This is a genomic window from Brevibacillus sp. Leaf182, assembly GCF_001423865.2.
Lineage (GTDB): Bacteria > Bacillota > Bacilli > Brevibacillales > Brevibacillaceae > Brevibacillus > Brevibacillus brevis_C.
Genome location: NZ_LMPN02000027.1, coordinates 1 through 55,412, shown reverse-complemented (window position 1 = coordinate 55,412; position 55,412 = coordinate 1). Strand labels below are relative to the sequence as shown.

The following is a 55,412-nucleotide window of genomic DNA, read 5'->3' as shown; positions in this document are numbered from 1 at the left end:
GCTCCCTTTCCAGTCGCATGAATCCGTATAAGCTCATGTTTGGCGGAATCATGACGCTGGCTGTGTTTCTGCCACTTTTGGCGTGGGCGGACTCCCTCTGGCAGGCAATGCTCGCAATGGCCTTGGTTGGGGCTAGTATTGGTTTTACCTTATCGCCAACCTTGGGTACGTTGGGGGCCATCATTGACCAAGGAGGAAGCGGCGCATACGGCACGGCATACTCTCTCTTTAATATGTTTCACGGAATCGGAATGGTTGCAGGCCCGCTTGCAGGGGGAATTTTGACGGATTTACTGCCTGTGTCCTCTTCCCTCCTAATCGTGGCAGCGTCCATCCTTGGCTTCGGCATTTTACTTTTTGTCCAATTAAAAGCAAGCAAATCCGCCCGTCTTTACACGAATGAAAGCGAGATGAAATTGTGAGTTTGTCTATTCGTGAAATTACGAAAGAAAATTGGCGCCACATTGCCTGTTTGACTGTAACGGAAGGTCAACAGGCCTTCATCGAGAGCAACGCTTTTTCCATCGCCCAATAGGGTTTTGAACCGGAATGGATATCATGCGGTCTGTATGACAAGGACATCGCTGTCGGTTATGCCATGCACGGAATAGAAGTAGAGAATGGCCGAATTTGGCTGGATCGCTTTATGCTTGATGGTCACCATCAGGGTAAGGGTTACGCCAAAAAGTTTCTGCACATGCTCGTTGAAGAAATGTACAGACGCTACAGTTGTACGCGCATTTACTTGAGCATTCATCCCGAAAACGAGTTCGCTCGCAAGCTGTATGAGTCTTTCGGCTTTACCTCAAATGGCGAAATGGATGGACCGGAGGAAGTGATGGTCCTCGACCTGACAAATGAATAGAACAGGCACCTCCTAGTCGGTACTGACGAAGGGGGTGCCTCTTTTTGTCGCTATCGTTGACTTTTACGTGCTTCCATCAGTCGCTTGACCTTCTCTGTCGGAGTCCAGCATTGGAAGCGATAGTCCGGACGTGTCTCATAGGTTAGACGAGAACATCGATAGCTGACTCCTCCCGTACCTTTCTCCACGCGAAAATGAATACAGGTCGCACAGCAATGATAGGCATTCTCTGTCTCCACCGTTCTCCCCCCTTACTTCCCCAGCTTCCACGAAAACATCGAGAGCTGTTCGTATCTCTCCCCTTGCTGTTCGGCAAAATTCGAAAAGCCTACGCCCACCAATCGAACGCCCGCTGTATAGTCAAAGGCGTCGAGCAAATCGTCCAACAGCTCCTGCCAGTTGGCTCCAGTCACAGCCTTATGCTGCTTGGTCCGCTGGGTAAAGTCCGCGTACTTGATTTTGAGCGTTATCGTCTGGGGCTCGACTCCTTCTTCGCGGATGTCCTCTTCGACCTCACGCAAGAGGGAGGTCGCAATCGGAGCAATCGCATCCCTGTCAAACAAATCAAAGGGCAGTGTCGTTTCACGGCTCAATGATTTTGGCGCCCGATCCATCTCGATTTCGCGATTGTCTTCTCCTCTCGCCCGGTAATAGAGGGAACGACCGAACTTCCCAAATAATGTAGTGGCTTCATCGAGTGAAAGCCGCCAAAAATCCTCTACCGTCTCAATCCCCTTTTTTGCGAGCAACTCTTGCGACTTTTTGCCAACTCCATGCAAGGTGCCAATTGGCAACGACCGCAGCACATCCAAAGCTTGCTCAGGTCGGATGATTACAAAAGCATCCGGCTTTTTCAAATCACTGGCAATCTTAGCCAACGACATATTGTAGGAAAGTCCGATGCTGCAAGTAAGTCCGGTCTCCCGTTTGATTCGCCTCTTAATATCGCGGGCGATGGGTACCGCATTCTCATAATGAGACACGTCTAAATAAGCCTCGTCTAGACCCACTGTTTGATAACTCTCTGTATAAGAAGTAAATATCTGCCTGACCTCAGCAGATTTTTCGATATAACGGCTATAGCGTACAGGCAAATAAAAGCCTTGCGGACATTTTTTCCTCGCCATGGCGACAGGCATTGCGGAGCGAACACCATATTTTCGTGCCTCGTAGCTGCAGGTAGATACGACACCGCGATTGCCAGTTCCCCCAACAATGACCGGCTTCCCCCGCAATTCGGGGCGATCTAACTGCTCTACACTCGCAAAAAATGCGTCAATATCCAAGTGAAGAATTTTTTTCATAGGGATACCCACCAAACATACATTCTCATTTCTATTATCCCTGTTTTGTTCCATTGACGCAAGCGAGAACGTCCTAGACTTGGCTTTCCATGACCTGTAGCAGCTCTGATACTGGTGGATTCCCTTTTTTGGCGTAGATGATATTTCCATTTTTGCCTATCATGTACACGATGCGTTGCTGGAAAAACAGTCCAAGAACCTTGCCGACATCATATGCTTTTCGAATCGATTCGTCTTCATCCACGATTAATGGAAATTCATAACGGAACTTATCAGCAAACGAGCGCTTCTTGTCCATACCACCAGGATTGACGCCAAAAACGACTGTGTTTGCTTGTTCGATTTTGGTGTAGTGATCCTGAACCGCACATAACTGCTTCGTGCAAATCGGGGTATCATCTCCAGGATAGAAGATGAGGACGATATTTTCTTTGCCGATGTGATCCCTAAGATCAATGGTTCCTTTTGTGCTCTCCGCCGTAAAGACGGGAGCCGAGTCTCCGACCTTTAACATTTCTCTCACCTCTATGCTTAGTTTACTGGAGCTAGCGGAAATTTCATCTTCCCATCCCGATACGTTCTGAACGGATCGTCCTCCTCCCCCATAATCCATACCTTTTCGTTCCATACATGTACGGTTTCCGCATATTGAAATTTTTGTCCATCATGCTCAACTTCAAGCTGCATTTCAAGAAAGGCGGTATGCCCATCTTCGTATCTAATCTTTTTGATCTCATAATCGTTAAGTTTGTAATGATGAGCTTTTAAGAAAGCGATCTTTTTCATGTAAAATTCTTTCGCTTCCTGGTCACTTAATGTCGTGCCATCAGTTGGATGCTTACCCTCCGCAACATCATAAAGAAAAAGGGTGTGGAATGCTTTTTCATAGTCTTCATCGATAAACGCTTGATAATAGCTTGTGGTTACCATTTTCATTTCGCGTTCAGCAAAATACTCTGCGAAGAGGAACCTTGGAAAAACGAGTAGAAAAAGCACAATAACAACAATTATTTTCTTCAAAAACTCACCTCACGAAAATCCATTCTCTTACGTGAAGTTCGATTCTGCCTGTCATTTATCCTTGTTTCACCACGCTAACACTGAAAACCTCCTCGTATCCGCTGCGATACGCGAGGCTCTACCATCGCAGAGTCTTCCTGCATGCAAAAAACCGCTCCAGGCAATCCCAGAACGGTTTCTCACATTTCTATTCTAGTTAGTCGCTTGCAGCTTCAACTGCTTTATCCGGGCAACAAATGCCTCGGCAATCTTCAACATGTCGTCGTCGTGTGCCCACATCCGCTCTGGATGCCACTGTACGCCTACATGTAGCCCGTCGAGGCTTTCTATCGCCTCAATCACACCGTCAGCCGCGCATCCTGTGACTTTGAAGCCCGGTGCTATGTCTTTGACTGCTTGGTGGTGAGAAGTGTTCACAAGCACCTCTGTCTTTCCAAGAGCATCCGCTACAAAGCCAGGTTGCAGCGTAATCTTGTGTGCCCCGTATTGCCGTGAACCCTTCTGCGCATGCTGTAACGCTCCTGGTACTTGGCTCGGGATATCTTGAATGAGGGTGCCGCCACACGCCACATTCAAAATTTGCATCCCGCGGCAAATGCCCAGGATTGGCTTTTTCAGCTCCAGCGCAATCTTGATAATCTCAAGCTCCGTGATGTCTCTTTCGTAATTGATATCGCCCAGCCCTTGTAGCGGATCTTCGCCGTACAAATGCGGCGCAGGATCTTCACCGCCGGACAGTATCAAGCCGTCCAGCGATTCGATCATCTCACGAAACGGAGCATCCTGAATCGTCAGCAGTGGCAAGATCAGTGGAGTACCGCCACTGCGCGCAATTCCGTTCACATAGCCTGAACCTACATAGAAAAACTGGTCGAGATCGTTCTTCGGAAAATACATTTTCGTACATGCCACACCAATGATCGGACGCACGCCAGTCACTCCCTTATAGACTCATGATTACTTTTGATTGGAAGCGTACTTGAAGTCGATGAAGCCCAGTGCATCTACTACCACATCTTTTACGCTATCCTGCTTCACCCATGCGTAGGTGAAATAGTAGATTGGCAACGCAGGCATTTCATCCATGACGATTTGTTCAGCTTTCTTGAGGATTTCCTTGCGCTTCGCTACATCCCCTTCTTTGGCAGACTGTGCGAGCAAATCGAGGAACTCCTTGTTTTCCCATTTGGATGTATTCAGTCCCCCCTTGAAGACTTCCAGGAAGTTGATCGGATCGTTGAAATCGCCAATCCAGCTACCACGACCGATGGTGAAGTTTCCTTGCTTCATGTCCTCACGGTGAACCTTGTTCTCTTTGTTTACCAGTTTGACTTCGATGCCGAATGCTTTGCGCCATTGATCCTGAATGACTGTCGCAATTCGCGAATTGACCTCTGACGTATTGTATGCAATCGTGATCGGTGGCAACTCTTTGATCCCCGCTTCTTTCATGCCTTCTGCCAAGAGCTTCTTCGCGGTCTCTACATCGCCGTCTTTGATATAGCCCTCTGGTGTGAGTGCCATGGTTGGCGGGAGAATTCCCGTCGCTGGCGTGCTCTTGTATGGTACGACATTATCGGAGATTTCCTGACGATTGACTGCCGTAGCAAATGCCTGACGAATCTTTTTGTTGTCAAACGGCTTTTGCGTCGTATTGAAAATGTACCAGTACGTACCCGCTGTCGCTTGAGCTTGCATCTTTCCGGATTCCTTCAGCGCATCCAGCGCATCCAGTGGCAAATCGCCTAGTGGTGAGCCTGCCCAATCCAGATCACCTTTTTCAAACATCGATAGCTCCGTATTGGCATCCTCGATCATATTTAAGGTCAGCTTGGACAATTTGACAGCGTCCTTATCCCAGTAAGAATCGCTCTTTTCGAATTCGATCTTTGATTTGTGCTCCCAATTTTTCAAGCTAAATGGCCCGTTTGTAATGTACGTCTCTGGCTTCGAAGCCCATTCTTTGTTTCCCTCAACCGCTTTTTTATTGACCGGGAAATAGGTGACGGATGCAACCAATTCCGGGAAAAACGGTGCCGGGTTTTCCAGCGTAACAACCAGTGTCTTGTCGTCTGTTGCCTTCACGCCGACATCTTCGGCTTTTGCCTTGTTGGCGTTAAAGGCTTGCCCATTTTTCAAATAGTACATCTGGTACGCGTAACCGGAAGCGGTTTTCGGGTCGAGAACCCGTTTCCATGCATACTCGAAGTCATGAGCGGTAACCGGATCTCCATTGGTCCATTTGGACTCCCGCAGATGGAAGGTGTACGTGAGACCATCAGCGGAAACCTCGTACTTCTCTGCAACCGCCTCTTTCAGCTCGCCCTTTTCATTCAAGCGCAGGAGGCCATCAAATGCTGCACGGGCAACAGACATCGAAGGGATATCTTCTGCCAGTCCAGGGTCGATCGTGCTTGGCTCACCTGAATTCAGGTTGACCTGCATCGTTTGGGGGGCGCTACTCTGCTCCTGCTTTGCACCTGTCGTCTCCCCCGTGGTGCTTGCTTGCGGTGTTCCACAACCTGCGAATGCTAAACTGGTTAACAGAACAGCACAAAATGATAATTTCTTCCACTTATGCAACAGCAAAACCCCCATCTTAGGAATAATTCTTCTTGATTGTTAGGAGCATGACTAAATAATATTATCTTGAGAAAATTTTGTCTACATCGAAACAAAAGGAGATGGGTCTACATGTTATCCAGTCTTTTTGCCCAAATATCCAGCCTGATCAAGGACGCTGGAGGAGAATGGGGAATCTTTTTCGAAGATTTGCAAACCGGTGAAACATTATCCATCAACGAAAATCAACGCTTCTACGCAGCCAGTGTGATTAAAGTCCCAATCATGACAGCGGTTTTTGCAGAGGCGTACGCAGGTAAGTTTGCCTTAGAGGACAAGATCAGGCTGCGTACAGAGGATCTCGTTGGCGGTGCAGGTGTTCTTCAGCATATGACTCCCGGCACTGAATTTACGATTCGCGACCTGGTTACCCTTATGATCATCCAAAGTGACAATACGGCGACGAACATGATGATTGATCTCGTCGGAACAGAGAGCATTCGCAATGCGATGCAAAAAACAGAAATGACAAACAGTCACTTCTACAACAAGCTCATGGTCGTCCCAGCCGAATTGGAAGGTTACAATGAGGTGACGGCAAAAGACATGGGAAGCCACCTCCGATATTTGGCAACAGGAAAAGTGATCTCCTACGACAGTTGTTTGAAAATGGTCGACATCTTGAAGACTCAGCAGCACCGTGACCGCATCCCCTTCCTTTTGCCTGACCCAGACGGTGATGTGATCGGGATGATTCCGAAATGGGAATTCGCCAACAAGACTGGCTCTGTGACCAAAATCACGCATGATGTCGGCATCCTCTACATCGGTTCTCATGCTGTTACCTTGTCCATTTTAAACAAGGGACTCGAGCAAAAGGATGCTGCCGAGGTCATGGCGCAAATCGGCCATCTCGTTTATCACGTATATAGTCAGAAAGGGTAATCCATGTGGCCTGCCATCTCCATTGGCGGGCTTTTTTCTTTAAAACGTTGAATGAGAAAAAACAAGCAGGTATTCCTTTCTCCAAGGAACACCCGCTCGTCATCGACTTATTCTTTTTCCAAAATCAGCTTGGCAACGTTCATCGCGCTAGAGAAAGACAGCTCAGACAGTTGACCTTGGCCTTCACACCAGTCACCCGCGAAGAACAGGTTGCGGTAATCCGGCATGAAAATCGGCATTGGCTTCTGATTCATGGTCCACTTGATCTCCTGTACGACTGCACGAGCAGAAACGCGCGGCACAACCAGTTGCTCACGCCAGCCTGGGAAATGCTTGTCATACAGGTTTTCAATCTCTTGTTTGCGGATTTCTGCCGCTTCCTTGTTCCCTACTTCATCCTGACGCATGTAAGCAGTCGCCTGCAACAACTGCCCGCCTTCAGGTACACAAGTACGGTCATAATACGAAATATCGGTAATGAAAATATTGTTTGCTTTTTCGTAGATGTAGGAGAACGGTACATCAATTCGCTCTTTCAAGCCAATGTCATACACCATAACAACCGTTGGCTCGTATTCAGCATGCTGTGCAACCGCATGTTCCAGGCGCGTCTCCGCAAAGACCTTCGCCATCTCCTTCGGCGGAATACAGCAAATAAATTCATCCGCCGTAAATTCGCCCTCCGGTGTCACCACTCCAACCACACGATCATTCTCTACTTGGAACTTTTCTACTTTGGTTTTGATCAGAATCGTACCCTGGTTTGCTTCAATCACACGCACGAATTCATTGATCAATGCTTGCCAGCCGCCACCGATATATGCTACCGGTTTATTCGTTGTAAACAAACGGCTGTAGTAAGAAAAGAAAACGTCAGAAGGAATCTTTTCAGGCTCACGTGTGAAGAAGTTGGAAGAGGCAAGCGTCAACATCATTTCTCGCACTTCTTCGTTGACTTGCTTTTTCTCCATCCACTTTTGAATCGACATATGTGGATGGCCTTTCTCCATTTTTAGCATCGTTTTCAAAATCTCAAACGTGAACAATACTTTGTCCATACCTTTTAAGAGCTTCGTTTGGAAAAGTCCTTGTACATTCGCTGGAACTGCAGTCAGATCGCTACCAATATCGTACTTGGCTTTTGTCGGATTGAAATCCTGCCAATCGATGTTCAGACCCAATTCTTTTTCAAACGTTCTCAAAACGGAGCTGTCGCGAGCATAAATGGCGTGGGCACCGAAGTTGAAGTTAAATCCTTTGATCTTCAGTGTAACGGCACGTCCACCCAATTGACCGCGTTCCAAAACTGCAACTTTTTTGCCTTTCGACGACAGGTAGGCGGCACTGGAAAGACCAGCTAGTCCCCCACCTACAATAACAACGTCATAGTGATTGGTTGTCATACACAATCTCCCCTACGCACTAGCGATGTTGAATACATAAGCTAAACCCTATCCTAGTCTAAGGGATGGATAAGGTGGAAGTCAACTATTATTGAACTGTGTCTATTTTTATACTGACTTATACCAATATTTACCTAATGAACCAACTTGTTGACCGCTCTTCTTGAAGCAGTATGCCCCGCTATCCGCTGTATATCCAGCCAACGAAAACACGTCAAAAAAAGCCCTCTATCGCAGTAATCTGCTTGATAGAGGGCTCTTGCGCAACTGGAAGCAGTGAACTACTCGTTTCGGCGAGTCATTTGCTGCCAAACGGTACCACTAGCCGCCTCGCCGCTTTCAATGCGCTGCACGGCCATCTGAACCTGCAAGCTGACCTCAAACTCAGGATCGTTCTGTGCGGTACGCAAAGCGTCCAAGGCCGTTTCATCCCCCACCTCAAACAAGTAGCGAGCAGCACGCCAGCGTACCAGCTTGTTTTTATCCTTCAACGCTTCACACATCGGTAGAATCGCGCGCGTGTCCCCCAAGTCGGACAAGGTATCGCCTGCTGTGCGTCGTACAGAGACGGAATCATCGCGGAGCGCTTCAAACAGCAGCGGGAAGACATCATCGCCTCCAATCATGCCGAGATACACAACCGCCAGCCTGCGAATCGACGGTTTGCTATCACGAAGCGCTTTTTCCAAAACAGGCAAATCCTCTTCAGTAGGCTCCATTCGATCCAGCGCTTCATATCTTTTTTGCCAATCTGGATCATCGAGCATCTCCAGGGTAACGACTTTCTTTTCACGCACGACTGGCTCTGGGGTTTCCCCGGGACCAAGCGCCATGGCCTGTTCCACGATTTCTTCCACACGGCTCTCTGGATAGGAGGCATCGACTTCCAATGCGACCTCCTCGCCAATCTCGCGCAAATCGCCATAGCGCACGCCATGCTCGACCCATTTTCGTTCCATAATGAGATTGGGCGACGCAGAGCCTGCACGCACGGCTGCCTGTCCAAAACGCTCTGGCAGCGCTGCACGAATCTGCTCCGTTCCCATAGTCACCTTGACCTGCATCGGTACCCCGCGGAACATTTGAATGTACACTTGCGCCTCTCCGAATGCCCCCGCTTCCTCCGCAGACATGTCAGGAACAGCCGCTCCTGCACCTGCTTGCAAAACCTCACGCGCGACAGTCAAAATACGCTGCCAGTCTGCATTGGACTTTCGCTCCAGCGCGAGAAAATCTGCCGTATGAAAAATGGAGGTAACCCCATCGATCTCCAAAAGCTTGTTCATGAGTTCTGGTGCTTTACTCGCATCTTTCTTTGTATAGACATGTTGGACCCCATCCGGCAAACGCTCGTCTACATTCAGCTTCATGACGTTTGGACTCGGCGTCGGTTCGATGGACAACAGTTTCATAGTGAGTCACTCCTTTTTACAGCGCACTTGCTTTCTCTTCTATCGTAGCATGTATCCTGATATGTTTTCCAACCTGAGCGATGCTCAAAAGCAGTTTGCAACCTACAACGCCAGCTTGTAGTAATCATTGGCCGACTTTACAAAAAAGCCGCATGATTCATACAGCCCCAAAGCACTGCTGTTTTCACAGGCTACCTCCAGTGATACTTGCGGACATCCCTCTTCCACCAGCATCTCGATTGTTTGTGCCAAAGCCTGGCGTCCATATCCTTTCCCTTGGTGATCTGGGTGGACACAAAATCCATAAATAAACGCCTTGCTCTCATCCTTGTTCACGCTTATTTTGCCAATGGCCTTATCATCGACAATCATTAAATACGTGGTGGATTTGGGATCACCCGCCATGTTTTCGGCCATTTCCCTTGCACGTTCTTCCTCCATTTGAAAACCGTGGACGTTCAGCCAAATCAATGTTTCGTAGTCACTGGCGATCTCCGGTCGAAGCAGTACGTTTCCTGAAACCGTTGCTCTTTGTTTCTCCCCTAAATCCATCCAATATTCCGAGAATTGATACGCCCCGCCGATTCGCTCCATATATGACTTGCCGCTTTGCGAATCTCGCTGAATGATAAACAACTGCGACGGAATGCCTCTTCGGTTGCATGCATCTGCGGCTTGTGCTTGCAACGCTGTGAATATGCCTTTTCTTCTGTAGGCTGGATGGACCATACCGCTCACTTCTGCCTCACCGCCATGAAACACGTAGAGCCCTAGAAAGCCAACCAGCTTTCCATCCGCATAACATACAAAGTCTTCTTCATGCTCTCCCGAACGCTTTTCCAGCATACCCGGGTTTACTTTGAGATCAAGCCCATCCTGCTCATTGCAAATCGCAACCAATTCTTTAATCTGTGCCAGTTCTTCTGAGGTGAGTGTTTTTCTTGCCGTGATCGTATACGTCATCGCGTAAGCACCCCTTCTATGATTAGAAGTATCGTCGTTGCAATTCAGCCACCATATCTTCCAAATTATTGGCGACCTGCGGAATCGAATAGCCTACGTAAAGTGGCGAGGTAACAAACCTCGGAACTACTTTAGCGATCAGCTTTTCTCCCCAATGGTAAAAGAAAAAATTGTAGCTTTGGTTACGCGGATTGACATGAGTCAGTACCCAATGTGCTAAAATTTGTAAGTAGTCTGCCATTTTCGGCAATTGATCAAAGTCTGATAGAATGACATTGTATTCAAAAAAACCTGCACGCGGATGCGTAGAAAGATTGCATTCAATCCCCGCCTCCTGATCGATGGTTATGCCAATAAAATCACTGTCTTTTACCTGATCCAAATAGTTGTAGTCATGTAATCCGACGATCTGCATGTGTGGATGACGGATGCTCCCCCCGGAATACGGGCCGTGGTTTTTGAAAAACAGGACGGAACGATAAGAATTGCTTTGCTCCATTTCAAGCCACTTCTCTGTCCCGAATGCCAGCAATGCTCGTACATGCTCTTTGGAATAGACAGACCAATCCCCTTGACATTCATCCGTCTCAATCAAAACAGTCTGATGCGTATCCTCCAAGACGGGGAATTTGTTCTTGAGCCAAATCATGGAGCCCCGCTGCTCCAAAACGTCTGTAAGACTGTTTCGATCACAAAAAGGACAGGCCGTCTCTGTGTTGTTTACACTCACTGGCTTTTTCCTGCCTATTTGCATGTTAAAGTGCAAGTGTGTCTGCTTCATTCCCGTGTCCCTCCAGTTTGTGCTTACTTCCACTTTACACGCATTTTCTGGGAAAATCATGACGTTTTTTGCCTAGACGACACTTTAGAAACCTCAATTGGACTGCCTATTTTTCAATGACTGTGGCGTTTGTTTCTTTTTTTATCTCAAATGTTTTACATACAATGGTAAGCAGTGAAACCTGGAAAGGTGTTGGAATTTGATGGAAAAATCATTTTATTATCCTGTTAGCTGGAGCGAGGCCCAACATTACAAAACGTTGCTTGATCAAGAAGGAGTCCCTTATGAAATTCAATCCCCGCTCGATTTGCCTGTCCTGGAAGAAGGTAAGCTGGCCATCGTCTTTCCTTCCATTCCTTTACGGATGTACGTCTGGGTGCGAACCTTGTTCTATCGTGACGGCCTGCGCTATCCGGATACGTTTTCGTTAGATTTCAAGCTACATTAATCACGAGAGAAAAGGTACCGGTTCCGTTGGTTTTCATAAGATGGTAAGAGCGGCATTTCGTATCGTTTGTGCTGGGAGGTGAAGAAGCTGCCGTCCTACAACATCCGCATCTCGATTGCGAGGTTACGTCTCGATCTATTCGATGGGAACCAACTCATCCGCTCTTATCCTGTTGCCTTGGGCAAAATTGCCACATCGACACCACGAGGGGATTTTACCATCATCAACAAAGTCCCCTATCCGAACTCCTATCCAGGGGGTCCTTTAAGTGTATTCGGCACCATCTGGATGGGACTGAGCAAGCCACACTACGGCATTCACGGCACGAACAATCCTTCCTCTATCGGCAAGTATGTATCTCACGGCTGTATTCGCATGTACAATGAGGACGTGAATGCTCTGGCAAAAATCGTGCCCATCGGTACGCCTGTTCGAATCAGACAGCAATAAACATAAACATGAAAAGACCCGCCTCTTTTTTATCCAAGGCGGGTCTTCTTTACATAAGATGAGTCTTTTTCGTTCTATCTGCTTCCGTTTCATCCGATTCCAAGTATACAAGAAATCTTCTCGCTTGCTTGTACATGATCGATAACGTCATTTCCCTGATCTTGTTCATGATCACTTCTTTATCCTCTGGATGCATTTCGGAAGAGAGCTGATGTTCTTGCAGCTCTAGGTAAGACATAACCCATTCCGGGTCTAACTTATAGGCAGGCAACGACAGCGACTCCTCTACTCTAGTAATCTACTCTAGTCTACAGGTGGATGCGTCGCATTCCCAGCCCTCAATTACTGGCTACGTCACTAATTATTTCCCTTGCTCCAATTCCTCTACCAGTGCAGATAATTCCGCCCAGCGCTCAATGGTGGCTTCGAGCTCTGCCGCCACTTGCTGTTCTTCTGCATAGAGCTTTTCAATTTTGCCGTAATCGCTGCCAGACGCAGCAATCTCTTGCTTTAGCTGGACGCTGCGCTCTTCCAAAGCCGCGATCTTGCCTTCAATCGCATCCCATTCCTTCTGATCCTTGTAAGACAGCTTGCGTGTGCGGTTGTTGCCGCGATTAGCCCCGCTGTTGCTTTGCGTCTTTTCTGCCTGTTGATCCGCTTCTTGCACCTGTGTTGCTTTTTCCTGGCGTCTTTCTTCCAGGTACTCGGAGTAGTTGCCATAGTAATGACGGATGTTTCCTTGCCCCTCAAAAGCAAACAAATGGTCAACAGTACGATCAAGGAAATAGCGGTCATGCGATACCGTGATGACTGCGCCCGGGAACTGCTCGAGATAGTCTTCCAAAATACTGAGCGTTTGAATATCCAAGTCATTCGTAGGCTCATCTAAAAACAGCACATTCGGCTCTCCCATCAGCGTACGGAGCAGATAGAGACGACGACGTTCTCCCCCAGACAGGCGGGAAATCGGTGTCCATTGCATATGCGGCGAAAACAGGAACCGCTCCAGCATTTGTGAAGCCGTGATCGACTCGCCATTGCTTGTCTGAATGACCTCTGCTGCTTCCTTTACATATTCGATGACGCGCAGCTTTTCGTCCATCTCGACATTGTCCTGCGTGTAGTAGGCGATTTTAACAGTCGTCCCGATCTCCAATGAACCGCTATCCGGTTGAATTCTTCCTGCAAGCATGTTCAAGAGAGTCGTTTTCCCACTTCCGTTTGGCCCGATAATCCCCACACGATCACCCGGCAGGACAATATAGCTGAAATCGTTAATCAGTTTTCGCTCACCGTACGCCTTATGGATGTTCGTAAGCTCGATCACCTTTTTGCCGAGACGGCTGGCCCCGAGTGCCATTTCCATTTTGGCAGCAGGTCCATCTACTACTTTATCTCGCAACTCTTCAGCCCGTTGCACACGTGCCTTTTGTTTGGTTGTCCGTGCTTTTGCTCCACGACGAAGCCATGCCAGCTCACGACGAAGCAAATTTTGCCGTTTGCTCTCAACGGCCGCTTCGTTTTCTTCACGCTCCGCCTTTTTCTCCAGGAACATCGCATAGTTGCCTTCATAGCTGTACAGTTTGCCGCGATCCAGCTCAAACGTGCGGTTTGTCACGCGATCCAGGAAGTAACGATCATGGGTGACGAGCAGCAAAGCACCCTTGTAGCGGGACAAATACTCTTCCAGCCACTCTACTGTCTCATTGTCAATATGGTTCGTAGGCTCATCCAAAATGAGCAGGTCTGCTGGTTGGATCAAAGCACGCGCCATTGCTACCCGCTTTTTTTGTCCACCAGAGAGCTCTCCTACCTTTTGTGAGAAATTGTGCAGGCCCAGCTTGGTCAGAATCATTTTGGCTTGCGTATTGCTCTCCCACGCGTCAGCCGCATCCATCCTGTTTTGAACAGCAAACAATCGCGCCTGCTTTTTCTCATCGTCTGGCGTTTCCTGAACAGCCTCAAGCGCTGTTTCATAATCACGCAAAAGCTGAATGAGCGGAGAATCACCATAAAATACTTGTTCCAGTATCGTGGAGCTTTCGTCAAAATCGGGATTTTGCGGTAAATACTCCACATGGAAATGATTCGCGTGAACAATTTTCCCGCTATCGGCAGTATCCAAGCCCGCCACGATTTTCAAGAGCGAGGATTTTCCCGTACCATTGACACCGATCAGACCAATTCGCTCTTGCTCGGCAATATGAAAGGAAATGTTATCAAACAATACTTTTTCTCCATAACCTTTGGAGAGGTTTTCTACTGATAATATTTGCATGAACGTCACCTGTACTTTTCTATTTGCTTATCGAGAAGCCATATAAATCTTACACTCGATGGTATCATGTTTTTCGCGCAAGCTCTAGGGTGATTCAAATGGATCGAGCAAAATATTGGAATGACGTCTCATTAATGGTAAAATATTGAATATTAAGTAATAATGACACCTGTATAAAAATAAAATAGGAAGCGTCACCAACCATAAGACATGTCAACGAGTCCAAACAGAAGAAGCGTACTCTTTTCATCGAGCACGCCTGCTTTTATTCTCCTAAGGACTGTCCTACTCTTTGCAGCACGTCGCCGATCCGTTCATTTTGGATGACCTCATCTGCCCACGCATCCAATGGGGTTGGTTCCTGATTGACAATGACCAGTTTGGCTCCTCTTTCTTTTGCATGCTGCGGAAACCAATTGGCCGGACTCACGGTAAGCGAAGAGCCTAATACGATGAACAAATCGGCTTGTTCGGTCCACGAGATGGCCTGATCGACTTGCGATTGCGGCAAAGATTCGCCAAACAGGACAACACCCGGACGCAAAAATCCTCCGCATGCGCAAATCGTCCCTTGTTCCTGTAGATAGCGTGTATTGGCATACTCGGTCCCGCAGGCAAGACAGCGGATTTTCGCAAGGGAGCCATGGAGTTCGGCTACAGCCAAGCTTCCCGCCGCTTGATGAAAGCCGTCTACATTTTGTGTAATGATCCCATGAACCAATCCACGCCGCTCCCATTCAGCTAAGCATTCATGTCCGGCGTGTGGCTTGCATGACAGCAGTCCTTGAATGCGCATCTGATAAAATTCCACAAACGCTTCCCGATTCTCCATCATCGCGCGAGTACTCGCGAGTTGCATCGGATCTTTACCGCGCCAAAGCCCAGACTGTGAACGAAAATCAGGCAAGCCACTCTCTGTCGACATGCCTGCTCCGGTGAATACAACTGTATAGGAAGATGTCCGCAACCAGTGTGCCAGATGATCCATCATGGTCTCCCCTTCTTCTTTGAAATTGTTCTTCTCCTGATTGTAATAGAAGAATGCCGGAATTGGGAGACCTGCCCATCAGGACACCATCTGTCTTTCCATTCAGTAGGATGGATAAACGGGTTGTGACGGATATCCCGTCGGCTGTTGATAGACTGGGTGCTGTCCATACCCACCCTGCTGCACATAGTAGGCATCGTAATAACCGTAACTGTCTGGCAACTGACTCGAGTAGCCATAGGACGGGTACTGGCTTGAGGCTGCTCTAGCTGGCAACTGCCCCTGCTGCTGACATCCTACAGGCGGGCCAATCACGACTGTTTGGGTAAGAGGCGCAAATGTTTCTTTTACCTTTGCTTCGTCTAAACAATACGTATGTGCCCACACACTTGCTGGTGTCAACCGCAAAATATCGGAGCCAAAGATCACCTCAGGAACAGGCGCATCAAAAATAGCCAGTAGATGCGTATCGTCTGTCAAAGCCATTTCATAATGCCACCAGCCCTGCGGGATATTGGCAACTTGTCTCGGTTTAATATGGTAGTTGAGCAATTGATTGGTAAAAGGATTGATTAAGGACACAATGGCCTCACCAGCGATACAATACACCAGCTCCGCTGCATTTTGATGAATGTGTGGCTCGACTACATTTCCCGTTGTCAGGAAAATATCCAGCAGCGAATTGTTGCCCAATGTATTTAATTGTGCGATCCCCAGGGAATCGATAAAATTCCGATCGTCCTTTTTGAAAAACAGATTATTCCTCAGATCGTACGTGAACTGCGTATTAGGCGATGTATAGTCGCGATAGGAAGTAGCCATCTGTAGTTGATCCTCCCACTATATGGGTATTTGACTCATTATGCATCTCTATTCTCGTTCACAAAATATGTGCACCCATCTATTCCATCGAGAAAGGGACACACCTTTCACCCTCCCCTTTACACAAACATATCCTACTAAAAGGCATAACGGGTACTCGAGGAGGGTGATCTTGTTTGACTACTTATTTAGTCTCGGACATACATGGTCAGAATCAGGCTTTTCAAAAGGCGCTGCGGGACGTTTCCTTCTCGCCCCAAGCTGGTGATCGTCTGTACGTATTGGGGGACATGATCGATCGAGGACCTGAATCAAAGGAAGTATTGCTCGATCTACTCACTCTTCGGCAGGCGTATCCGAACCAAATCTATCTCATAAAAGGCAACCACGAGCAAATGTTGGAGGATTGGCTGTCTGGAAACGGCAATCCGGAGTTATACCTGCGCTACAATGGCGGCGATGCCACCATACGTTCTTTCTTAGGGAATCACCCTCTTCGGCGAGCTTTTCTCAACCGGACACCTTCTTTGCAGGAACAAGAAGAAGCGCGGCAATTCATCCTTTCTCGCTATCCAACAACCTTGCCAACCTTGTCGTCTCTTCCTTTGTATATAGAGCTGCCAGCCGATCCGCGAACAGGAGCACCAGCCGCACTTTTGGTACACGCAGGCATTCGACCCGGCATCCCCTTGCAGGATCAAAATCCGCAAGATTTACTATGGATTCGCGAGCCTTTTTTTCTTTATTATGATGGAGAACTCCCTGTCATCTTTGGCCATACCCCTGTTCCCGGATTGCCTGAATACACAGGCAGCGGTCCTTGGCGCAGAGACAACATCGTCGGTATTGATGGTGGCGCAGGATATTGGCGAGGTGTCATGCTCGTCGAATGGCCTTCTCTTCAAACCATGTTCGTACCGATTCGGGATAGGCAATCCTCTCCACAAGTACGGGTCTACTGATCGTGCTCGGGAAAACTGGGGGCTTTCGCACTGGTGCTCCTACCCGCTGCAAGCGCATCGGGTAGTGCATCCAGTATGATGCGGGAGACAAGCCCATTCGTTCAACAAATTATTACTTTTTATAATCTACTTTCGATTTGTAATATGTTAAGATATGGACGAGGTGTTTATATGAAACGTCAGCAAATCGTGGAACAAGCCATGTTTGCCGCTTGGGGAGTCTCCCTGATCGCAACAGGAGGCAGTTTGTTTTTTTCAGAGGTGTTAAAGTACATACCGTGTGACCTGTGCTGGTACCAGCGAATCTTGATGTACCCGCTCGTCATCTTACTCGGAGTGGCCACCGCGAAGAAAGATGACAAAATCGCGTCGTACGCCTTGATTCTCTCCATCATAGGAGGACTCACATCGCTGTATCATTACTCGATTCAAAAAATACCTGCCCTGCAAGATCTGGGTAGCGCTTGCGGCATTGTGCCATGCAACACGGACTATATTAACTGGCTAGGCTTTATCACGATTCCGTTCCTTGCTCTCATTGCCTTCACCTTGATCAGCATCCTGCTTGTCATCGTTATGAAAAATGCAAAGGAGAAATGATTCATGAAAAAAGTCATCTTTCTATCCATCCTTGTGGCTGCGATCCTGATCGGTGCGATCGTGTACTCTGACATTTCGAACCGTCAGCTTGCGGAAGGAAACCCTTATGGTAAAGCCAATTTGCACCCCGCTACTCTCGAACAATTGAGTGACCCGCTGTACGATAATCTCATTATGCCAAATGAGCTCAAAGGTAAGCTCGATAATCAGGAAGACGCGTTTGTTTACTTTTACAGCCCGGTTTGTGAGCATTGCAAAGCAACTACCCCCGTCCTTGTACCGATCGTGAAAAGCTTGGACATCGATATGAAAAAGCTCAATTTGCTAGAATTTAACGCCAGCTATGGTGAATACAACATCGAATTCACTCCGACCCTCGTTCATTACAAGGGCGGCAAGGAAGTAGCTCGACTCGTCGGTGGACGTGAAGCAAGCGAATGGAAAGCTTGGTTGGAAGAGCAGAAAAAATCATAACATTTGGTAGCCTCCCACAATTCTTTGCGGGAGGCTCTTTTCATATTGGACATACGTGACAAATATGTGAAGAATTCCGTTCTCTTGGAAGAAATAGCCCGAACGAGTCATTAGGCTTTTCCAGTTATTTGCCTATAATGAGTACTGGGGATAATCCTTGAAAACGGAGGTAATCGCATGACCCTCGCTTATTTCACTGAAACCTTTGGCTTTCGGGCGACATGGAATCCAGAGCTGATTCTTTTGACCTTCTTGATCGGTCTGGCTTATTTCTCGCTGACCGGACCATTACGCCAAACTTTTCAAGATTCCACACCTGTTACACGAAAGCAAAAGATTTTTTTCACTCTCGGCTTAATTGGTTTTTACTTTAGTATGGGGAGTCCTTTGAACGTGGCTGGGCATTTTTTGTTTAGCGCCCACATGCTGCAACAATCGTTACTCTATCTCGTAATGCCCTTGCTGCTCTTGGCAGGGACCCCGTCATGGTTGATCCGCGGCCTGTTCTATCGTCGGGGGCTCAAGCTGTTCATGCGCATAGCGAGTCACCCAATACCTGCTATTCTCATGTTCAATGCCCTGTTCTCGTTTTACCATATGCCAGTTATTTTAGACTTGGCAATGAACAACTTGGCCCTGCATAATTTGATTCATTTACTGTTGCTGGTGACTGCGATTTTGATGTGGATGCCCGTTGTCGCTCCGATACCGGAAATTCACCGTCTGTCCGAACTGCAAAAGCTTGCCTACATCTTTGCTAACGGTGTTTTGATTACGCCTGCATGCGCACTGATTATTTTTTCAGCAACACCGTTGTATACGACCTATGTAGACGGTCCTTCCATGCTCTGCGCTCCATTCTTTTCCACGCCGATCGACAAATCGATGTTCGCCGTTCCACTGCTCCCTCTGGAGGATCAACGACTGGGCGGAATAGTAATGAAGCTCATGCAGGAGCTAACGTATGGAGTCGTCCTGGCTTACATCTTCTCTACCTGGTATCGAAAAGAAAAGAATCAGGAAGAGGACGGCCTCATGACACCATAGCCAATAAGAATCAGAAAGGAGGCGCCACACACACGTGAATATCGCCCCTGCTACCGCTATCCGAATCCGACGTTTGCTCTTGTTGTTACCCGTCCTTGTCCTTGTTGCTCTTGTCGCTTCTTGGGTTTGGTTCGGGCCCAAAAACGCCCAGGCGAAATTACCTGATGTGACTCTGCAAACCATCGATGGACAATCCTATTCGCTAGCACCGCAAAAGAAAACGTTTCGCTTAGTGGAGCTGATTTATACCCGTTGCCCGGATATTTGTCCCACGACAACGGTAAAAATGGTTCAGTTGCAAAAGCGCTTGCTCGAAGCAAACTTGATGGGGCAAGACGTTGAGTTTTTGACCATCACGATTGATCCGCAAAACGACACCCCTGAGGTCATGCGCTACTATGCCAAGCAGTTGGGGATTCAAGAACAAGGCTGGACCCTGCTTCGGGGTGATGACGAAACGATCAAAACGGTTACAAATTCGCTTGGCTTTTTTGCCAATAAGATGGATGATGGATTTATCTCTCATACATCGAGTACATATCTCGTGGATGATAACAATGCCGTCATTCAAAAATTCGGCATGGGTGACGATTTCGATCCCGAACAAATTTATCAGGAACTGCTGAAATTGAAGAAGGAAGGGTAATCCAATATGAAACGTACGATGATTCTGCTCTTATCCATGCTTATGCTCCTTTTAGCCGCTTGTGGAAAAGAGAACGAGCAACAAGCTTTTCAACCCGGAGCTCCCGTTGAAGCTGCCTTTACATTGGAACCAAAGGAGCTTGTAGCGGGCGACACCGTTACCTTCTCCGTTAAAGTTACGCAAGATGGCCAACCCGTGGATGACGCCAAGGAAGTGAAGTTCGAATGGTGGAAAGATGGGCAAGAAAAGCATGAAACGATCCCGGCTTCGCTGAAAGGAGACGGTGTTTACACGGCCCAACAAATCATTAACGAGCCAGGCTCTTATTTTGTCTACTACCATGTAACAGCACGTGATTTCCACAATATGCAGAAGACACCTTTTACCGTAAACAGTAAGGCTGGTGAGACGCCTGGGACGACGCCATCCGCACCTCCAACTGACGCAGGTCAGTCACATGATCATGGGGCAGCAGGTCACGCGAATGGGGAAACCATTGATTATCATTTCTCTCCAGCCGACAATATTCAAGTAGCAACACCAACTGCTCTCACCGTTCATCTCATGAAAGAGAACAAAGCGTTGGACAAAGCGACAGTCAAGTTCGAGTTCTGGCGGGGAACTGACCAAAAGCACAGCTTCGTCGATGCAACGGAAACGGCGGCTGGTCAGTATGAAGGCAACGCACAGTTCCCTACTGCTGGGGATTATACAGTGAAGGTCCATGTAGAAAAGGGAGACATTCATGATCACAAAGATTTTTCACTTTCCATAAAATAAGAAACGCAAAATAAAGCGGCCATCCTCCCGAGGAATGGCCGTTTTGCTTGTAAATTCCGGTTAGCAGGTAAAATAGGCGATTCGATTCAAGTCTGTCCCGTAATACTCCCAACGATATCCAGTCCAGCGGTATCCAGTTACAGAGTGACGACTGACATAGACGGGGTAAAACCAGAAAGAGCGACCATTTTTCAGCCAAACGTACGTGTAACGATATAAACAGGGATAGAATCCGCCAGCATCAATCCGGCGTGTTCCCCCATATCCTCTTGCTCCCGGTGCACTTGGCGTCCTACTCGGTGGAGGACCTGGTGGCGGAGGGGGAAAACCTCCTGGTGAACCGGGGGAACCAGGGGAGCCTGGTGAGCCTGGAAAATCTGGAGAACCATCTCGGCCGCCAGGGGGAAATTGATATGACATGACGTGTCACCTCCTACTAGTCTCCCTATAGGAAATGCAGCAAACGCACAGATGGTATGTGCGTTTGCCCGCCGTCATTCACCTATTTTTTCCGCAATAGCCTGTATATAAATCCCTTGTCCGCCACCCCGCAGGCGTCCCCACTCTTTTATCCTTTCCCAGTGTTTCGATTACTTCGATGGGCTGTAACCCTGCACAAAAATTGAACGGTCTCTCCCATTTTCAACCGATTCGATCCTTTTACGAGAAAGGCTGTATTTGGCTGTAGTTGTTTTGCTAGACGCCGATGCAAGCCTGCCTTACTCAAGCAATGCCTCACCCGATTTGCCGGAAATCCGGAGCGAATCGCTGCTCTTGCAATATACCTAGCACTACTTCCCAGCGTATATAAATAGTCTACATTTTTTTGACTCAAATATTTCCCGACATCCTCATGACCTTTCACGTCGTATTTACCCATTTCCAGCATACTGGCGAGCACGGCGATCTTTGTGGTATGCCCAACCTGGCTTAACACATCAATCGCAGCCTTGGCCGCATCCGGATTCGAACTAAAGGTATCATCCAGCACCTGAATGTTATTCGCGAGTCGATAGCTAGTAAGACGTTTTCGCTGTCCGCGAAACTGACTTAACCCGCGACGAATGTCATCGACGGGAATCCCCATCGTATGTGCGACTGCAATAGCAGCCAATGCGTTGTATAAATTATGCTCGCCAGGAATAGGAACAAAAAATGACTCCTTTTCTCCACGCAAAGAACATTCGAATCGAAACCCATTGCCTTCTATTTTCGTTCGCCCCGCCCTATAGTCCGCCTCATGCTCCTTGCCAAATGTCACGATTTTTCCCGTGAACGAACCCAGGTAAGGCTGTTGAATAAACTCACGAGAATAGGGACAATCCCAATTCAGAAAAATGGTTCCCGTGGGTTTCATGTGACGAATTAACTCCGTTTTTGCTAACGCCAGCTTCCTAGCATCACCGCCAAAATTTCCAATATGAGCCGTGCCAATATTCGTAATGACTCCCATAGATGGCTGGATGATTTTGCAGTGCTGTCGCAAATGACCACTTCGATAAATTCCATACTCAAGCACTGCGGCCTTGTGCTCGTCCCGAATTCTTTTGGTATGCGCTCTTGTATTTCCCAGGAAGTTCTTGTTGTACATCGATTTATATGTGGGCATGCGTAGATTCAGGATGGTGTAGATCATTTCCTTTGTTGTGGTCTTCCCTGCGCTTCCCGTCACGGCGATAACCGGCTTGTCGAGAATCAGTGTCTTTACCGGTACATCAGCTCTTCTCTTCTTTTTCACGGGCATCACCCCTTTGCCTCGTTCTTCTCTCGATCAGCTTTCCTATTGTATGAACGACATAGACAGCCTGTATAGACCATTATCTATGAAAACGTTCCGCTACTATCCAAATCAGACGGACGACTTCTGGAATAGAGTAGCAAGGGAGGTGAAGCGAATGAAAAAGAAGGCCACCATCGCCGCTGTAGGCGACATCCTGATGTGGAAAGAGCAGGTGGCAACTGCCAGACTGCCTGGTACAGATCAATTCTCTTTTACGGATATGTTTCACCCCGTGACACCGATTCTTTCAGCGGCAGATCTCACGATTGGCAATTTAGAAACCACCTTTTCCGGGAAGGCCCAGCCCTATCAAATCGGTTCGGCACGAACCGGTTACCCTCGCTTCAACTGTCCGGATGAATTGGCTCGGGACTTGAAAGCATCTGGCTTTGACGTATTGACGACAGTGAATAACCACTGTCTGGATGGCGGAGTAACCGGACTATGCCGAACCCTTGATGTTTTGGATCGATACAAGCTTGCTCACACCGGAACCTATCGAAGCCTTGAGGAGGCAAATGCCTTCCTGATCAAGGAGGTAAATGGTATTCGCATCGCCATGCTTGCGTACACCTACGGGACAAACAAGCAGGTGATCCCCGCTCATACGCCATGGATGGTCCGACTTCTTCATCTTGACACGATATTATCCGACCTGAGAAAAGTCCGTCCTCTCGTCGATGTTGTGATCATCTCCCTTCACTTTGGGATTGAATTCCGCTATACACCGACGACTCGCCAGCGACATCTCGTACAAAGCCTGCTTGACAACGGAGCTGATGTCATCCTCGGGGCTCACCCTCATGTGCTGCAGCCTGTTGTCACCCCGAGTATCACGACTGCTCACGGAACAAAGAGACAAACACTAGTCGCGTATTCTTTGGGCAATTTCACATCAGAGAAAATGCTCTCGTTTGATCAATCTCAGTGCGGAGCAATCCTGCGATTTACTGTCGAGAAGGATGAGAGGAATCAGATTTCACTCGAGCAAATTTCGGTCATCCCGACGTTTTCGCAACGCTATATGAGTCAAGGGCGTATACGCTTTCGTGTCATCCCCATGCGTTCGTATCTAAAAAGCCCTGATCTGTATGTGCGACCCCTACAGAGAAAAAAGCTCCAGTTGCTGTGGAATCGCGCCATCCGCATCATAGGCAGGTCGCGGGGCGTATTGATTGAATAACACTGGAGCAAACGAGGGAGCGGTCAGTTTACTCCCTCCCCTTCCTCTTTACCTGCAAAGACCGCGATTGACGATTCACAGAACATTTTGGTAAAATCCTTTTGTAACTAACGAAATTAACTTAGATAGTTACAAAGGAGAGATGACTTGCATGATCACCGTTCGCCGTACCCACTCGGAGGATTTACCTGCATTTCTTGCCTTCCCGGACCACCCCGCATCCGTTCGGGATGATATAGCTGCTTACCTCGACAAAATGTTCGCACGAGGAGCCATGCGTCAGGACTGGTGCTTTATTCTGGAGGTACAAGGTGAGATCACTGGTCGTCTTGCCTTCTGGACATTGCCTGGCAGTAATCAAGCGACTGATTTGGTATTGTGGGAGCTTCCATGGAAAGAAACAGAATGCCCTTCGCTTGGAGCTCATTTCTTACGGGAAGTCTTTACACTCATGGCAGGAAATCTTTCGGAGAAAATTGGCTACGTCCTGGATTCACCTTCCTCCTCTCCCCAATGGCAAACGGATCACCAAGAGCGAAGAAATGTTCTGGAAGCACTCGGCTTCCGAATTAGCCGGGAAACAAACCGCTTTGAATGGCATGCTCCGATTGATGCAACTGCTATACCGTCAAACAAAGCGCATGATCTGATCGTCTACCGCAGTCTTCCTGAGGTTGGCGAGGCTGCATTTGTGGATGCCATCATGCGCGTCTCGCAATTCACCTATGATCAACAAATTACACAGGAGCGCATGGAAAAAGGCCCTCTAGCCCAAGCACAAGAAATGTTCCAGGATTTACAGCAAATGAAATACGAACCGGAATGGTGGCAGCTTGCCTATACAGAAAAAAATGAGCTCATTGGATTTTTGATGCCTACAGTCAGCCCTACCTTTGCTACGATTGGATACATAGGTGTTCTCCCCGAGCAAAGAGGACACGGCTACATTGATCGATTGTTGAAGCAAGCCACAGACGTTCTTGTCCTAGCAGGAGAAACATCCATTCGCGCAGATACCGATGTAAAAAACACGCCAATGGCCAAAGCCTTTTTACGCGCTGGATACCAGCACTTTGCCAGTCGCCAAGAATTCTCACTGGATCATGGCTTGCCGCTCTAACGGACATACAAAAAAGGGGGCGATTGCAGGAACAATCACTCCCCTTACTTCCCTTCTATGGACAATATTTATGGGACAATCTCAGACATTTCTTCTGGGCATACAGCTTGCTTTAGCATTTCTGTTGCCTGTTCCGTATCTACGTCTTTTACCAATTCAATCTCACTAATGAGGAGCTGCTGCGCATTATCCAGCATCACTTTGTCACTCGTTCCCAATACTTTTTCTTTACTCATACCAACCAAATCGCGAATGACCTCAGATTGCTCGTAAATATCGCCACTCTTCATTTTTTCTGTATGAAGCTTGTAGCGCTGCGCTGCATTCAAGGCGGTGTCGCGTTTCCCCTCTCGCATGGCGGCCAATACATTCTCCAGAATGTCGGATTCGACCACCTTTCGAATACCAAGAGCGGACATCTTTTCAACGGGGACCATGATGTTTAACTCTTTCAGCAGCATGTTGAGCACATAATAGAGGTGTTTTTCACCCAGAAATTCTTTCTCCTCCATCGCCTCGATTACGCCTGCTCCGTGCATCGGATAAAAAACCTTGTCTCCAACTTGAAACATACGTCCACCTCCTTCAAAGCAATCTATAACCATTATAGCACAAATATCGAATTTAAAATTTTTTATTTTATCATGACGTTTAAAATTAAGTCAATAAAAAATTTACATCTTACTCATGGAGCGTTTCTGTTGCCATTCGCCGCCTAGTTTAAACACGATCACACCCCCGACAATGACCAGAACTCCAAGCAATTGCGTGAAAGTAATCGGCACTTGAACCAGCCCTAACCAGCCAATTGAATCCGACCATAAAGCAAAGCCGAGCTGCGCAGTGAGAACGATGGAGATGGCATACGTTGGGCCAAGCAGTCTCATCCCTTGCACCAGACAAAAGACCACCCCGACACCGATCATGCCACTGAACCAGTACCACGGCTGCATAGCTGGAAGCGAAAACAACTGATTGCCTTCGAAAATGAGACCCATCGTCAAAGACGACAGAAATCCCATCCCAAGCACAAGTGTCGTCGTAGACCATGTTCCTGCCTGTTCACTTACTTTCCTGTTGAAAATATTTTGCAGGCTGACCAACAAGCCAGCCAGTAACGCGAAGAATAACCCGACTACCATGTTATTGACACTCCTGTCTCCTTATCGTTCGAGGTCTCGCTCGCCATTTTAGCTAAACCTTCCCTATCCTTGATCAGAAGGAATCCATTGGCACGTTCAATCAGTCCCTCCTTGCAGAATTGCTGGATGACCCGATTCAAATGTCTGTAGCTCGTCCCAATCATATTCGCTGCATCCAAGAGATTGCTCGTACTGATTTGTTCTTTGTTGGCAGAATTCCACTCTTCTATGGAAACGGACAACAAATAACGAGCGAAACGTACCTCAACAGGGTACAGAAGGTTGATGCTTAATGAGTTGGACTTCACACAAAATTTATGCGTAATGATTTGCAGTAAAAATTGCAGGAGTGGAGCGTAGTCTGTTCCGTATTTTTTCAACCAGCGATAATGAATCCCGATCATCTGAACAGACGAGGCCGCTTCCACCGAGTTCAGATAAGAAATTCCCCTTACATACTCAATATCTCCGATCACTTCAAGCGGCTTTTTAAAGGAAAGGATCAGGGTTTTTCCTTCGGGGGAAGTCGTAAAAATCTTTACTTTGCCCTCCACCAAAACATACAGATGACAGGCCGTTTCGCCCTGAGCACAAATGAGCTCCCCTTGATCAAATTGAAACAAGGACAAATGGGGCAGAAAAGGCTCATGAAAAACAGACGCTAACTGATGGTCACGGAGATATTGTTGCAAAAGCTCACGATTTTCGATTTCCTTCATTTCTTTTGTTTCACCCTCTCGACATCAGGCTCTCAGTATCAGTACCCCCAGAATCATCATCCCGATCCCAATAAAATGCGGCAGCCTCATCTTTTGTTTATCCACACCGAACCACCCATTACTGTCAATGAGAAAAGTCAGGCTTAGCTGCGCAATCAAGAGGGCGGAAATCGTCATGGTTACCCCGATATGGTGAATGGCCGTAACATTGCTAAAAATGATAAACGCGGCGAATGCCCCACCTGTCAAATATAACGGTTTCACTCGCCTGTATGCCTGCCATTTTCCATCTCGAAAAAACAACAGGAGTAAAAAAGCCGTGAGGAAACCGGTTAACTGCGTAAGTGTCGCGGTTTGCCAAGTACCAATATCTTGACTGATTCTTGAATTCGCTACACCTTGCAAGGTAATGAAAGCACCGCCCAAAATAGCAAAAATAATTCCTTTCATCCTCTCACCTCACACTGATCTGTTCCTAATTAAAAAGGATCGCAAGGTGGATAGGGAAGGACATATGTCCTCATGATTTTTGTTGCAAAAAACAAAGGAGAGAACCTTCCCGGTTGAAGGCCCTCTCGCTCATTCTTCTCATTGAATCTTTTTCTGTTTCACGATTCCTATTACAAGCAGAGTGATCATCCCAACGATCGTGATCGGCAAAAGCCATTTCCCAAAGCCGCCTCCCCATCCTAAAGCAATGGAAACCGACTCCAACAAGATTACGGAAAAAATAATTAAGCAGCTATTTTTTATTTGGTTTACGATTTTTCGACTGTGCAAATAAAACGACTCGGCATTCAATTCAGTGAAGCGTGCCGGATAATTATGCAGCTCTGGATGTTTTTCGAGTATCTGCATGAGGAAAATGATAAAGACACCAATCCCAGGTAAAAGAAGTAGTTCCCATTTTGAGCCCCAGCGATCTACTTCACCCAGAGCATTGTAATGGGCAGGCACCTCGTCAGGAAGCTTATTCCATGCAAAGACTAAAAAGAGTAGCGATCCCACGAAAAATAAACAACCAACTACATCCCATAACCATTCGCTGCCTGTCTTTGGGATATGTATGATTGGCCTCTTCATTTTCTCCCCCCTTACTGCTACTGCTCCTACAAGTATTTTACCATTTATGTTTATTTCCGAGTCAAGGTCAATCCGTTACACACTTCTGGGCGTTTTTACATATCTTGATGTGGAGTAAGGAGGGAACAACAGTGAACGACCCTTTGCGAGAAAGTATGTTTTTTGAACATCGTTTCTGGCTACAAATTCTGGGCGATCATGCCCGCTTTATTTTTCAATCACTCGCTCCGAATGAAGAGCAGGAGATTGAAAGAGCCGTATACTTTATCGTGTCATTCGATAACTTACTGGATAACGCCAGGCAAAACCTGTCTTCAGATGAACTTCTCACCCTCAACCAGCAAGCGAGTGCACTCACCCAACAACTCCGTGATTTTAAACTCCACATTCTGGAAAGGCACCTCATCAGTAAAATATCCATCAGTCTTCCACCAACGTTTATGAACCACATGGTGAATGAATTAGAAGAATATGAACGAATCTTGCATGCTTTCCTCTCCGGAAGCTTGCCACCTGCTAATCACCCGGTAGATCTCCACATCCTCTGGCTTTCCGATGCATTAGGGCATGCAGCCACCATCACTTCCCTTTTGGACATGGTAGAAAAAGACTATCAGCTTAAAAGTGAACAATTCACCAAAAAATTCGAGCATTTTTACCTAAAAGCGGTGGAGTTGGCCGGGTATCTCCGAACAAACTTGAATAACTTCCCGGCACTATGTCGTTTTAACCATCAAGCTGAAATGGAAATGAAGCTTTTTCAGGTATTCTTGCATGAATTGGGAGAGATGCGGATGTGCGATGAAGTGCTCGGAGTTTTCTCCCCACTTATGGCCGACCATATGTCTCGAGAAGAATGCTACTATTTGATGAAGCTATCTGAGGTTGCCGACGTGCAATCACCAGACTGTTTCCCGACCAGACCGCGAATTGAGTAAAAGCTTAACCATGTTCAGAACGGGGCGAAAGCTAAAGGCTTTACGCCTCTTTTTCATTCTTTCTTTGCGATATCCACTCATGCATAAGCAAGCAGGAAGCTGTCCTCATATGCTATACAGTACCAACGTTAAGGAGGAAGTGTCATGGATCCTATTGAGCATCACAGACAGCGAATGCATCACCACATGAGGCAAGCAGAACGTTTTCGCTCTTTAGCTTTTGAACATCGGCATGATCGCATGCGTCATCATACCTTTAGAGAAAGAGAACACTTCCATCGCATGCGGGCCCATCACCACAGAACGCAAATGCATTCGATGCGTCGCTTTTAACATGGAAAACTCCCGTTACTGGGAGTTTTTTTATGGGACAAGCACACCGAGACAATTGTATGAAGAAATGGGCTCTATTCTTTTATTCATTCTGTGCTCATGCCCATTCCCGAAACTGGGTAAACGCATAGACATACATCATGTGTGATCAAAAGTGGAAAATGGGCTATGTTCCGCCCAAATCCTTATGCGGAGGTACAAAATGACAGATGTTTTTGTTGAACGATCATTAGAGGAAATACGTTTTTGGTCTCGCATCATGAAAGAACATTCCCTGTTTCTCAAATTGGGCTTTAACTGCGAAGACACAAAATTGATTGAAGAAGCGAATCGCTTTTACAGCATTTTTGAAGAAATTGAAAGCCAAGCCCTTGCCTTTTCTTCTGACGTAGACCCTCAACGAATCTATGACTTTAATCAAATCGTTCACAATGCCACTTCCTATATTTGGGCTTTTAAACGCAAAGTACTCGGACTCATTATTCGTTGCAAAATCGGTGGTAACAACTTTCCGCTGTTGGTCGATCACGTGAGCCGGGAAGCCGCCTATTTCCGGAATCGATTAGAACAACTGAATACAGGAAACCTTGATCCCTTACCAGATGCGGTGATTAATGAGAACGTCTTCTTCCTACGAATCATGGCTGACCATGCGAAATTTATTAACCATTTGCTCGATCCTTCCGAAAGAAAGCTAGTGGATCAAGCTAGAGAATTTAGTCATGATTTTGATCAATTATTGTTCCAAGCTCAGGATCTTGATTCCATGCGTCCCCAGTCTCAAACGAAACCGCTCCTGAATCAATTTGTCGATCAAAATCGCGTATCCGTCCGTCAATTGCGTGACTTCAAAAAAACTGCTCGTGATCTGATTGAGGAATGCAAAATCAAGAGCATAATCCCCCCATTGCTCGCTGACCATGTATTTAGAGAAGCCTCGCATTTTCTAGAGATTTTAGATGCCTTTGAAGTATCCCTTACACACGCAAAGTAGGGAAACAGGAGGTACAGCTTCTGTCTAACAAAAGTGACACCTCGCCCACCTCAATAAAAAAAGCACCCAAGAGGTGCTTTTACGTCTATCTATTCCGATAGCCATTATTTTAAATTTAGAAAAATAACCGTTTCCCCTCTTTCCCCTCTTACTTCCACCGCGTTTGATACTGCGATTACATTATTGTTTTGGTCTAAAGCATAAGCATGTATTCTGTATAGTTTTCCAATTCGCAAACTATAAATTTTTGTGCTAGTTGAGTACGAAGTACCACCTGCGTCCTCATATCCATCGGTTATATTGTAACGAACCCACTTATATCTATCTACATTTGGAACATGATTAAAACGCACTTCAATATCTTGAAACTCTTCCTGTTCAGCAGAAGCTTTTGATAACTCGTTAGATGAAGAAGATGGAGTGGTTGCAGTAGTTACAGATGTTTGCTGCCCCTCCTGTGCAAATGCAGGAACTGCTGAAGTCAATAATGCCACTGTCGCTAAGCTTGTCATAAACTTTTTCATCGTAAAAACACTCCTTTTTACATTTCTTTTTACTCGCCTTCTGAAGAAAAGCAAGTTGATAGGGAGTAGACTTGGTCATGGTGAGTCTTACTGGTCATTACATGTATTGATTTACCGATACAGAAACATCAGCCGGATCACTTGAGTGATTACGGAAGTTCACATAGTACGTGCCAGGTGGGAGCCAAAACGTCTGTTTGCCTATGACTTCTCCTTTTATCTGAAACGTCTTTGGTTCCTTGCCTGGGGAAACCACTACGTATTCGATATCAGCATTCTGTCCCGTATGGTGGGTGGTAATCTCTACTATTCGGTAGTAGTTAACAGTGAACTTGGCATAATCCTCAAAAGAGATCCATCCATCAGTATTTCTTAATCCTAGCTTTCTAAAAAAGATGTTTTCATTTGATTGCTGCTGAACATTTTTGATTTGCTGATCTCTACCATTGACACTGCCCTCTTGTAACCTAATCTTTTCTTGGCCTAATTTCTCAGTTTGTGAAACGTCATTTGCAAACACAACTTGCGAACCGAAAGTTAATGCAGAAACAACGGCACCCAAAGTCATTAACTTTTTAATCATACGCCACACTCCCACTTAATCTTTTCGAACAAATCCTTTTTCATATTTCTTTATAAAATTAAAAATAATGCATCATTTCCATCTCCTTCCAATTATTTCAAAGACATCATAGCATGCGATTCTAAACAATACAACTGTATTATTTAAAGGTGTTCCAGTTTTTTTTCCTTTTAGCTAGCATAATCTCCATTTATTCCCCCTGTCCGGTAAATCCCTGCATAGTAATTCCAAAGGAGTTTAGCGTGGCCGTTTTTCAAGTTTTCGTATTGGCAATGATTTATACCGCAACAGCAAAAAGTGAAAAAAATGTTTTAGACTGAACCCGAATAATTGAAAAAGCAGCGACCTAAGACCTGAAAATAAAGTCTTAGACTCGCTGCGCTATTTTGACCTTCATACTATTCAAAAAAACAATAAGTGCCAGTAAATTGCCCAAGGAATAAAAAGAATCCCTGCATAAAGTATCCATTTTACACGCGCACTCGTTTGTTGTTTCCTTTGATTTTTCAAACAAGAAATGATGAGCAGAATGATTAATACTGCCGTAATAGTAGCCAATAGCTGAATAACCATCCATAAAAATGGAATACCGGCAACGACCCATCCTACATCTCTCCCTCCATTCATCCACAGGGAAATGAGATACATCCAGAAACTAAGAATGGAGATCATCCCAATTAAAGCAGTCCAGCCAGCCAACCTTTGAATGGAAGAAGAAGCCTTTGTTATCTTTTTCAATCGATTCTTTTTGGAAACAAAATAACTTCCTATAAAAATCAACAGAAAAAGTACTGATATCCCTAGTTGAAACCAATAGTAATCATACCAATGGACGGTTGTAAGATCTGTCAGACTATTACTCATTTGTAAAGGTGTTTGTCCAACCGTTTGGGCTACCGGCGGTTGGTCATTAATTACATGAAATAACCATGAGGTCATCACTTCCGCATAACCTGGATAAAGTGTCTTTAGGGATACAAAGCCGTCATCTGTGTTGTTGAAAATGGAATGATCTGCACCCTCAATAAACTGTAAAACATAGTTTCGATTTCCGGCTTTGTCTAAAGCATTTTTGAAAATCTCTGCACTCTCTGCAGGTGGCACTTGTCGGTCTTTGCTACCCCAGATAGCTAAGAATGGTTGATGAATTTTTTGTAATGGGGGAACAGGATTATAGGTCGCTTCTGACCCAGATAGTGAAAACACTACGCCTGCTCCATTGTATACAAGAGAATGAATAGCAGATTTGGATTGGACGCCTTGATGACGCAACCGATTTTCCATATTCCAAGTTTGTTGTTGGGCTGGAGAAATGCCCGGCGCACCACTTGTGATAACAAATGCAATATCATCTGTTTGTGAAGCTGCTAGTGGTGCAACCCAACCGCCTTCACTTAAGCCCCAAACTCCTACTTTCTTATTGTCAATATCTGATCGGGTTTGGAGAAATTTCACCCCTGCAATAAGATCTTGGGCCAACAATTCATAGGAACGATTTGTCTTAGAATATCCTTTACTTCTCTTGTTATAAATCAATGTTATGATGCCAGCTCGGGCAAAAACCTCTGCTTCTTTACGAATGTCTGTTTGATTTCCCCCCTTCCCAGGTTCGCCAACTCCAGAACCATGCGCAAGTACAATTCCAGCCTTTCGTCCAACTTGATTAGGAATGAGTACCGTTCCATGTAATGTTTCCCTGTATTCCCCGGTCCCGCTTACAAAAGTAATGGTCTCTTCATGAAAATCAACTTTCTGTTCGTTAGAATTTGCATTCACCATTGATGCGTCTGCAGTAAAAATAAGCATTAGAGCTAGAAGTACTAAAAACACCTGATGTCCTAGTTTTTTTAAAAAGACCATGTCTTTCCCCCTCCAAGTATTTTGCTATTAAACAGTCTTTTGGAATGTACTGGCCTGCAAGCAACCTGACTACTGTGATGTAAATAGACACCCGTCATGTTAAGTAGTACTTTTAAAACAAATACCACACAAGTTAAAAATTGCACAGGACATCCGTCCTGTACATTTAAACATAACAACTCCGGGAGGCTACGATTTATCGGTGGCAATTGCACGACAAAAAACCAGCATCGGCAATTTGACAGTTTAATCAGAAGTCAATATGCACAGGCTGGTTAAAATTAATCATATCTTGCCATTGTTAAGTTTGATAACTAGTTAAGAGCAACTAAACCAACAAGCATGCTTAACAATATTATGATTGACAGGATGACTGGAACCATTATCGCCAAGTATTCTCACATCCTTATAGTCCCGATTTATATCCTTACAGATGGGTAATACCCTAACGAGGGGCAATTCCAGAGTCCTTGCTGTCCTTTTGCTGGCACCGGATCTATCCACTTACTATCCGTCATTTCCCAGGCGTAACGTCCAAAGTCGAAATTTCCAAAGAGTAATTCGTGCCCGTCTACAACTTTGTGGTTACTGAGATACGCGGAGGCGGTACCTTTATTCCCGATAACTTTATGGCAACCCACCAGATTGGCAATTGCCACAATCGCCCCTGCTGGCAAATTGTCTACCGTATACCCGTGCAAATCCAAAACACTGCGCAAAGGCTCTCGTAGGCAAATCTCCTTGTCCACTTTCTTAGCAGCATGGATCGCAATTTTTCCTCGATACTTTGTCGGCCAGCCTCTAGTTTCGAATCGTTTTTCCCCGATTGCGATCAATATCGCCCACGGTTGGTGTATAGTGATGGCTCTCAACGGCTTTCCCTCCCTAGGTACTAAACGTAATGATGTGTGAAACCGACACGCCCTCCCCCTTTTTCCTTCCGTCTTTCCATGATTCCTTCCGTAACCAATATTACCCAATTGCGTATTAACGTGAAAGGAGTGAATTTTGTATGATCGAATTTGCATCAATTATTTATTGGGGAATTGTCGCATTAATTAACTACCTTGACCCTACGCCCCCCCACTATGAGTGAACTACTAACTGAAAACGGAGCACAACGAACCTTGCCCGAAGTATTGGATCACCTTATTTAAACTTCACCACGATCATTCACGCAACGGCTATGTTTTGGCGGTAAGATTGGCTGATTTCATTCGCTACACATTGTGTAAAAGCCATTATTTTCATGTATCATTGAGTCATCTCTACAATTGCGGACTTGCGAGATCCTAATTGGAGCCCACTGATTTTCACAGAATGAGCATTTTGTAAATTAACAAACATCATGATACATTTTTGTACAATGCTGTTTATAGGTGAGAATTATGAAAAAAGCAACTTTGCAAAAAACTGGTTCAATAGTAATCTGCCTGATTGGCCTTTATTTATTAATAACTAGCCTGGATTATGGTTTACTCGGTTTCCTTTATTTAGCTATTGGAATTTGGAATGTTTTTACATACTTTGGCAAAAGTGATGAGTGATTTAACTTAAGGAATATACTAAATAACATGAGAGACACCTCCTCTAAGACAGGATGGTGCCTCTTTTTATTCATTGGTTAGGATATATTTGGGTCCTCATTCTTTGGACTTCTGACCTTTGCAGGTATAGCTAGTTCCCTTTGCTCAGGCCGATCACATCCCTTCGACATATTGCTAGGTGGTGTTATTATTGAAAAAGAACTGAATTGGAGGACAAAAGCATGACACAGAGAAAAATGCTGATGTTGATTGTGGTGCTGCTGGTCGGTGCCGCCTATTTCTTTGGACTTGTGCCAATAGAGAACAAAACAGTCAGCAACGGGAACGTAGACCATACGATTGTTTTTCCATCTGATCGATACCCTCAGACTGCAAAGCATATCAAAAAAGCAATTGCCTCTGGGAAATCCGCTGTATGTACAATTGACCGCGATGGAGCAGATGAAAATCGTGAAGAATCACTCAAAGGCATACCTACAAAAAAGGGATTCGATCGAGACGAGTGGCCCATGGCCATGTGTGCTGAGGGTGGAACAGGGGCACATATCGAATACATATCACCATCCGATAATCGAGGAGCTGGATCGTGGATTTCCAATCAACTAGAGGATTTTCCAAACGGAACTAAGGTTGAAATCCTGGTCAAATAAAGGGTCTGTTTTGTGCACCCACAGGTTACTGATACGAATAAACATTTCACAGCAAAGAACCCGTCTCCTTAAAACAGGGACGGGTGATCTATTTCTTGAATGGAATCAGGAACATCGTTTTTAGGACTACCGACCATTGCTGGTACAGGATAGGCTCTCATCTGATCATGCACAGATTTCATTTTCATGGAATAGTGAGCCTGATCTCGATTCAATGACTCTTATCATTTCTAGTTACAAATAATCAACACAATACAACCACTGAGTAGCCCGTTTTATTCTATCTTCATAATATTTTTGGTTAAAACCGGACATTATCATTAATTCACTGAATTTTATGGTTTCTACTAGGATGAATTCGACAAATTCCTTTTTAGGCAGAATCGTTTCTATCTCAAAATCAAAAATCGAGTCAGTCACTTTAACTGAATATTGAATGGTATTACTCTGAAGATCTACTAATGAGAAATAACTCTCTGTACTAGTGAATTGAACATTAGCAAAATTAAATTTGATAAATCGACTCACGAGGGATAAAAGATCGCCCCAAAGATCGGTTTCGAAGACATGTTTATGCAACAATGTATCCTCATTGAAGATAAGGTGAATGGCTGTATCAACATACCGGCGATCTCTTTTACACGAGAAGTACTTATTCATTTCTTCCCTATCGTCCAATGGGACAAAAACTAAATCAAAGCAGTCAATGAATGTTTTGTTTTCTTTACACATTTCTTCTTGGTTTATGAACTGCTTTGGTTTTAAAATATATGTTTCTTGTGCGAACATATGGCGTTCCCTTTCTATATACCAATCATAAGTTTAGCTCGTTATCAAAGATATATATGGAATCGTAATATATTTCCCTTGTTACTCGCAACATTAGTTAATCGTATGTTGCTTGGTTGATGCCTGTTGGGTACAGTACTATTACATTCCGTCTTTAACCACATTTAACCACCTGCTTTAGCTGGCAAACCATTAGATCAATTATATAGTGGTGAAATATATAAATTAAAATAAAATCCAAAAAAATCCATATGAAACTAACATATAAGGTGGTAATAATATTATATACCAAATTTTAGGAGGTAGTAGAGTATGAAAAAAGTAATGTCTGGGTTGCTTACATTAGTTTTGCTCTCTAGTCTCATCCACGTTGCCTCTGCCAAGGAGTCTCCAGCACTAGATAATTTTAATGCCTCAGCAACTTATCCTGACATCGAGCCGGACAACAACAATCTAAGTGGTGCCGGTCTCTATGCTATCGGTGGGCAAATTAATGGTTTTCAAGATGACCAATCCACCGATTATTATAAAGTCACTCCTCCAAGATCAGGCACCGTTCGCTTTGAGTTTGTCTACGCTCGTGGAACAAAAGGTAGTGGTGTAGGATATCAAGACTTTTGGCTACGATTAAATGCAAATGGGTCGTACAACGCAAATGTCGCCAATTACGATAAAAAGTTTTTCGATGTCTACCTCGAAGCAAACAAAACATATAACCTAAGAGTAGATACAATCATTTCTAATGACAACCTTTCTGATGCATACTATGTATATAGCAGGTACTTGGATTAAGCTACACATTTCCATTGAGCAGGGAGAACGCGACTCCCTCAAAGACAAGCCACTCATATACTGGGTGGCTTGTTTCACTTCATTCTATCCCTCTTAACTCTCTTAGAACCAATCATCACCATGACAGCCTCTCAATATCCCGCCAACATACGGGGTGTTCCCCTACAGTGACTAGCATATTCCGTAGACAAAGATGAGATGTAACCGACAAGGGTGTGTAAGTTCATTTTTATAAGACTTCATGCTGTGATTTGTTATAAAGTGTTTCGCACACAAAAAATATTGTAAAAATTTGGTTTATTATGTAATATATACTAAAATCTAAAAATTAGGAGATGATAGATTTTGAAAAAGTTTGCTCAAGCAGCTATGCTCGCATTACTTACTGCCTCTTTTATGATTCCAACAGGGGTAGAAGCCGCCAATTCACAACAAACTTCTAATACCGTTGCACCTTCTACAACAACACAAGTAGCAAATTTTTCGAACTTAGGCAAAAGTAATAAGACTAGTTCGTCTGGGTATTTCAATGTAAATACAGAAGGCTATGTTACAGTTAATGTGAATCAGACTCATAATAGTGACACCGCTTATGTTCTCTATGCAATTGTTAAAGACCGTCCGGATGGTACTACAACCTCCTATGGCAGTGCAAACCTACGGAAGGCCTCTTGTTAATTTCGTTTGTTTAAACAACTTGATTATCTATGTTAAGCAGACGGCATCGCTGTTAGTGATATCTTGCAAGATACCCCCTTCGAAAAACTCCTTGCCGTTCTTGTCACGTAGCCTGGTGAATTGCATCCCGTTCCCCTCCCCAATTCCATAGTCCTTGCTGTCCTTTCGAAGTCATCGGCTCATCTATCTGCTCAACGTTATCTAATTACCAGGCATAGCGCCCTTTGTCGTAATATCCAAAATCGTACTTCAAATAAGGGTGGGAAGTTGAGAATGAAAAACTTATATTTGTTACTGGCAATTTTGGGAGCAGTCTTGCCATACAGTTATTTCATTCCGTTCCTTCGTGCAAATGGATTAGATATCAAACTCTTTACATCGGAGCTTTTTGCAAACGACATTTCTTCGTTTTTTGCAACCGATTTTCTAATCTCATGCTTAATTTTCTGGGTATTTCTTTTTCAAGAAGTTAGAAAGCATCACATTAAGCATTGGTGGATTTACATAGCCGCCACTTTAACTGTTGGTCTATCATTTGCTTTTCCTCTGTTTCTTTACTTCAGACAAAAAACCATAGAAGGTCATAAACGAATTGATTTAACATAATTGGGTTTATGATCATTTGAAAAATTTTTAGCGTGTTAGATAAAACCATAGATGGGGAGGATAACTATCGTTACTCTTGAAAAACTCTTCAAGGAGGGAACGAATTGGGGAAATATCGCTGTTATTACTGTGAACGTGAAACCGACAGCGTTCGCCAAATCACGTTTTTCCAAGGTAAACAGGATCGCAACGAACTATTGTGCGATACCTGTCATGCTGATTGGATTGAATCCCTAAAGAGTGAGCCCTAGGCAGGGTAACGATTCCCACTCCCACCCATAGTGAATATGCTATCGGTGGGTTCTTTTTTGCCCATCCTCCTACGTTACGCTCCAAGAAAAGGAGTGTTGTTCCATGTAGAGGTCGTCTGCCTACCAAAGTCGCTCATTTGTTCGCACCATCCTTACCTTTTTTCTTTTTTGAATAGCCTAGGACAAAAGATTTAAAAGCGATATAGATCAATTCCCACTTTTCCTTCCAACTTTAAGCTTTACATCAGGGTGAATTGTTTCAAATGCATCAGATGCTACGTGTTTTTTCGTGTAAAAAATGAAAGTGGTGCGGATACAATCATTTTTGAAGTTACTCGCACAGCAATCACCCGTAAGAAGGCTGACTTAAAGAATGCCTCTCTTACGGGTGAACTTTTTCCAAATGAATTTCCTTTACGTCTTGAACTTTTATCTTCCCTGCGGCTGTTTCGTTCGATAAAACTCATTAAACAGCTTCATTAACGCTCGCTTTTCGATACGGGATACATACGAACGAGAAATGCCCAGCTCACGTGCAATTTCACGCTGTGTCTTTTCTTTGTCCTGATCCAGCCCGAACCTGCCGATGATCACCTCTTTTTCGCGCTCATCGAGGATGTGTATGTGCTGGTAAATCTTATTGGACTCCAGCTTGAGCTGTACAGCGTCGACCACTTCGTCGGTTTCTGTGCCAAGGACGTCGATTAAGGTGATTTCATTCCCTTCTTTATCCGTCCCGATTGGGTCGTGCAAGGATACGTCTTTTTTGGTTTTTTTCAGGCTTCTTAGATGCATGAGGATTTCAATCTAAATGTCAAAAGGGGGGTATGGTTAGAATTCGTGGAGACTCGTTATCATTCATGCTATAATTTTCCTCATACAATAGAAACGGCTCCTCAAGGGTGGATGCTCACTCTCTATCCCAAAACGGGAGGGGGTGAGGCTATGGAGGTATATCAAACACTGACGTTGATGATTTCATTCGCAACGCTAGTCGTGTTGATTCTGTCCTTCGATAGAAAAAAGAAGTAACCGCCCTTGAGTCCCAACTCGTGCGGTTACTTCTATGACACAGTGAGCCGCCCCCTTGTAGGGAACGTCTATTGTACCTGACCGTTCCGGTTGCAGCCGGGCGGTCTTTTTTAGTTTATGCGGTATTAACTCGTTACATCCAATATTACCACAAGCGATAGTAAATAAAAATACGTAATAAAATTATGCAAAAGATGCTCTCGTAGCCATCGCATGTTTTCTGTCTGTATTCTTAGAACGTGTATATCTCCACGCTCTCTTCAAATACTCTTATTTCCCTTACCACGTGTCGGATCAGCTCTTTTTTATCCTCAAAGGTTAGCTCATCCTGTGCCTTCGATAAATAATATTCAGCAGCTTCCTGGATCAAGTTGCGGCTATACTCATAATCGACCTGCTGTTTTGTCTGATCCAGCAGCTCATTGAGACGCTGATTCAGTTTATCTTCCTTCTCCTTCAGCTCTTTCAACTCTTGGCGAATATCTTCTTCACCAATATCTTCTTCGCCAGACGCAAATAATTTAAGCAATCTCTTACGCCCTGTTTTTGTTTTTTCGAGTTCCTTTTGCAAGCGCTCCAACTCCACTTGCTCGAATGGGGTTTCCACTTTATCTTCCACTGCCACCGCAATCTCGTCAGGATTATTCAACCAGGACGCAACCGTTTCCCAAACCTGATTGTCCAATTGCTCACATCTTACACGGCGACCGCATCCCTTATTTTTTGCACCTGCGGTATTCTTAACGTCGGTATACTCAAATACATGTTGGCCCCAGTTTTTCGCTTTCTTGCCTGACATCGTATTTCCACAAGTCCCGCAGCGTACTAGGCCACTTAAGAGATACTCGTTGAAGCTCCGGCCCGCCCATCTTCTTCTAGATTCCTTTAGTAGTTGTTGAGTATGTTCAAACCTCATCTCATCAATAATGGATGGGCACGGCAATAATATCCATTCCTCTTTTGGGCGCATTTTCATACGGACTTTTTCATACGGTTGCCGAAACTGGTTGCCAAGCATCCCTTCTGTATTCCATTTATTTTGATAAAACCTCCCCACGTATGCCTCATTCATGAGCATCTGACGTACCACTTGTCGATGCCATACACTCGCCCCCCGCTTTGTAGGAACCCCCTTGCTGGTCAGGTAAACGGCTATTCCATTTATCCCTTCAACAAGATCATTTGGCTGAGTAAACAGATCAAATACAAGTCGCACTACTGCTGCCTCAGCTTCATTTATTACTATCTGTTCCTTCTCAGAATCATAACTGTACCCATATATTTGAAAGTCACGGAGAACGCGGCCCTGTCTTGCCTTTTCTCTTCTTCCCCGACTCATACGCTCATTAATTTTTGCCTTCTCAAATTCAGCAATTGCACCACGCATGCTGTAAAAGAGTTGACCTTCAGGCGTTTTTGCATATTCGCCATTCACGAACACAAGCTCTATACCACGTTTATCAAATTCATCTGTAATAAGCAGTTGGTTCATTAGCTTACGCGATAAACGGTCAGGGTCCAGACAAACAATCTTTGTTATGACCCCGTCCTTCACATCTTGTCTTAGCCTTGAGAGAGCCGGACGATCTAGGAACTCGCCTGATACATCATCTATGTATTCGGCAGCTTCACTCGTCGCTGCCTTCTTCCTGCATTCCCTTATCTGATCGTCGAGGCTGAACCCGCTTTTGGCCTGCTCCTCTGTACTCACCCTGGCATATATTCCGATCATACGGCTTCTCCCTCCTGTATTTTCCTAATAAATAGTGATAACAGGCGGAACGAATGCTGTCAGTTGAGTTACCCGGTATTATCTTTACATGCACCGTTCATCCCCTCCTGTCGAGAAGATATGCACGAACGGCTTGTCAAAAGTAGTGAGGAAACATGAAAAACCCGTCACCTTAAAACAGGGACGGGTTGTCTTATCAGACCTCGCATGCTAGCTTAACTTAAATATTTTTAATGAGATTGTACGCCTTTTCAAGATCCTCTAGTCCATCTGCACTAGCATCCATCAACTCAGATGCAGTGACTGCTGCAACTCCCCCCGCTGCAATTGCACCAATAACCGTAGTTACTGTTACCGCGGTAACCCCTAGCTCTGCTATTAATGCGCTAGTTAGAAAAGACACTTGGTCACGAGCGTCCTCAACACCATCTGCTCTTCCTATAAATATAGAGATTTTAGGTCCAAAATCTTCCATCCCTACATATGTAGATGTATATGTTTTCGCTGAAGACCTATCTAACCAAAAGTTTGCCGTTTTGTACGACTCAAGTTTGTAGTAATCTTGGGAAATCTCTTTGTATTCAGCTAAATATCCACCTGACTCTCCCTTAAAAGAGGCCTTCAGAGTATTTTCTGGTCCGGTATACGTTTGGTTTAAAAATTCTTCACTCAATTTTTCCCCATTAAAATAATATTCACCAGATGCTGTAATTTTAAATTCATCCACTTTAGTACGTTCCTCATCTTCCCCCTTAATGTAGTCCTCAACAATGTCTTTTTCTAATGTAATTATTTTAGTACCATCTTCCTCTACTATAACTTCTCGAGTGACATCTGTTGTTATAACTCCAATAACGTTATTGTTCTCATCCTTAATATCTCTATCATATGAGAAGTTATCGACGACATTTTCATTTTCTGGAAGTTTCTCAGCATATACGCTGCTGGCCGATAATGTTAAGACTGAAAAGGTTAGTGCTGAAGCAATGATTTTTTTGAATTTCAATTTCATTTGTTAATCCTCCTGGAATTTTGGTTGTTACATCTAATGTTACACACAAGTATAAGAAATGTAAATAAATGTAAATCGATTGCATTTTACATAAATTTATAATTTTTAAACATAATAAAAACCCCCTTATGAAAGGAGGTCTGAATTTATAAGTAAATTCGCTAGTTTTTCCTACGAACTATGTCGTTTTTTATTTATCAGAAATAATATTAGTAGGATCATAAATATGACTGCCATGCTGTACGAATAAAAATCTTTCTCCCTTAAAGTCAACAAGGCAATTATTGCTACCCCTGAAATACCTGCATTTTGAGTGTTGTATTTTACAAATCTATACTTATACATACTAAATATAAGTGTCAATAAAACTATTATTGGAGCGATGTAAGTTATTGATATAAAGTCATTTAACATACTTACGCCTCCCTCTTTTACAAATCAATTTTCAATTTATCTATAGCGACTTAATTATGATAACGATTATGGATAAATATGTAAATGATTGGTTAGTCCCTAATTTTGTCTCCTTCATCTTTTGCTTTGATGAGTCGATTCCCCAATTCTTCTAATTCAAATTCATCCCGAGTCGGTCTTTTGGGTGTGGATGCTTTTGCCATGTCATTCCCCCCCTTAGCTTGAGATTACTGTGATTTTATCCAATTTGATCCTCTTCTTACTAAGCTTATGCATCAAAATTAGAACCTTGTCAACCCAATCTTGTCCCCCTAACGCACGGGCGGACAACTTTTCACATAGCAATATTTTAGCGATAGAACAAGTTCTGTTTGTACACTTGCTAATCGCCAGTAATTTGTAAAGGAGGGATAGAGTATGGGACACAAAGACAATGCGGGTCCATCTGAGCATGTTGTGATGGACCCCCTACATAACGTTACTGGCTCTCTCCCGATTGAATGATGCCGTGTTTTCGCAAGAATTACTTCGCCTTCTGCTTGGCGTCGTACAGATAATTGTTAAGGCGAACTTGGCATTCAGCTTTTAAATGCGACACGTTATAGAGGCATTCTCCTGTCTGCCACGCACGGTTACGAGAACACGGTATAAAAAACCATCAGGTGACGCTTATCGAGTTGTTTCGGTCAGCCGTGGACGTCTACAGGCCGAGGAGATAGGCACAGGGAGGGTAGTTAACTTAGACGATCAGAACCTCGTTAGGGCTGCTCTAGATGGAACGATAAAGCGCGGCGACGTCATCCACAGGTAATGGCGTTATGCAGCGCTACATATCCTCTCTCGGAAGGGAGGTGATGCCTGTGGAGGTGAAAGATGCTTTGACTCTTATGATCGGTTTCGGCATGTTGATTATCACGTTGCTGGGATTGGTTATATCTATCGTCAATGCCATCAACCAAAACAAACGTAAATAGACCGCCCTGTGGAAAGGTATGCGGTCTATTTTGACGTAAGTCTATTCCGAAGCCACCGCCCTTAAATGCGGCTAGCGTGCAAGGAGTCGGAGTCTACTATTTAAAGATTACAAATACGGGAAATAGGGTTAACTACATGTCCAAGTTGAAAACCCATGTCCACATACTTACCAAGTATAATTACTTAGCCCTGCGCTTGAAGATCCATTGTTTTCGACACTGAGATCAATATAATAGAGAGCTCCTTTTTCTAACCAAACATCCGTAGACTTATTATAAATCCCATTATCATAGTCAACGTAACTAATTTGAACTGAAGCTACTTCTTGATCTGCTCCCCAAGCAACTACCTTCATAACTCGAGCAGTAGTAGCAGTAAGATGATCAACGCTTTCTATTTGAAGATTAATACGTCCATATTGCCCAGCTCCGTTTATTTTACTACTTGTGGCACTATAGCCATTTTTCGCATGTGCAGAAGTTTGTTGAGGACTTATGCTAGCAGCTTCTACATTTGACGTAGTAGCCTCTACTTTTGACGTAGTAGCCTCTACTTTTGACGTAGCGGATACGTTCGGGCTAAAACCAACAATTCCAGTTAAAGCTAGTGTACCGGCCAAGACTACTTTGTTTATTTTAGACATGATTACATACCTCATTTCATTTTTTTAAAATCAACTAAAATATAAACGATTTTACAAATTTTGTAAATAATAAATGTGTAAATAAAATAACTCTTTTGTTTATAGATAGTTAATTTCATTCTCATATGAGTGCTGGTAGAAATCTGTTACATAGGTAACAACTTGCAATAGCAAGTATCCCAGCTAAGGTCCAAAAGAAGCGTAGACACGATTAAACGGTGAGTTCTTAGATCAGTACAATTCTCGGAAGTAGGCTATTATATTGCGATGAAGATGCTGTGGATGATCGGGAGTTAGCTCCAGTTTTTAGCCGTTTAGGCACAAGGGGAGAGAAATTAAATAATGGAGGATTTTGGGAGCGGGACTGCTATGAAAAAGTTAGATTCATTTGCCAGAAATGCGGTAAGTATCGAGAAATTACCCAAGAATTTTACTATGAGCACTACGAAGGACAAACAAAATGCCTAGTGTGTCGTGAATAGGAAAAGTCCACGGTCGAAATTTCTAAATCACATTAACACACAAAAAAACCACCACGGGATTCAGGTCCGAATAGTGGGTTTTCACCTTATTCCCCCAGCATCTTGTTGCGTTCCTTTATATTTCTCTCTGCAAGATGCTTTTGATGCTTCTCAAATTTCTTGCTTATCGCCTTTCGTCATTTATCGACATTTACATCCCATGTACGAATCTAGCCAGTCGCTCATTGAAATTTTTTTGACTTTTTGGTAGTTGGACTACCTCCCCGTATCAGAGGTGTTCTGCTTATCCGCCATGTGAACCCTCCTATCTCATCCGTTGATCCCTTCATTATACGATACGCAAAAAAGCCCTCCCCCGTTTATCCGGAAGGAAGGCTGTTGCATTTAGAACGCTACTAGAAGTATTTCAAGAGCCTGCTGAATCGTTGGGTTTGCTCATCTGTCAGTAACCCGTACCCTGCTCCTACAATTGCAAGAGCTCCACCTATGATCATCAAAATTCCCTGTTTCTTCTTGTTTTATCCATGAATCTCATCCTCTCAATATTACTGTATTTGTACTACCATCCCACTCAACTTGTAGACAAAGCCCGGCAGCCAACTCACGAGCTGGAGCATATGCCGATCCCGCAATGATCTTCTCGTTAAGGTTTTTGCCGTTTACGCGAACATCCTTCGTCTGTTCAATCCACTCCACTTTTCCGCCTGCAGCATTGGATACAGGTCGTTCTGGTAGCATAGAAACTCCTTCCTGTAAAAAGCCCGTTACCGCAAGCAGTTCCCCGTTCAACCTAATTGCAACTGGAATCTGCTTTGGCTTGTCCACTTTACCCACAGTTTTTTGCAAGAACTGTGAGTAATTTGTTCGGAATGTGCCCATCGGGAATGCAGGGCAGTTTTTCCATGCATAGCCGGAATACTCCTGATGTCCCAGTACCTGTTTCATTGTTGGGATTTCCACCTGCAGGTACTGCAACAGGCGCTGTGTTGCTTCAATCTGCGCTGCTGTGGGTTGCTGAGTCCTAAAGTCTCCGACTAGGCAAATGCCTAGCACATGACGGTTGCTATTGTCTACGTGGTAGGAAATTGTTTCTGAATCGTAGCACCAATAGATTACGCCGTCTTTTTGAATCACAAAATGATAGGCAATGCCCGGCCAACCATTTGTGCCAACATGTTAGCGAGCGAATGCCTCTGGCGACCCGCTTACTGTAGCTGAATGGTGAATGGCAGACGATCGTATATCTGATAGTTTGCGTCGTCCATACCTTAATGTTTTGTGTCGTGATAAAGAGGCGCGAACATCTGTCACGCGCGCGCCGGGAATCGTCATATTCATTGTTATTTTATCTCCTTTCGTGCAGCACGCTCAGTCTTGGCTTTGATCTCGAACCGACCAAGTTTACGACCAACTTCGGCACAGGCCAACCAGCTCGGTGTGCATTCGCTGTGAGGCTGTTCCATGTGTGATAGAGTAGACCGAATGTAACTCCATAAAACAGAAAACCGGGTGTGCCCATCACCCGATCCAGCAAATTTGCTACGGCAGGCAGTGCAAAAAGAAACAGCGACCGTGGGATTCGGGAAAGGCCATAATCAGACGAGTAGGTATGGTCCTTTTTCGCTGCGGAAATACCGGTGATCCAATCGAGTGAAATCATAAGAAAAAGCACGATTAAAATATCGAGCCGCCCCGTTCCATAGAGGTACTGAAATATCGGGGTAAGAAACACTCCCGCGGTTGCTGCTATCCCGTTTGCTGGGGTCACTACGTTCTCTAAACTCTGTATAAACTTCATCAGCTCATCTTCCTCCTCACCCCCTCGGGGCACAAAAATAGCCCCGCTATGTACGAGGCTGGCTCATGGTCTGGTTGAAATAAAAAATCACCAACCTAGAATTCCTGGCTAGTGATTTGCTTAAATTCTTCCGGGGATATTTCTCCGAAAGGATTTGATGTAGTTTTTACAGCAAGTCGCAGCTTTTCTGCTGTGATCCACTTCATGCTAAACGCCAGTGCCCAAAATGCCATCAGATACCACCTCCTTTCAATTGAATTAACTCTAGCTTAACTTGGGCTAGCTGTTCGCCCATTGTTTGGATTAACGCATCCTTTTGGATGTTGCTAATTTTGAGTGTGGAAAGCTCCTGGCCTATCGTCGTAACTGGATCAGTTTTTTGCTGTTCTCTAATCACTTAGATAGCCTGCTTATTTTGCATATTCATTAATTGAACGCACCTCCGTAGCCGTTCAATCTGACTCGCTCTGTTGCTGTTCCCTTGGCAAAAATGACCCACAGATTGATTGCCCAATTTGCAGCAGTCTTGGTTTTGTTGGTGAAGAGATAACCTCGGTTCCCCTTTACTGCTCCCGTACAATCTTCCCACGTCGGTACAGTATCTAAGTAGTTATTACAAACTTTCACACTTTCATTTGACGAGCCTTCTGGCAAGTATCGCTCAAGTGTCAATAATACACGTAATGGCATACCGTCTAACGTGAAGTCTGCTTTGATGTCAGGGGTTCCGTAATCTAGCATAAATTCGATATGCGTCTCTGTTCGGGTGAACGTGTAAATTCGCTCGGATGAGATTCCCGCGCTGTCCGTGGCAACGATCTTGATTTGATGCTGCACGTCTAAATCCAATCGAATCCAAGCGTCATGGCTAATTTCAACTGTGTATTGCTGTCCGGCTACACCCGCAAACGACCTGATTTGTTTTCCGTTTAATACTCGCTGAATGTGAATGTATTGCCCTCTGGATCGGTGGCAGAATAGTTCACTACTGGTGGCTGCATAAAGGAACCGAGGTCCTTATTCTCGCTATCGATCACCGGAGGACGATTCCAAACCACCCTAAACTTGCGAGTGACTTCTCCGCTCCCCCCACCTTGGTCATCTTCTGCCCAGACAGTTAGGCTGTGGTCCACATTCTCCGCTAAATCCGAGCCATATACATCGGATTCTCCGTCCCATAATCGCTTGTTCTTGTATGTCAAATTCAGCAAAAAAGAAATAGGCGTGCTTCCGTTCGATACACCGGATTGCAACGCCCTAATTCGACCGTTATTTATTTTGTATTTTGCGGTAACTACATTGCCTACATCTGGATCAGCCCCACTACCCTCAACTTTGTATGGGCTCCCTTCCGTTAATGTCTGATTATCGGCAGGAGACGTAAGATTGATCGTTGGTGTTTTGTTAATGTTGAAATTGACCGTCTGTCGAGATTCGTTTCCAGCGTTGTCGATTGCTTTTACTACAAGGGTTTTGTTCCCTGACGTGGTGATTGCTGTCCCTGAAGTGTAAGCAACTCCGTTCAAGGTTGCTATTACCGAAGAAAGAGCCGATCCTCCTGCATCTGTAGCTAAAAATGTTGCTGCAACAGAGTTTTGATAGGCCACTCCATTTGCGACACCTGCGATTGTGATGATGCTTCGCCCTGCTACCGGAGACACTAATTGGTTAGCATTATTAGTTGGAAAGCACACTCTAAAACGAGTGTGCCATCTAATTTAACTATTGTGATAACAACTGGTTTAATGCTTTGTTGTACTTCTTGAGTCGTTCTATATCTTCTTTAGTTGGACTTGGTATCCTAGACAAATCTTTATTGTCATTAATGTCTGCTATCTTTACCGCCCTTGCTAAGTCGTTTTGTTTTACCCGCTCAATGAACTGCATATAAGACTCTCCACTTCTCCTAGTTAAACAATCAATGGCAGTTATGATTTGCTCGGAAAAACCTTGCTGTCGCAAATCAGTTAGTGTTACATCTGTATCTTCAACTACATCATGAAGGACTGCCACAATTCTTGATGACTCAGTATCCATAGATAGCATGACCCTTAATGGATGTAAAATGTAAGTGTACCCTCCTTTATCGGTTTGTCCTTTATGAGCATTTACGGCAATTAATATCGCTTTTTCTAAATCCATCTAGCCCACCTCTTTTATCTCAATTTGTCATCAGTAGACCACCAAGCCTACCAAGCTCAAGGGTGGTCTACTACTTTTTGTGGAACGACAGCACGGCAACGATCAGCAGCCCGAAAGTGAGCATCAATGATATTGCCTCAAACACCGTCATGGCCTCACCCCCTTTCTATCGGGGATGAGCCGACCACCCTTAGATGAGCCGATTCAATTGTACTTGGAATATTATAACATCTAGGCGCTCTATTTCAGAGCGTTCTTTTCTTTACTTCTCCCCAACCTCCTACCGCTCGGGAGAAAGGAGAAAGCTATGTGCTTACCTTCTCCTCTTCTTCTGCTTCAATTGCTTGGCAAGCCGTATTGAACAACTTTTGCATATAAAGATCGACCTCATATTCTAGGATGTCAGATGGTTTCCCTCTACCTCTGAGGTATGCCCGACAGAGGTGGCTTGATTCTCCATCTGTTCTGATGAGTTTTTTAGTTCTTCAACCACTTCTTGTTCTGATTTGACCTTCGCGTTTACCTCATTCACCTTGTCCAAAAGTGCAGAGTAACCTTCACGGTCGTTCTCAAAAAGTCTTACAGGTAGTTCAAATTTATCCCTCGCATTGTAAGCTAGTAGGAGCTCTTTATTGTTGCATGGAAACTCATGTTCAGTAGCTTTTACGATGCGAATATCATTGTAACGGAATGTATCAAGATTCCCGTTGCTGTCCTCAGCTAATCTGAAGCATGCCCGTGTCTCAGACATTGTAAGCTCTCGTACTTGCCATTCATCACCATCAATAACAACGGTGCCAGTGCGTCTTTGCACCGGCTCTTTTGCTTTCGCTAAATACTTATCCAATTTGCTCACAATAATTCCTCCTAGTCGAAGTACTCTGGCAGCTTGTCCAGGTAGTCCGGTTTCTCGTTTGACATGCCTTTAATCTCATAGGTAGCATTATCGTTTCCGTCCGCCTTCGCCTCCCAAAGAGTAATCTCTTCGGGGTTCAACACGATGTTGGAGATTCTGACACGCTCGGAATTGCCCGCCTCTTTATCCAACGTCTCCCCAATCAAAAAAGGCAGGACTGGTGTCTTACCTTTTGTCAACTGTTCGACGCAGAAATATTTCAGACCAGCATTGGTTGCAGTGATGGTCAGTGTCACCTCTACATTCCAATCATTTACCGTTTGGATTTTTCCCCTTTGTAGACGATTGGTGTCCCCATATTCCACCTTTAGGACCATCTTGCCCTCTAACGTGCCGTAAATCGCCGTTATCATCGTAAATCTGGCAGTTTGCGTAAAATTGTCGTCCATGGTAAAGTGCAGTCGTAAAATCCGCTTCTCTTTGGCTTGATCGATGTACTCCAGTTTGAACCAATGATATGGACCAGCAGGGTTGCAGTTCATGAAGATTTTTGAACCTTCAACAGAACAACGCCCGACCATCTGATCGACAAAAGACTTGGGGAACAATGCGACCTTGTCTGCATATGCACCGGCTGCTGTCAGCCCCTGTAGAACGTCCTGGCTGGACTCGTTATTCGCCCCGAAACAGTAATACACATTGGAGCCAATGGAAATGTAATGCTCCGACCTGTGATAAAAATACGGAATGCCCTTTGCATTCAGGATTTGGAACATCGGTTGGAGAACGTTCCGCTTGAGTGCCCCCATTGACTTTCCTGCGATGATGAAGGTTTGATTCTGAAACGCTGCAAGGGACCACATGAGGAAGCTGTCGATCATGGAAACTGTTTTTCCTGAACGAATCGAGCCGTCCGCGATAATCATGTCATAATCATGATACGGGCATTTTTCTGTCCACCAGGTCAACAGTTTTTTTGTTTGAGGGAAAAAGGCTTAAATTGAAACTTTGCTCCGCCTTTTTTCATTCCTCATCTCTCCAAGCTTCCTCTGCGACAGCACCTAATGCTTCTAAGTATTGCTGTACATTGACTGTTTCAGGGTTGATTCCACTTAAAAGCTTGTGTTTCATTTCGACGGCTTTAAGCTTCTTGTCGGTTACCCGCGTTAGCGCATCCTGTAGGTGAAGGATGTCATCAATAGCCCTGTACTCCGTTTCCTCTATTTCCGTGGTGACCAATTCTTCCCGAGGCAGAGCGACTGTTTTGGTTTGTCCAGATTTGTCGTTGTGGACTTGCACAGGCTCTTTTATGGTAAGCCTCTCTTGCAGCACTCGCCGTTGTTTTTCAGTCAAACCACTCTCAGTTCGAGCAATCTTAATCATGATTTCTCTTTCTCGCCAAGCGTAAAGCTTGATTGATTGGTTCACTTGCTCCAACGGCTCCAAATTGACCCTGTCCAAAACTTCCTGTTGCTCGGGAGTCAGAGCATCCATCCAGATTGTTTGATGTTCTCCCGTTTTGACTGCATTGGTATTACGCTGGGGTGCGCCGCCTCCTGCACCGTGGAAACGGCAGACGTCCCAGCCGGGCTTAGCCCAGTTTTTGCATTGCTCGTCGCGCTGCTTGCTTCTTGCCTTGCATCTTTGTTTGTCTGGATTCCTCGCCATCTACATGACCACCACCTCACCACTTCATGGGGTTGTTTTCAAAATAAAAAGCACCATTAATAATGGCGCTTAAATGGAGCAATTTCTTCGTAATAGTCGCTAAGACGATGATTAAGTCTTGAAATGTATTCAGTGATTTTGTACATAACACCAAAACATTGTTCAATATCTGTCTCATCAAGTCCTCTAAACTGCGTTCCATTATTAATTTCTTCTTGGTGAACAGAAATTGTATGAACCTTCTTAGTGTACTCAATAAAATCAAACACTAACTCAAAATGTGATACGCTTATTTTTGAAGCCTTTTCTAATAACATCTCTTCTTGTTCTAAAAAAATACTAATAGCTGACTCTAATTCTTCTTTATCATCATCTTCATATTTTTCTTCAAAATCATATAGTGCGTCATTAAGTATTCTATCTACCAATACGCTAGCTTTTCGTTTTTCTGGATATGATTTAAAAAACTCTTCTCGATACTGATTTTTCAGTGTGATGTTAACCCCAATAAGAGTAATTGCTCCACCGATAATTGAACCTAAAAATCCAATCCCTGCTATAAGAAGATCTCTTTTGATATCGATAAAAGCATCAATGACAGCCAGGGTCATTGTTCCAACAATAACAATCATAGAGCCAAGTCCAAAATAAGCTTTAAATTTATCTATAGTATCTGCTCTCATTGTCTGATCCCTCCAACAGTAAATTTCAACAATGAGAGACAATATCCTACAAATATTTTAGAAATCGTCCTTCTGCAGCTCAATGTCCAACTCTATCAGCTTTTTCAGGTCATCTACTGTTTTGATTTCAATATTGCCTGATTGGAAGTCCTTAACCCACTTTGCAATGGCTGCTTTCACGACTTTCCTGTATTGATCCTTCGATTCCATGATGCCTTCCATCACTTCAATTTGATATTGCAATAGAAGGTCAATAGATTCAGGAGAAGACTGCTCTGTTGTTGTTTTCATTGTGGCACCCTCGGCTTTCCTGTAAAATGGAAAACGAGATAGCGAGTGAAGACAACTGCGGCCGCAGGTATCGCTATCTCAGCCGGGGGTGACCCGGGTGATCAGTGGGACGTTGACGCGTCTCCCTTTTTATTTTGGATATGGTTTGTGCAAAGGCATGATTTTGCGCCGAATCTTCTTGTTTAGTGGCATCAGGTACTTATGCTTTCCTGCCGTGTAATACAACTCTGCATCGGCATCAAGATTTTTCCTAATCCATTCGATTCGTTGACTGCCGGTACCGTATTTAGAATGAATCGACTTGGGGTGAGTTTTCTTCCCTTTGATGATGAAATAATGTTCACCACCCGTTTTCCCTTCATAAATCCAATTGGTTGCCTGATAAATCCCGCCATGATGATTCTGTTCAACATCGGCATAGCTCACAATCAATTGGACGTTGGATGACTGCTCTTTCAAGAATTTGATTGCCTTAGACAATATCTCTGAGACAAACGACTTGTGAGTGGTAAGAGCTACTCTTGTGAGTTCGCAGCACTCTTTTTGAGTCAGGCCATAAGGTGAACCGATCCTGCTATTGGCTCCACGACTAAAAATAACAACTCCGATGTACTTGCCATCTTCCCAAGCCCCTATTTTCACAAGTTTTCCAGCAGGGAGAGATTTGCTATAGTGAAAATTCTCGCAAGCAAATTTTGCAGCCTCATGTGTCGCCCAATCGACCTTCAAATTAATCATGCTCGAATTCCTCACCGCAATGCGGGCAAGTCACCAACTTCGAACTCAATACACCCAGGTCGCCTTGGTCCTCTGCTGAGCCAGCTTCGAAATTCGGCATCTCAATCTCTCCGACCATTTGCTTGAGGTCTACATCATCAAAGCCTGATAAGGCAATGTCTACCCCTTCCTGCTGCAATCCAACAAGCAATTGCGTGAGAGCGTCTGTGTCGCAATCGCCGCTGATCTTGTTCAATGCAACGTTCAAAATCTTCTCTTGGATTTCATCCAAGGACACAACAGAAACCTCTATTTCAGTAGTTCCTTGCTCTACAAGGATTTTAAAGCGTTGATGTCCGCCGACGAGATTACCTGTTTGCTCATTCCAAACCAGCGGCTCGACGTATCCAAACTCTTGAATGGATCGTTTCAGCTTCTCATATTCGATGTCGCCCGGTTGCAAATCTATTCGTGGGTTATACGGGGCTGGATTGATCTTAGAGACTGAGATTTTCCGTATTTCCATGCTGTTCAGCTCCTTCGTGGCGATAAAGTAAGAATAAAGAATATTGCCAGCCCTTAAATTGCTGTATGCCTTGATACTGTTGGGCTGGTGCCGTATTTTGTAGTGTAATCAAACGACTACTATTCCAACGGAAAAGTATATGTATTGTTTCACCGCCAAAAATGGGGTTGAAGCTTAGAGCCTTATGCTTTGGCTGCCTGCTGGATTCTGGCGACCCCCTAGTCCAAATTTGGGTCTTCGCCTGCCTCTGTGATCTCCAGGCTGAATAGGTGCAGGAGCCACGCTCCGGCTGTCTTCCCGTTGAGAGAATATAGGGGGTTGATAGCTAATGCTGACCGTCCTTCCAAGTCGGTTCGACGCATGATGTGCAGCTCAATGAATGTCTTTACTATTTTGCGTGCTGTTGGATAGGAACAATCTGCGATGCGGGCAAGGTCTTTGACAGTAAGCGGCGTACCCTTTTGTCCGCGCTCATTGTCGCCTTGCAGAAGGTTAGTTCCCTCGCTGGCATAAGGTGCAATCTTCAACAAAAAGCCCGCCTCAGCGAGTGACAGCTTTCTGAGCCGTCGCTTTGCCTTTTGGCTGGCTTTAATCTTCACGAATTTTGAGCTTCGACCAACTGGACGAAAAACTTTTACAATCTCGTCCGACCGGCGGAGTACTTCCTCGGTGTAGTATATTTCTCCTGTCGCTGAGTCGATATATTGGCGCACTACATTTCACCCACCTCCATGAAAAAAAGCACCGTGTGGGTGCTTAATTTAAACTATTTCTTATTAGTATCACTGTGACAATAACCCCTGCGACAGTTGGAAGAATAGTTTTCGAACTAACAACAATATCAGGTATCGAAATTCCTAGATAAATTTCTGGCAAAATATCACCCCCTATACTTCCATTCTGAGGTAATGGCAGGTGCTTGTCTATATCAAAAGCCCCACTCTTTTTTGCAGGGGCCTCCGCCGCGAGCCAATCCTTACGCCTACTGCGGTCACAGGCTTTAGGAGGCGTTGCAGAACAATCAGTAAGCATTTGCCCCTGCTTACCGGAAAAAAGCCTCTGCACTCTTTGACAGGGTTGGCGAAGAAGAATATGAGAGATACTGGACAAGGGGCGAGTGGCTGGAGCCGTAAGTCTCGCATGTAATCCCCTGTCCGGTAAATCCCAGCAGAGTAAATCGCGATTTTCCAAAGCTCCGAGAGGGGTTCCCAAAACTTGAAAACCGCTATAAGACAATGCAAAAAAAGAAATAATTGCATGGTTCCCTGCTACGATCATCGCAAGACTAGTGCGTTCAGGCTCAGTATGTCCCCTTCTCGTAAGGTCACATTCGTCATCACCCATAGATTCGCTCAGGTACGCCATTGATAAGGGATAGACGGTATCTCCCAAGAGCAGACGTTGCTTGCTCTTGACTCAAGATTACCGTCCATAACATTTCAAATCGTCCTGCCTTTTATCCGTGATTTTATCCCGTATTTTGTCGGGATTTTATCGGAGCCTTTTTAAAAAAAAGGCACTCAAATTATACCGAGTGCCTTTGCAATTTGAGCAATAGCTTCTTTTTTGCTTTCGTAATACCTATCCTTGTCCAATCCCATTTCAAGATAAATGTTAATGTCTTTTACCCGTGATGTGCTGAGATACTTCTCTTCAATTATCTGACGCTCTACTTCATCCAACGAGTACTGCAATGCCCTTTCAATCTGTCTTGCTTTCAACTCATTCGTGGACTCTGACTTTTGAAGCCGTGGAAACAGTTGATCAATGCCCTTCTCCTGTCTCTCCTGTTTATTTTGTACAGCAACACGAAGGGCTTTATATTCTTTTAATGCTTTGACAACAGCCTTTCTGACTTCTTTTTCATCTACTGGTTCCAGAAATGACAGTTGCTCTTGTGCGCTCATCTTTCAATTCCCCCTCGTGGCAGCCCATGCTATAATGTTTTTGCCGAACATATATACGGGCTCCCAGCTGGAGAGCCGTGCAAAATACTCTCTATCTTGAAATGAGACGTTCTCTTTTTTTTTTTTTTTTTTTTTATTACCTAAAAAATGGAGGCTACCTCATGCTGAGGTGGCCTCCATTTTGGTTTGGAGTTTTATCATTCTCTTTACAT

Annotated in this window: 67 protein-coding genes and 3 pseudogenes (1 of these 70 running past the window's edge); 22 read left to right on the top strand and 48 right to left on the bottom strand. The window is 44.8% G+C overall.

The features are described from left to right. Both ASG16_RS19650 and ASG16_RS19645 read left to right on the top strand, forming a co-directional pair. A protein-coding gene (locus tag ASG16_RS19650; protein WP_056490980.1) for an MFS transporter crosses the window boundary here: on the top strand, positions 1–422 show its final stretch. It extends 796 nt beyond the left edge of the window; only the last 422 of its 1,218 coding nucleotides appear in the window; its start codon lies beyond the left edge, outside the window; it ends in the stop codon at positions 420–422. Then, a pseudogene (locus ASG16_RS19645) lies at positions 419–865 on the top strand (GNAT family N-acetyltransferase). The gene ASG16_RS19650 and the pseudogene ASG16_RS19645 overlap by 4 nt, the downstream one beginning before the upstream one ends. Positions 866–915: 50 nt before the next feature. Here the strand turns inward: ASG16_RS19645 and ASG16_RS19640 are convergent. The 6 genes from ASG16_RS19640 to ASG16_RS19615 form a co-directional block, all read right to left on the bottom strand. Beyond that, a complete protein-coding gene (locus tag ASG16_RS19640; RefSeq protein ID WP_056490977.1) occupies positions 916–1,104 on the bottom strand; it encodes a hypothetical protein in 189 nt (62 codons plus the stop codon). Between the two features lie 12 nt (positions 1,105–1,116). Further along, entirely contained in the window at positions 1,117–2,169 is a 1,053-nt protein-coding gene (locus tag ASG16_RS19635) for a DNA polymerase IV (RefSeq protein WP_048032229.1), read from the bottom strand. A gap of 73 nt (positions 2,170–2,242) precedes the next feature. Next, entirely contained in the window at positions 2,243–2,683 is a 441-nt protein-coding gene (locus ASG16_RS19630) for a peroxiredoxin (RefSeq protein ID WP_056490974.1), read from the bottom strand. 17 nt (positions 2,684–2,700) lie between these two features. Then, entirely contained in the window at positions 2,701–3,189 is a 489-nt protein-coding gene (locus tag ASG16_RS19625; protein ID WP_056490971.1) for a nuclear transport factor 2 family protein, read from the bottom strand. A 192-nt stretch (positions 3,190–3,381) separates the two neighbouring features. Continuing rightward, positions 3,382–4,119, bottom strand: a complete 738-nt coding sequence (locus tag ASG16_RS19620) for a gamma-glutamyl-gamma-aminobutyrate hydrolase family protein (RefSeq protein WP_048032226.1) — start codon at positions 4,117–4,119, stop codon at positions 3,382–3,384. 27 nt (positions 4,120–4,146) lie between these two features. Further along, positions 4,147–5,772 (bottom strand): peptide ABC transporter substrate-binding protein, encoded by a 1,626-nt coding sequence (locus ASG16_RS19615; RefSeq protein WP_048035755.1) that lies wholly within the window; start codon positions 5,770–5,772, stop codon positions 4,147–4,149. Between the two features lie 111 nt (positions 5,773–5,883). Between ASG16_RS19615 and ASG16_RS19610 the strand changes: the two genes are divergently transcribed. Then, positions 5,884–6,696, top strand: coding sequence for a serine hydrolase (locus ASG16_RS19610; protein WP_056490968.1), 813 nt, complete (start codon positions 5,884–5,886; stop codon positions 6,694–6,696). Positions 6,697–6,803: 107 nt separating this feature from the next. Here ASG16_RS19610 and ASG16_RS19605 read toward each other — a convergent pair whose 3' ends face one another. From ASG16_RS19605 to ASG16_RS19590, 4 genes are all read right to left on the bottom strand, one after another. Then, positions 6,804–8,099 (bottom strand): phytoene desaturase family protein, encoded by a 1,296-nt coding sequence (locus tag ASG16_RS19605; protein ID WP_016742568.1) that lies wholly within the window; start codon positions 8,097–8,099, stop codon positions 6,804–6,806. A gap of 281 nt (positions 8,100–8,380) precedes the next feature. Further along, entirely contained in the window at positions 8,381–9,511 is a 1,131-nt protein-coding gene (locus ASG16_RS19600) for a virulence factor (protein WP_048032224.1), read from the bottom strand. Between the two features lie 102 nt (positions 9,512–9,613). Next, entirely contained in the window at positions 9,614–10,474 is an 861-nt protein-coding gene (locus ASG16_RS19595) for a GNAT family N-acetyltransferase (RefSeq protein WP_056490966.1), read from the bottom strand. 22 nt (positions 10,475–10,496) lie between these two features. Then, entirely contained in the window at positions 10,497–11,255 is a 759-nt protein-coding gene (locus ASG16_RS19590; RefSeq protein WP_056490963.1) for a DUF4931 domain-containing protein, read from the bottom strand. A 202-nt stretch (positions 11,256–11,457) separates the two neighbouring features. Between ASG16_RS19590 and ASG16_RS19585 the strand changes: the two genes are divergently transcribed. Next, complete coding sequence (locus ASG16_RS19585; RefSeq protein ID WP_007727802.1) at positions 11,458–11,703, top strand: hypothetical protein; 246 nt, start codon at positions 11,458–11,460, stop codon at positions 11,701–11,703. 78 nt (positions 11,704–11,781) lie between these two features. Beyond that, entirely contained in the window at positions 11,782–12,153 is a 372-nt protein-coding gene (locus ASG16_RS19580) for a L,D-transpeptidase (RefSeq protein WP_056491162.1), read from the top strand. A 49-nt stretch (positions 12,154–12,202) separates the two neighbouring features. Here the strand turns inward: ASG16_RS19580 and ASG16_RS19575 are convergent, their stop codons facing one another. From ASG16_RS19575 to ASG16_RS19560, 4 genes are all read right to left on the bottom strand, one after another. Further along, a complete protein-coding gene (locus ASG16_RS19575) occupies positions 12,203–12,424 on the bottom strand; it encodes a hypothetical protein (RefSeq protein WP_056490961.1) in 222 nt (73 codons plus the stop codon). Between the two features lie 90 nt (positions 12,425–12,514). Beyond that, on the bottom strand, positions 12,515–14,431 hold the full coding sequence (locus tag ASG16_RS19570) for an ABC transporter ATP-binding protein (protein WP_056490956.1): 1,917 nt from the start codon (positions 14,429–14,431) through the stop codon (positions 12,515–12,517). Positions 14,432–14,696: 265 nt separating this feature from the next. Beyond that, positions 14,697–15,419 (bottom strand): NAD-dependent deacylase, encoded by a 723-nt coding sequence (locus ASG16_RS19565; protein ID WP_056491159.1) that lies wholly within the window; start codon positions 15,417–15,419, stop codon positions 14,697–14,699. 102 nt (positions 15,420–15,521) lie between these two features. Next, positions 15,522–16,241, bottom strand: a complete 720-nt coding sequence (locus ASG16_RS19560; RefSeq protein WP_048032217.1) for a cupin domain-containing protein — start codon at positions 16,239–16,241, stop codon at positions 15,522–15,524. A gap of 176 nt (positions 16,242–16,417) precedes the next feature. On the opposite strand from ASG16_RS19560, the gene ASG16_RS19555 reads away from it, so the two are divergent. The 6 genes from ASG16_RS19555 to ASG16_RS19530 all read left to right on the top strand — a co-directional run bounded on the left by ASG16_RS19555 (position 16,418) and on the right by ASG16_RS19530 (position 20,750). After that, positions 16,418–17,203, top strand: a complete 786-nt coding sequence (locus ASG16_RS19555) for a metallophosphoesterase family protein (protein ID WP_056490953.1) — start codon at positions 16,418–16,420, stop codon at positions 17,201–17,203. Positions 17,204–17,374: 171 nt separating this feature from the next. After that, positions 17,375–17,803: a disulfide oxidoreductase gene (locus ASG16_RS19550; RefSeq protein WP_007727820.1), complete on the top strand. Its 429-nt coding sequence runs from the start codon at positions 17,375–17,377 to the stop codon at positions 17,801–17,803. Positions 17,804–17,806: 3 nt separating this feature from the next. Further along, positions 17,807–18,277 carry a thioredoxin family protein gene (locus ASG16_RS19545; RefSeq protein WP_056490950.1) on the top strand — a complete coding sequence of 157 codons (471 nt, stop codon included), beginning with the start codon at positions 17,807–17,809 and terminating at the stop codon, positions 18,275–18,277. Positions 18,278–18,454: 177 nt separating this feature from the next. Then, positions 18,455–19,324, top strand: a complete 870-nt coding sequence (gene ctaG, locus ASG16_RS19540) for a cytochrome c oxidase assembly factor CtaG (protein WP_056490947.1) — start codon at positions 18,455–18,457, stop codon at positions 19,322–19,324. 34 nt (positions 19,325–19,358) lie between these two features. Further along, positions 19,359–19,970: an SCO family protein gene (locus ASG16_RS19535; RefSeq protein WP_048032214.1), complete on the top strand. Its 612-nt coding sequence runs from the start codon at positions 19,359–19,361 to the stop codon at positions 19,968–19,970. A gap of 6 nt (positions 19,971–19,976) precedes the next feature. After that, positions 19,977–20,750: a FixH family protein gene (locus tag ASG16_RS19530; RefSeq protein ID WP_056490944.1), complete on the top strand. Its 774-nt coding sequence runs from the start codon at positions 19,977–19,979 to the stop codon at positions 20,748–20,750. A 60-nt stretch (positions 20,751–20,810) separates the two neighbouring features. Here ASG16_RS19530 and ASG16_RS19525 read toward each other — a convergent pair whose 3' ends face one another. Next, on the bottom strand, positions 20,811–21,170 hold the full coding sequence (locus tag ASG16_RS19525; RefSeq protein WP_082517245.1) for a transporter: 360 nt from the start codon (positions 21,168–21,170) through the stop codon (positions 20,811–20,813). A gap of 148 nt (positions 21,171–21,318) precedes the next feature. Next, a complete protein-coding gene (locus ASG16_RS19520) occupies positions 21,319–22,494 on the bottom strand; it encodes a UDP-N-acetylmuramoyl-tripeptide--D-alanyl-D-alanine ligase (protein ID WP_056490942.1) in 1,176 nt (391 codons plus the stop codon). A gap of 151 nt (positions 22,495–22,645) precedes the next feature. On the opposite strand from ASG16_RS19520, the gene ASG16_RS19515 reads away from it, so the two are divergent. Together ASG16_RS19515 and ASG16_RS19510 are read left to right on the top strand one after the other, a co-directional pair. Then, positions 22,646–23,713 (top strand): CapA family protein, encoded by a 1,068-nt coding sequence (locus tag ASG16_RS19515; protein ID WP_056490938.1) that lies wholly within the window; start codon positions 22,646–22,648, stop codon positions 23,711–23,713. Between the two features lie 151 nt (positions 23,714–23,864). Continuing rightward, complete coding sequence (locus ASG16_RS19510; RefSeq protein ID WP_056490934.1) at positions 23,865–24,833, top strand: GNAT family N-acetyltransferase; 969 nt, start codon at positions 23,865–23,867, stop codon at positions 24,831–24,833. A gap of 68 nt (positions 24,834–24,901) precedes the next feature. On the opposite strand, the gene ASG16_RS19505 is transcribed toward ASG16_RS19510, so the two are convergent. The 5 genes from ASG16_RS19505 to ASG16_RS19485 all read right to left on the bottom strand — a co-directional run bounded on the left by ASG16_RS19505 (position 24,902) and on the right by ASG16_RS19485 (position 27,777). Further along, entirely contained in the window at positions 24,902–25,405 is a 504-nt protein-coding gene (locus ASG16_RS19505) for a CarD family transcriptional regulator (RefSeq protein WP_056490932.1), read from the bottom strand. 102 nt (positions 25,406–25,507) lie between these two features. Further along, on the bottom strand, positions 25,508–25,975 hold the full coding sequence (locus tag ASG16_RS19500) for a DMT family transporter (RefSeq protein ID WP_056490929.1): 468 nt from the start codon (positions 25,973–25,975) through the stop codon (positions 25,508–25,510). Continuing rightward, complete coding sequence (locus ASG16_RS19495) at positions 25,969–26,694, bottom strand: Crp/Fnr family transcriptional regulator (RefSeq protein WP_056490927.1); 726 nt, start codon at positions 26,692–26,694, stop codon at positions 25,969–25,971. Before ASG16_RS19495 ends, ASG16_RS19500 begins: the two co-directional genes overlap by 7 nt. A 24-nt stretch (positions 26,695–26,718) precedes the next feature. After that, a complete protein-coding gene (locus tag ASG16_RS19490; RefSeq protein ID WP_056490924.1) occupies positions 26,719–27,144 on the bottom strand; it encodes a DMT family transporter in 426 nt (141 codons plus the stop codon). Positions 27,145–27,282: 138 nt separating this feature from the next. Next, complete coding sequence (locus ASG16_RS19485) at positions 27,283–27,777, bottom strand: DUF1648 domain-containing protein (protein ID WP_056490921.1); 495 nt, start codon at positions 27,775–27,777, stop codon at positions 27,283–27,285. A gap of 131 nt (positions 27,778–27,908) precedes the next feature. Here ASG16_RS19485 and ASG16_RS19480 point away from each other — a divergent pair, with 131 nt between their 5' ends. Beyond that, positions 27,909–28,715 (top strand): DUF2935 domain-containing protein, encoded by an 807-nt coding sequence (locus ASG16_RS19480; RefSeq protein ID WP_056490919.1) that lies wholly within the window; start codon positions 27,909–27,911, stop codon positions 28,713–28,715. Between the two features lie 213 nt (positions 28,716–28,928). On the opposite strand, the gene ASG16_RS31550 is transcribed toward ASG16_RS19480, so the two are convergent. After that, on the bottom strand, positions 28,929–29,051 hold the full coding sequence (locus ASG16_RS31550; protein WP_056490916.1) for a hypothetical protein: 123 nt from the start codon (positions 29,049–29,051) through the stop codon (positions 28,929–28,931). A 199-nt stretch (positions 29,052–29,250) separates the two neighbouring features. On the opposite strand from ASG16_RS31550, the gene ASG16_RS19475 reads away from it, so the two are divergent. Further along, positions 29,251–30,042, top strand: coding sequence for a DUF2935 domain-containing protein (locus ASG16_RS19475; RefSeq protein WP_056490912.1), 792 nt, complete (start codon positions 29,251–29,253; stop codon positions 30,040–30,042). A gap of 104 nt (positions 30,043–30,146) precedes the next feature. Here ASG16_RS19475 and ASG16_RS19470 read toward each other — a convergent pair whose 3' ends face one another. The 4 genes from ASG16_RS19470 to ASG16_RS19455 all read right to left on the bottom strand — a co-directional run bounded on the left by ASG16_RS19470 (position 30,147) and on the right by ASG16_RS19455 (position 33,881). Continuing rightward, positions 30,147–30,566 carry a hypothetical protein gene (locus ASG16_RS19470; RefSeq protein ID WP_056490909.1) on the bottom strand — a complete coding sequence of 140 codons (420 nt, stop codon included), beginning with the start codon at positions 30,564–30,566 and terminating at the stop codon, positions 30,147–30,149. Positions 30,567–30,663: 97 nt separating this feature from the next. Continuing rightward, positions 30,664–31,149, bottom strand: a complete 486-nt coding sequence (locus ASG16_RS19465; RefSeq protein WP_056490907.1) for a hypothetical protein — start codon at positions 31,147–31,149, stop codon at positions 30,664–30,666. Between the two features lie 402 nt (positions 31,150–31,551). Next, positions 31,552–33,009 carry an alpha/beta hydrolase family protein gene (locus ASG16_RS19460; RefSeq protein WP_056490905.1) on the bottom strand — a complete coding sequence of 486 codons (1,458 nt, stop codon included), beginning with the start codon at positions 33,007–33,009 and terminating at the stop codon, positions 31,552–31,554. A gap of 419 nt (positions 33,010–33,428) precedes the next feature. After that, entirely contained in the window at positions 33,429–33,881 is a 453-nt protein-coding gene (locus tag ASG16_RS19455; RefSeq protein ID WP_056490902.1) for an ASCH domain-containing protein, read from the bottom strand. Between the two features lie 516 nt (positions 33,882–34,397). On the opposite strand from ASG16_RS19455, the gene ASG16_RS30705 reads away from it, so the two are divergent. Next, positions 34,398–34,556, top strand: a complete 159-nt coding sequence (locus ASG16_RS30705) for a hypothetical protein (RefSeq protein ID WP_157966777.1) — start codon at positions 34,398–34,400, stop codon at positions 34,554–34,556. A gap of 221 nt (positions 34,557–34,777) precedes the next feature. Further along, the gene (locus tag ASG16_RS19450; protein WP_056490899.1) at positions 34,778–35,206 is read left to right on the top strand and encodes a NucA/NucB deoxyribonuclease domain-containing protein; all 429 of its coding nucleotides are present in this window, start codon (positions 34,778–34,780) and stop codon (positions 35,204–35,206) included. Positions 35,207–35,440: 234 nt separating this feature from the next. On the opposite strand, the gene ASG16_RS19445 is transcribed toward ASG16_RS19450, so the two are convergent. After that, positions 35,441–35,995 carry a hypothetical protein gene (locus ASG16_RS19445; protein ID WP_056490898.1) on the bottom strand — a complete coding sequence of 185 codons (555 nt, stop codon included), beginning with the start codon at positions 35,993–35,995 and terminating at the stop codon, positions 35,441–35,443. Positions 35,996–36,307: 312 nt separating this feature from the next. Between ASG16_RS19445 and ASG16_RS19440 the strand changes: the two genes are divergently transcribed. Continuing rightward, a complete protein-coding gene (locus ASG16_RS19440) occupies positions 36,308–36,787 on the top strand; it encodes a hypothetical protein (protein WP_056490895.1) in 480 nt (159 codons plus the stop codon). Positions 36,788–37,132: 345 nt separating this feature from the next. Next, positions 37,133–37,465 carry a hypothetical protein gene (locus tag ASG16_RS19435; protein WP_056490892.1) on the top strand — a complete coding sequence of 111 codons (333 nt, stop codon included), beginning with the start codon at positions 37,133–37,135 and terminating at the stop codon, positions 37,463–37,465. 27 nt (positions 37,466–37,492) lie between these two features. On the opposite strand, the gene ASG16_RS31655 is transcribed toward ASG16_RS19435, so the two are convergent. Beyond that, the gene (locus ASG16_RS31655; RefSeq protein ID WP_370444407.1) at positions 37,493–37,591 is read right to left on the bottom strand and encodes a YopX family protein; all 99 of its coding nucleotides are present in this window, start codon (positions 37,589–37,591) and stop codon (positions 37,493–37,495) included. Between the two features lie 147 nt (positions 37,592–37,738). Here ASG16_RS31655 and ASG16_RS19430 point away from each other — a divergent pair, with 147 nt between their 5' ends. Next, entirely contained in the window at positions 37,739–38,071 is a 333-nt protein-coding gene (locus tag ASG16_RS19430; RefSeq protein WP_056490889.1) for a DUF2834 domain-containing protein, read from the top strand. A gap of 680 nt (positions 38,072–38,751) precedes the next feature. Here ASG16_RS19430 and ASG16_RS19425 read toward each other — a convergent pair. Beyond that, positions 38,752–39,126: pseudogene (locus ASG16_RS19425) on the bottom strand (sigma-70 family RNA polymerase sigma factor); the annotation flags it as partial. On the opposite strand from ASG16_RS19425, the gene ASG16_RS31650 reads away from it, so the two are divergent. Then, positions 39,112–39,354, top strand: coding sequence for a putative holin-like toxin (locus ASG16_RS31650; protein WP_370444406.1), 243 nt, complete (start codon positions 39,112–39,114; stop codon positions 39,352–39,354). The pseudogene ASG16_RS19425 and the gene ASG16_RS31650 overlap by 15 nt on opposite strands. A 232-nt stretch (positions 39,355–39,586) precedes the next feature. Here the strand turns inward: ASG16_RS31650 and ASG16_RS19420 are convergent, their stop codons facing one another. Further along, positions 39,587–41,086, bottom strand: a complete 1,500-nt coding sequence (locus ASG16_RS19420; protein ID WP_056490886.1) for a recombinase family protein — start codon at positions 41,084–41,086, stop codon at positions 39,587–39,589. Between the two features lie 220 nt (positions 41,087–41,306). Beyond that, positions 41,307–42,098, bottom strand: coding sequence for a hypothetical protein (locus ASG16_RS19415; protein WP_056490883.1), 792 nt, complete (start codon positions 42,096–42,098; stop codon positions 41,307–41,309). A gap of 1,274 nt (positions 42,099–43,372) precedes the next feature. Between ASG16_RS19415 and ASG16_RS31310 the strand changes: the two genes are divergently transcribed. Beyond that, positions 43,373–43,486 (top strand): putative holin-like toxin, encoded by a 114-nt coding sequence (locus ASG16_RS31310; RefSeq protein WP_241970801.1) that lies wholly within the window; start codon positions 43,373–43,375, stop codon positions 43,484–43,486. Positions 43,487–43,653: 167 nt separating this feature from the next. Here ASG16_RS31310 and ASG16_RS19400 read toward each other — a convergent pair whose 3' ends face one another. The 17 genes and pseudogenes from ASG16_RS19400 to ASG16_RS19320 all read right to left on the bottom strand — a co-directional run bounded on the left by ASG16_RS19400 (position 43,654) and on the right by ASG16_RS19320 (position 55,200). Then, on the bottom strand, positions 43,654–44,130 hold the full coding sequence (locus ASG16_RS19400; protein WP_056490873.1) for a hypothetical protein: 477 nt from the start codon (positions 44,128–44,130) through the stop codon (positions 43,654–43,656). 1,013 nt (positions 44,131–45,143) lie between these two features. Further along, on the bottom strand, positions 45,144–45,761 hold the full coding sequence (locus ASG16_RS31305) for an N-acetylmuramoyl-L-alanine amidase (RefSeq protein WP_255413026.1): 618 nt from the start codon (positions 45,759–45,761) through the stop codon (positions 45,144–45,146). Between the two features lie 191 nt (positions 45,762–45,952). Continuing rightward, positions 45,953–46,410 (bottom strand): annotated as a pseudogene (locus tag ASG16_RS19390) (phage holin family protein). A gap of 95 nt (positions 46,411–46,505) precedes the next feature. Beyond that, positions 46,506–46,643, bottom strand: coding sequence for an XkdX family protein (locus ASG16_RS19385; RefSeq protein ID WP_056490869.1), 138 nt, complete (start codon positions 46,641–46,643; stop codon positions 46,506–46,508). A 193-nt stretch (positions 46,644–46,836) separates the two neighbouring features. Further along, positions 46,837–47,247: a hypothetical protein gene (locus ASG16_RS31295; protein WP_056490866.1), complete on the bottom strand. Its 411-nt coding sequence runs from the start codon at positions 47,245–47,247 to the stop codon at positions 46,837–46,839. 92 nt (positions 47,248–47,339) lie between these two features. Then, the gene (locus tag ASG16_RS31290; protein ID WP_241970798.1) at positions 47,340–48,017 is read right to left on the bottom strand and encodes an Ig-like domain-containing protein; all 678 of its coding nucleotides are present in this window, start codon (positions 48,015–48,017) and stop codon (positions 47,340–47,342) included. A 115-nt stretch (positions 48,018–48,132) separates the two neighbouring features. Next, entirely contained in the window at positions 48,133–48,552 is a 420-nt protein-coding gene (locus tag ASG16_RS19370) for an HD domain-containing protein (protein ID WP_056490862.1), read from the bottom strand. 70 nt (positions 48,553–48,622) lie between these two features. Further along, on the bottom strand, positions 48,623–48,703 hold the full coding sequence (locus tag ASG16_RS31645) for a putative holin-like toxin (RefSeq protein WP_370444409.1): 81 nt from the start codon (positions 48,701–48,703) through the stop codon (positions 48,623–48,625). Between the two features lie 243 nt (positions 48,704–48,946). Further along, positions 48,947–49,408 carry a hypothetical protein gene (locus tag ASG16_RS19365; RefSeq protein ID WP_056490859.1) on the bottom strand — a complete coding sequence of 154 codons (462 nt, stop codon included), beginning with the start codon at positions 49,406–49,408 and terminating at the stop codon, positions 48,947–48,949. Between the two features lie 11 nt (positions 49,409–49,419). Next, positions 49,420–50,376 (bottom strand): PBSX family phage terminase large subunit, encoded by a 957-nt coding sequence (locus tag ASG16_RS19360; RefSeq protein WP_241970797.1) that lies wholly within the window; start codon positions 50,374–50,376, stop codon positions 49,420–49,422. 55 nt (positions 50,377–50,431) lie between these two features. Beyond that, entirely contained in the window at positions 50,432–51,076 is a 645-nt protein-coding gene (locus tag ASG16_RS19355) for a putative phage terminase small subunit (protein WP_056490857.1), read from the bottom strand. Between the two features lie 56 nt (positions 51,077–51,132). Next, on the bottom strand, positions 51,133–51,759 hold the full coding sequence (locus ASG16_RS19350) for a hypothetical protein (RefSeq protein WP_056490854.1): 627 nt from the start codon (positions 51,757–51,759) through the stop codon (positions 51,133–51,135). A gap of 57 nt (positions 51,760–51,816) precedes the next feature. Beyond that, positions 51,817–52,050, bottom strand: coding sequence for a hypothetical protein (locus tag ASG16_RS19345; protein WP_056490852.1), 234 nt, complete (start codon positions 52,048–52,050; stop codon positions 51,817–51,819). A 129-nt stretch (positions 52,051–52,179) separates the two neighbouring features. Then, the gene (locus tag ASG16_RS19340) at positions 52,180–52,788 is read right to left on the bottom strand and encodes a Mom family adenine methylcarbamoylation protein (protein ID WP_056490850.1); all 609 of its coding nucleotides are present in this window, start codon (positions 52,786–52,788) and stop codon (positions 52,180–52,182) included. Then, a complete protein-coding gene (locus ASG16_RS19335) occupies positions 52,781–53,293 on the bottom strand; it encodes a ParB N-terminal domain-containing protein (RefSeq protein WP_056490847.1) in 513 nt (170 codons plus the stop codon). Before ASG16_RS19335 ends, ASG16_RS19340 begins: the two co-directional genes overlap by 8 nt. 218 nt (positions 53,294–53,511) lie before the next feature. Next, positions 53,512–54,006, bottom strand: a complete 495-nt coding sequence (locus ASG16_RS19330) for a hypothetical protein (RefSeq protein ID WP_056490844.1) — start codon at positions 54,004–54,006, stop codon at positions 53,512–53,514. Between the two features lie 807 nt (positions 54,007–54,813). Beyond that, the gene (locus ASG16_RS19320; RefSeq protein ID WP_056490838.1) at positions 54,814–55,200 is read right to left on the bottom strand and encodes an ArpU family phage packaging/lysis transcriptional regulator; all 387 of its coding nucleotides are present in this window, start codon (positions 55,198–55,200) and stop codon (positions 54,814–54,816) included. Positions 55,201–55,412 lie beyond the last annotated feature (212 nt).

Bases quoted from the DNA above. Each gene is read 5' to 3' on its own strand.
- ASG16_RS19485 (WP_056490921.1), bottom strand. From the start codon at position 27,777: ATGAAGAGGCCAATCATACATATCCCAAAGACAGGCAGCGAATGGTTA.
- ASG16_RS19415 (WP_056490883.1), bottom strand. From the start codon at position 42,098: ATGAAATTGAAATTCAAAAAAATCATTGCTTCAGCACTAACCTTTTCA.
- ASG16_RS19440 (WP_056490895.1), top strand. From the start codon at position 36,308: ATGAAAAAAGTAATGTCTGGGTTGCTTACATTAGTTTTGCTCTCTAGT.
- ASG16_RS19470 (WP_056490909.1), bottom strand. From the start codon at position 30,566: ATGAAAAAGTTTATGACAAGCTTAGCGACAGTGGCATTATTGACTTCA.
- ASG16_RS19445 (WP_056490898.1), bottom strand. From the start codon at position 35,995: ATGTTCGCACAAGAAACATATATTTTAAAACCAAAGCAGTTCATAAAC.
- ASG16_RS19340 (WP_056490850.1), bottom strand. From the start codon at position 52,788: ATGATTAATTTGAAGGTCGATTGGGCGACACATGAGGCTGCAAAATTT.
- ASG16_RS19565 (WP_056491159.1), bottom strand. From the start codon at position 15,419: ATGGATCATCTGGCACACTGGTTGCGGACATCTTCCTATACAGTTGTA.
- ASG16_RS19420 (WP_056490886.1), bottom strand. From the start codon at position 41,086: ATGATCGGAATATATGCCAGGGTGAGTACAGAGGAGCAGGCCAAAAGC.
- ASG16_RS19585 (WP_007727802.1), top strand. From the start codon at position 11,458: ATGGAAAAATCATTTTATTATCCTGTTAGCTGGAGCGAGGCCCAACAT.
- ASG16_RS19465 (WP_056490907.1), bottom strand. From the start codon at position 31,149: ATGATTAAAAAGTTAATGACTTTGGGTGCCGTTGTTTCTGCATTAACT.
- ASG16_RS19510 (WP_056490934.1), top strand. From the start codon at position 23,865: ATGATCACCGTTCGCCGTACCCACTCGGAGGATTTACCTGCATTTCTT.
- ASG16_RS31650 (WP_370444406.1), top strand. From the start codon at position 39,112: ATGCATGAGGATTTCAATCTAAATGTCAAAAGGGGGGTATGGTTAGAA.
- ASG16_RS30705 (WP_157966777.1), top strand. From the start codon at position 34,398: ATGAAAAAAGCAACTTTGCAAAAAACTGGTTCAATAGTAATCTGCCTG.
- ASG16_RS19495 (WP_056490927.1), bottom strand. From the start codon at position 26,694: ATGAAGGAAATCGAAAATCGTGAGCTTTTGCAACAATATCTCCGTGAC.
- ASG16_RS31550 (WP_056490916.1), bottom strand. From the start codon at position 29,051: ATGTTAAAAGCGACGCATCGAATGCATTTGCGTTCTGTGGTGATGGGC.
- ASG16_RS19530 (WP_056490944.1), top strand. From the start codon at position 19,977: ATGAAACGTACGATGATTCTGCTCTTATCCATGCTTATGCTCCTTTTA.
- ASG16_RS19525 (WP_082517245.1), bottom strand. From the start codon at position 21,170: ATGTCATATCAATTTCCCCCTGGCGGCCGAGATGGTTCTCCAGATTTT.
- ctaG (WP_056490947.1), top strand. From the start codon at position 18,455: ATGACCCTCGCTTATTTCACTGAAACCTTTGGCTTTCGGGCGACATGG.
- ASG16_RS19430 (WP_056490889.1), top strand. From the start codon at position 37,739: ATGAAAAACTTATATTTGTTACTGGCAATTTTGGGAGCAGTCTTGCCA.
- ASG16_RS19635 (WP_048032229.1), bottom strand. From the start codon at position 2,169: ATGAAAAAAATTCTTCACTTGGATATTGACGCATTTTTTGCGAGTGTA.
- ASG16_RS19460 (WP_056490905.1), bottom strand. From the start codon at position 33,009: ATGGTCTTTTTAAAAAAACTAGGACATCAGGTGTTTTTAGTACTTCTA.
- ASG16_RS19590 (WP_056490963.1), bottom strand. From the start codon at position 11,255: ATGAAGCAGACACACTTGCACTTTAACATGCAAATAGGCAGGAAAAAG.
- ASG16_RS19370 (WP_056490862.1), bottom strand. From the start codon at position 48,552: ATGGATTTAGAAAAAGCGATATTAATTGCCGTAAATGCTCATAAAGGA.
- ASG16_RS19385 (WP_056490869.1), bottom strand. From the start codon at position 46,643: ATGGCATTTTGGGCACTGGCGTTTAGCATGAAGTGGATCACAGCAGAA.
- ASG16_RS19400 (WP_056490873.1), bottom strand. From the start codon at position 44,130: ATGTCTAAAATAAACAAAGTAGTCTTGGCCGGTACACTAGCTTTAACT.
- ASG16_RS19630 (WP_056490974.1), bottom strand. From the start codon at position 2,683: ATGTTAAAGGTCGGAGACTCGGCTCCCGTCTTTACGGCGGAGAGCACA.
- ASG16_RS19560 (WP_048032217.1), bottom strand. From the start codon at position 16,241: ATGGCTACTTCCTATCGCGACTATACATCGCCTAATACGCAGTTCACG.
- ASG16_RS19335 (WP_056490847.1), bottom strand. From the start codon at position 53,293: ATGGAAATACGGAAAATCTCAGTCTCTAAGATCAATCCAGCCCCGTAT.
- ASG16_RS19605 (WP_016742568.1), bottom strand. From the start codon at position 8,099: ATGACAACCAATCACTATGACGTTGTTATTGTAGGTGGGGGACTAGCT.
- ASG16_RS19320 (WP_056490838.1), bottom strand. From the start codon at position 55,200: ATGAGCGCACAAGAGCAACTGTCATTTCTGGAACCAGTAGATGAAAAA.
- ASG16_RS19450 (WP_056490899.1), top strand. From the start codon at position 34,778: ATGACACAGAGAAAAATGCTGATGTTGATTGTGGTGCTGCTGGTCGGT.
- ASG16_RS31645 (WP_370444409.1), bottom strand. From the start codon at position 48,703: ATGACGGTGTTTGAGGCAATATCATTGATGCTCACTTTCGGGCTGCTG.
- ASG16_RS19490 (WP_056490924.1), bottom strand. From the start codon at position 27,144: ATGAAAGGAATTATTTTTGCTATTTTGGGCGGTGCTTTCATTACCTTG.
- ASG16_RS31655 (WP_370444407.1), bottom strand. From the start codon at position 37,591: ATGCAATTCACCAGGCTACGTGACAAGAACGGCAAGGAGTTTTTCGAA.
- ASG16_RS19515 (WP_056490938.1), top strand. From the start codon at position 22,646: ATGAAAAAGAAGGCCACCATCGCCGCTGTAGGCGACATCCTGATGTGG.
- ASG16_RS19520 (WP_056490942.1), bottom strand. From the start codon at position 22,494: ATGCCCGTGAAAAAGAAGAGAAGAGCTGATGTACCGGTAAAGACACTG.
- ASG16_RS19610 (WP_056490968.1), top strand. From the start codon at position 5,884: ATGTTATCCAGTCTTTTTGCCCAAATATCCAGCCTGATCAAGGACGCT.
- ASG16_RS19545 (WP_056490950.1), top strand. From the start codon at position 17,807: ATGAAAAAAGTCATCTTTCTATCCATCCTTGTGGCTGCGATCCTGATC.
- ASG16_RS19600 (WP_048032224.1), bottom strand. From the start codon at position 9,511: ATGAAACTGTTGTCCATCGAACCGACGCCGAGTCCAAACGTCATGAAG.
- ASG16_RS19500 (WP_056490929.1), bottom strand. From the start codon at position 25,975: ATGGTAGTCGGGTTATTCTTCGCGTTACTGGCTGGCTTGTTGGTCAGC.
- ASG16_RS19595 (WP_056490966.1), bottom strand. From the start codon at position 10,474: ATGACGTATACGATCACGGCAAGAAAAACACTCACCTCAGAAGAACTG.
- ASG16_RS19355 (WP_056490857.1), bottom strand. From the start codon at position 51,076: ATGGCGAGGAATCCAGACAAACAAAGATGCAAGGCAAGAAGCAAGCAG.
- ASG16_RS19505 (WP_056490932.1), bottom strand. From the start codon at position 25,405: ATGTTTCAAGTTGGAGACAAGGTTTTTTATCCGATGCACGGAGCAGGC.
- ASG16_RS19350 (WP_056490854.1), bottom strand. From the start codon at position 51,759: ATGAGAGCAGATACTATAGATAAATTTAAAGCTTATTTTGGACTTGGC.
- ASG16_RS19550 (WP_007727820.1), top strand. From the start codon at position 17,375: ATGAAACGTCAGCAAATCGTGGAACAAGCCATGTTTGCCGCTTGGGGA.
- ASG16_RS19475 (WP_056490912.1), top strand. From the start codon at position 29,251: ATGACAGATGTTTTTGTTGAACGATCATTAGAGGAAATACGTTTTTGG.
- ASG16_RS19570 (WP_056490956.1), bottom strand. From the start codon at position 14,431: ATGCAAATATTATCAGTAGAAAACCTCTCCAAAGGTTATGGAGAAAAA.
- ASG16_RS19345 (WP_056490852.1), bottom strand. From the start codon at position 52,050: ATGAAAACAACAACAGAGCAGTCTTCTCCTGAATCTATTGACCTTCTA.